Genomic DNA, 54,603 nt, shown 5'->3' with positions numbered 1-54,603 from the left:
CCCTAGGACGCGCCGGTCAGCGCGGGAAGACCTCGAACGCCACCGCCGGGCGGCCGCCGAACCGGGCCGCCGCCTGCTGGGCGTTGCCCGTCAGGAAGGCGCGCACGTACGTCTCGGGGTCCTCGTCCGTCAGCACCTCGATGTACGCCTTGTGCTCCATCAGGGACTTCACCGAACGCTCCATGCCCGGCCCGGCGTCCGCCGCGTGCGTCGGAGTGGCGGTGCCGGACACCGCGACCCAGCGGACGCCGTTCCACGGCTCCAGGCCCTGATCGGTGAGGAGTTCGGGGAAGATCCAGCGGTTGCCGGCGTCACCCGCCGCGTCGAGGGTGGCCCGGCCGACCGCCTTGTGGTCGGGGGTGTTCCACCAGCCGCCGCCCTCGGCTCCGCCCCACGTGTCGCGGTGGTTCATGGTGATGACCAGCTCGGGGCGGTGCCGGCGGATGGCGGCGGCGATGTCCCGGCGCAGGTCGAGGCCGTACTCGATCACCCCGTCGTGGTAGTCGAGGAACTCCACCGTGGGCACCCCGACGACGGCCGCGCTCGCGCGCTGTTCGGCCTCGCGCAGCGGGGCGCACTCCGCGGGGGCGATGGTGTCGATGCCCGCCTCGCCGCGCGTGGCGAGCAGGTAGACGACCTCCCGGCCGCCGTCCGTCCAGTCCGCGATGGCCGCCGCGCAGCCGTATTCGAGGTCGTCGGGGTGCGCCACCACCGCGAGCGCCCGCGTCCAGTCGGTGGGCATGGGCTCCAAGGGCGCGGGCCCGTGCAGTTGTTCAGTCATACCTCGCACAATAGGCGAATGGACAGACACGGGCAGGTAGTGGCCCTGCTCGACGCCTCCGGAACGTTCTTCGAGCCGGCCCGCACGGCGTTCCCCGGGGCGGGCGGCGCCGACTGGGCGCGGGCAGCGCTCCTGGACCCCGGCGCGGCGGGTCCGGACGGCGCCTGGCGACTGGACTTCCGGTGCTTCGCCGTGTCCCGGCCGCACGGCCGCTGGGTGCTCGTCGACGCGGGGGTCGGCCCGGCGCACGGGCCGGCGGCCGGTTGGGCCCCGGTCCCGGGCCGGCTGCCCGCCGCGCTCGCGGAGGCCGGGATCGGCCCGGCCGACGTGGAGGCGGTGGTCCTGACCCACCTGCACGAGGACCACACGGGCTGGACCCTGGACGCGGCCGGCCGGCCGTTCTTCCCGGCCGCGCGGTACCTCGTACAGAGCGCGGAGGTCTCGGCCCTGGACCGGGCGGATCCCGTCTGGGACTGGGTGGTCGCGCCGCTGCGGGCCACGGGGCAGCTGCACGAGGTGTCCGGGGTCCACCGGCTCGCCCCCGGCCTGACCCTGCTCCCGACGCCCGGGCACACGCCGGGCCACCAGTCGGTGCTGGTGGAGCAGTCCGTCCCGGGCGGTTCCGCCCGGGACGTGCTGGTCACCGGTGACGTACTGGTCCATGCCGTGCAGCTGGCCGCTCCGTGCGTCCCGTACTCGCACGAACGCGACCGGGCCGCCGCCCGCGCCTCCCGGGAGGAGCTGCTCGCCCTGTCCGTGCGCCGCGGCGCCCTGCTGGCCACGGCGCACCTGACCCGCGCCTTCGTGGATCCGGCCGTACCGGGCACACCGGAGACGCCGGAGACGCCGGAGGCAGCGGAGCCGGCGGACGGGTAGGGCTACCGGGTCAGAGCTCGTCCCGTACGAGCGCCAGCAGCCGGTCCAGGACGCGGGGGCCGCCGGCGCGGACGCCGTCGTGTTCGAACTCGTCCGTCACCCACGTCCTCAGCCCCCGGATCGCCCGGGCGGTGGCCAGGGAGTGCGCCGTGTCCACGTACATGTCGTCGTGGTAGACGGCCGCGGCCACCGGCACCTCGTTGGCGGCGAGCCGCGCCGGGTCGTACAGCGGCGCCCAGCCACTGCGGGCGACCAGCCGTTCGGCGGTCTCCCGCAGCGGGGCGAGCGCCGGGTCGGAGGTGAAGTGCCAGGGGTGGATGGTCTCGCCGGTGAAGTACAGCGCGTCGTCGCCCGCGAGGGACTTGGCGGCGTCGAAGCGCGGGTGGCCGGCGCGCACCAGGTCGGCGGCCCAGCCGATGGGCGCGCCCGGATCCTGGGCGTAGATCGCCTCGTGGAGCAGCGCGTACAAGGGGTGCCCCGCGAAGGAGAGTTGGGCGTGCGCGGCCTCCAGGAAGGCGTCGGAGAGGGCGGGCCCGGCCGCCGTGGGGACGAAGGCGTCCTCCAGCAGGTAGTGCAGCTGGTGGCTGCCGTCCGAGACGCCGAGGAGGAGGCCGAGGGACTGGAAGGCCTCGACCGTCAGGCGGTAGCCGCCGGGGAGTTCGGCCGGCTGCTCGGCGAGGTGGGCGGCGATCCGGCGGGCGCGCTCGACGTCCATGGGGTAACGGGCGTAGTGCGCGCGGTTCTTGCGCTCTACGCGGGGGTACGCGGCCTCGTACACCTCGGCCGCCGTCGCGTCGAGGGAGGGCAGCCCGCCGGTGATCAGGGCGGCGGTCAGCCCCTCGGGGGCGGCGCACAGGTAGTGGGTGACGCAGAAGCCGCCGAAGCTCTGGCCGAGGACCGTCCAGGGCGCGCCGCCGGTGAGGAGGGGCCGGATTGTCTCGGCGTCGCGCACGATGGAGTCGGCGCGGAAGTGTGCGAGGTAGTCGGCCTGCCGCTCCGGGGTTCCGCGCAGGGGCAGGGTCTGCCGGTTGACCGGGGTGGAGCGGCCGGTTCCGCGCTGGTCGAGGAGGAGCACCCGGTACTCGGACAGGGCCCGTTCCAGCCAGGCCTGTCGGCCGGTGAACCGGCGCGCGCCGAAGCCCGGACCGCCCTCCAGGTAGAGCATCCAGGGCAGGGACTCCGGGTCCTTGCCGGTGGCGACCAGCTCGCGCGCGTACAGCTCGATCCGCTCGCCGTCGGGGCGGGTGTGGTCCAGCGGGACGGTGAAGTGGTGGTCGGTGAGGACGACACCGGGCTGGCGGTAGCTGGCACTGGCGGTCACGGACGGCCCCTCGGGTACCTATGCCCCGGCCGGGTCGCGGCCGGGGTACGGATTGACGGTGCCGCCGAGTCTAGTACGGGCCGACAAGTGCCACTGGCCCTTACCGCAGTGCCCCTTACCGCAGTGCCCCTTCCCGCCGGTCCCGTTCCACCGTGCGGGCCGACGGGAGGCCGGGGGCCGGGCCGGATCGGAACCGGATCAGAACTCGACCACCGAGCGGAGCACCTCGCCCCGCTCCATCCGCTCGAAGGCCGCCTCGACCCCGTCCAGGGCGATCCGCTCGGAGACGAACGCGTCGAGGTCGAGCCGCCCCTGCAGGTAGAGGTCGACGAGCAGCGGGAAGTCCCGCTCGGGCAGGCAGTCCCCGTACCAGGAGGACTTCAGGGCGCCGCCGCGCCCGAAGACGTCCAGCAGCGGCAGTTCGAGCCGCATCTCCGGCGTCGGGACGCCGACGAGGACCACCGTGCCGGCCAGGTCGCGCGCGTAGAACGCCTGCCGGTACGTCTCGGGGCGGCCGACGGCCTCGATGACCACGTCCGCGCCGTTCCCGCCGGTCAGCTCCTGGATGGCCTTGACCACGTCCTCGGTACCGCCGTTGACGGTGTGCGTGGCGCCGAGCCCCCGCGCCCATTCCAGCTTCCGGTCGTCCAGGTCCACGGCGATGATCCGTGAGGCTCCGGCCAGCCGGGCCCCGGCGACGGCGGCGTTGCCCACTCCCCCGCAGCCGATGACGGCGACGGAGTCGCCGCGCCCTACGTTGCCGGTGTTCAGGGCGGCGCCGAGACCGGCCATGACCCCGCAGCCGAGCAGTCCGGCGGCGGCCGGCGAGGCGGCCGGATCCACCTTGGTGCACTGGCCGGCGGCGACGAGGGTCTTCTCGGCGAAGGCCCCGATGCCGAGGGCCGGGGAGAGCGGGGTGCCGTCCTCCAGGGTCATGGGCTGGGTGGCGTTGTGCGTGGCGAAGCAGTACCAGGGGCGGCCGCGCTTGCAGGCCCGGCAGCTTCCGCACACCGCACGCCAGTTGAGGACGACGAAGTCGCCGGGGGCGACGGAGGTGACGTCCGGGCCGACCGATTCGACGACCCCGGCGGCCTCGTGGCCGAGCAGGAAGGGGAACTCGTCGTTGATCCCGCCCTCGCGGTAGTGCAGGTCGGTGTGGCAGACCCCGCAGGCCTGGACCCGTACGAGCGCCTCGCCGGGCCCCGGATCGGGCACGAGGATCGTCGTGGTCTCCACCGGCGCGCCCTTGCTCCGGGCGATGACCCCTCGTACGCGATGCGTCACTTGCTACCCCGATCTCGATCACGGTCTGGTCGGCCGGCAGGTCCTGTCGTCGGTCGGTCCCGCGAAGGATCCGCCGGTCAGGCCAACGTACACGCGCATTCCCGCGTACGGGAATTGCCTCACGAACCGGCGCGCGGGGTGGCCAGTTCCGGTGGTACCGCCGCGCGCAGGGCCGCGGCGAAGGCGGCCACGGCGGGGTGGGCGGCGGCCCCGCTGCGGAAGGCCACCTTGGTACGGCGCTCCATGAGGAGGCGGGTGAGCGCGACGGCCGGGTCCGCGGGTCCGGTGATCCCGAGCTGCGGCACCACGGCCACCCCCTGGCCGGCCGCGACCAGCGCGAGGACGGTGGCGAACTCGTCCACTTGATGGCGGATCCTCGGCGTGAATCCGGCGGCCTGGCAGGCCCGTACGGTCATGGCGTGGCAGAGCGTGCCGGGTGTGGCGGTGATCCAGGGTGCGTCGGCGTGGGTACGGAGCGTCGCACCCTGATCGGCTCCGACGGCCGGGCCGGGACCCGCCGGACCCGCCGGGGCCACCGGGGCCGCCGGGGCCGTCGGGGCGGAGGGGGCCTCGGGGTCGGCCGGTGCCGCCAGGTACATCGTCTCCCGGCAGAGCGGCTCCGCCGCGAGCCCCGGCTCGTCCGGCGCGGGGACGAAGTCGTACTCGTGGATCAGGGCCACGTCCAGGTCCCCGGCCCGCAGCGCGTGCGCGACGGCCGCCGGGTCGGTCTCCGACACCATCGGCTCCAGCCCCGGATGGCGGCGGGCCAGAGCGGCCAGGGCCGCCGGGACGATGGCCCGGGTGGCGGTGGGGAACGACCCGATCCGCAGCGCTCCGGCCAGACCGCTGCGGGCTTCGGCGAGATCGGCGTCGGCCTGTTCCAGCAGTTCCAGCACCGCTTCGGCGTGCCGGACCAGGTTCTGGCCTGCGGGGGTGAGCCGGACCCGGCGGCCGGTGCGCTCCAGCAGGGGCAGGCCGGCCTCGCGTTCCAGGACGCCGAGTTGCTGGGACACGGCCGAAGGGCTGAAGGAGAGCGCCTCGGCCACGGCGGCGATGGTCCCCCGGCGGGCGAGTTCGCGCAGCAGGCGCAGGCGTCGTACATCGAGCATCGGCTCAGCTTACGGGTCGAGTAAGAAACGCGAACTGGATTCGACGCTCGGGGCACGCCAGGCTCGACGCATGACACAGAACGGCCTGACACCGGCCCTCCCCGCGCACCGCTCCAGCGCGCACCCTTCCACCGGGCACGACGCGACCACGGACGGGCCGCACGGGATCCACGTCCCGTTGATCACCCCCTTCACCGCCGCCGGCGACGTGGCCGCCGGGGCGCTGGAGGCGCTCGCCCACGAGGTGCTCGACGCCGGCGCCACCGGGATCGTGGCCCTCGGCACCACCGGCGAGGCGGCCACCCTCGACGAGGCGGAGCGCGACCTCGTCGCCGACGTCTGCGCCCGGGTGTGCCGGGAGCGGGGGGCGTACCTGAGCATCGGCGCCGGGGCGAGCGGGACCCGGGCCGCCGAGGAGTCCCTCGCCAGGCTGAAGCACTGGCCCGAGGCGCGGGCGGCGCTGGTGACCGTGCCGTCCTTCGTCCGGCCCTCGGCCGCCGGAGTGCTCGCTCACTTCACGCGGCTGGCCGAGGTGAGCCCCGTGCCGCTGATCGTCTATCACATCCCCTACCGGACCGGGCAGCCGCTGGACGCGGCCGCGCTGCGTGCGATCGGGGCGCTGCCCGGGGTGGCCGGGGTGAAGTACGCGGTCGGCTCCGTGGACCAGGACGCGGTGGCGCTGCTCGGCGATCCGCCGGAGGGCTTCGCGGTGCTGGCGGGCGACGACGCGTACGTGTCGCCGATGCTCGCGCTCGGCGCGGCGGGCGGGATCCTCGCCTCGGCGCATCTCGCGACGGCCCGGTTCGTCGAGCTCGACGCGGCCTGGCGGTCCGGCGACGCGGGCCGGGCCCGCGCCCTGGGCCACGCGCTGGCCCGGCTGGCCGCGGCGGCCTTCACCGAGCCCAACCCGACGGTCGTCAAGGGGGTGTTGTACGCACAGGGCCGGATCCCGACGCCCGACGTACGCCTCCCCCTGCTGCCGGCGAGCGCGGAATCGGTCGCGTCGGCGCAGCGGGAACTGGCTCGCCTGTAGGGGTATGGCCAACGCCGTCTACCACAACCTCCTGCATTCGGGGCCGAGTTGCGGATGGAGCCGACAGCCCGCCGGGAGGTGTGCCCAGAATGCGTCATGACCAGTGAGGTACCTCCCGGGCGCGAGCACCTCTACATGAACGTCGAGCCCGTGGCGCACCCGGTGGCCGCGGCGCAGGAGGCCGACGCCCGCGACGCGGCGCGGAGGTACACGCGCTACATCATCCGGGGACCCCTGTTCGGGATCGCCTGCCAGGACGTGGGCGGCGGGCACCGGTGGCGGGTGCTGACCCCGGTCACGTGCGGGGTCCCGCAGGACGCGCGCGACAGCCTGAACTCCGCCCTGTGGTTCCGGGCCAAGGACGGCACCGACGACCGGGCCGTCCGCCGGGAGCTGCTCGCGGCCGTGGCGCGGCTGGAGGCGGAGCGGGTCGACGAGCTCACGGCGGCCGGCACCCGCTACCGGGTGATGCGGTGCGACGAGATCATCTACAGCAACGACGAGGGCCCCGAGCCGCCCCGGCCCACCGATCCGGAGCCGGCCGAGCGCGACTGGGAGCCGGGGACCCGTGATCCGGAACCCGACGCGGGCTTCGTGATCGATCACATCGCGGCGACCGGCGTCATGGAGGCCACCGAGCGCCTCGCGCTGATCGGCCTGCACTACCGCAGCCCCCGCTACCCGGCCGACGTACGGGCCGACTCGCGGCGGGCGCTGCGCACCCACTCCGGGACCGTGCTGCTGCCGACCGCCTACCGGGTGCTGGAGCGCACCAGCGGGGGCTGGGAACCGGTGACCGTGCCGCTGGCCACTCCGCACGCGGCGCGCCGGGCGCTGGTGCACATGCTGACCTTGCTGTGGCCGACCGTCCACGAGCTGCCGGAAGTGCGGCGGGCCGGGTACGCCCGGGTGGCGGCGGAGTTCCGGGCCGCCGGCGGCGCCGACGCGGTGCGGCTCGACGACGGGCGGGAACTGCTGGTCGTACGGATGCGCCGGGTGGTCCGGATCGGGCCCGACGGTCCGGAGGCCGTGCGGCCGTCGGACGAGCAGGAGGACGGGTGCGGCCCCGGCAGGATCCACCCCTCGATGAACGAGGACGGCACGGTCACGCACGAGACCTGATTGGCCCCTGATGGGCGATTCGCCGCCAACGGGCGGGTCGTCCGAATCAAGCCCGGCGACGGGCGACTTGCCCGAATTGGGGAGCCGCCCGTCCGCCCGTGATGTGGGTCACGCGCACCTCGCCAACATCATTTCCCCGAGAAGGCCGATTCCCTTTTCCCGGCGGGAAATTCGCTAATTCCCGGATCTCCTTTCAAGGTCATCCACCGAGGACCCGGCGAAAAGTTGATCTCCCGGTCCAATTCGTGTCTTGTTCCCGCCCCGCGAACTGACTTACGGTCGCCTCGTTCCCGGTGGTCAGCTGCCGAATCCGGTCTCCGCCAGGGCTCTCCCGTACCCCCCCACGTGAGGAATTCCGCCATGTCCGCAAAGGGAAAGCACCGCCGGCCGAAGCAGCACCACGCACTCACCCGCAAGCTGGCCCTGGCCGGCACGGGCAGCGCGGCGCTGGCACTTCCGCTGATCAGCGCGACCACGGCCGGAGCCGCCGAGGTGACCGCCGCTCCGATGACCTATTCCGTGGTCAGCGGCGACACCCTGAGCAAGATCGCGGCCGAGCACTCCCTCAGCGGCGGCTGGCAGCAGCTCTACGAGGCCAACAAGAACATCGTCGGAGCCAACCCCTCGGCCATCCGCCCCGGCCTGAAGCTGAACCTGGGCACCGCCGCTCCCGCCGCCGCTCCCGCCGCCGCTCCCGCCGCTGCCTCCACCGGGTACGCGAACAACCTCGACGGATGGATCCGGCAGTCGCTCGCCGTCATGGCGGAGCACGGAATTCCCGGCACCTACGAAGGAATTCACCGCAATGTGATGCGGGAATCCTCGGGGAATCCGATAGCCATCAACAACTGGGACTCCAACGCGGCGGCCGGCATACCCTCCAAGGGGCTGCTCCAGGTCATCGACCCCACCTTCCGCGCTTATCACGTCCCGGGCACGTCCATGGACTCCTACGACCCGGTGGCCAACATCACGGCCGCCTGCAAGTACGCGGCCGCGCGCTACGGCTCGATCGACAACGTCAACGGCCCCTACTGATCCGGGCGGGGGCGGGGCGCAGCAGCGGACGCGCGGGTCTCAGGCCCCCACGCGCTTGCGGTACGCCGCTCCCAGCTCGCTCACGTCCACCGAGGCGTGCACCACGACACCGGGCGCGTTCGCCCCGGTGGAGGTGTACTTGGGCAGCAGCGCGAGCACGGCCTCGCTCAACTCGGCCTTGACGGCCTCGGTCCGGCCCGCCAACAGGCCCACCTGGACGTGGACGAGTCCGTTCTCGGGCGCGCCGTCGGCCACGTACACCTCCTCGACGCACCGGAAACGGGTCTTGCAGGTCTCGACGCTGGTGTCGGCCAACTCGGCGGTCAGCGGGTGCAGCGCGAGCGCGAACCCTCGGCGGTCGAAGGCTTCGGACAGGTTCGCCGAGTAGTCGACGGTGATCTGCGGCATCGGGCGCTCCAGCGTTCGCGGTGACCCGGTCGGGTCGGGTCCCCGCATTCTCGCCGACCCCCGCGGACCTCGGCGCTACGGCCGGCCCTCGGCGCTACGGCCGGCCCTGGCGGCGGGCCGTGGCCCTGGCTCGGGCCAGGGTGCGCAGCGGCGCCGCGAAACCGTAGCCGACGTCCTTGCGCAGGGCGCCCGCTCCGGCCCGCTCCACCGCCGCGAGCTGGTGTTCCATGAGCTCCGTCATCGTCACCGCCACCGCCCGCAGCCCGGGTTCGGTGAGGTCGAGGATGCCGTCTGCGGCGGCGAGGGCAGTACGGGCGCGGCCGCACTCGGCGGCCAGCAGTTCCCGTACGGCCGGGGTGTCGCGGGCCTGTTCGAGATCGGCCCGGGTCACGGAGTGCTCGGCGAGCCGGGCCCGCGGAATGCAGAGCCGGCCGTCCGCAAGGTCCCCGGCGAGGTCCGCGAGGAAGTCGACCCGCTGGGCCGCGTCCACGAACCGCCGCCAGGCCGCGGCCTGTTCGGCGTCGGGCCCGCCCTGGTACTGCAGCCCGGTGAAGACCAGCACCCCGGGCCAGGCGTAGGCGTCGAGGTAGCCCTGGAACTCCTCCTCGCCGGCGAAGCCGTCGAAGACCGCCTCCGCCGTGGCGGCTCCGCCGAGGAACCGGAAGACCCACTCCGCGGGCAGGCCGCGGGAGTCGACGGCGTGGGCGTAGGCGCGCAGCAGCGGATCGGGGCTGTCCCCGGTCTCCAGGGCATGGCGCACATCGGCGGTCAGCTGCTCCAGTCCGGCGGCCCGCTGCCGCGGAGTCCCGGTCTCGGCGACGTCGTCGACCCGGTTCATGAAGGCGAGTCCGGCCGCCAGCCAGGGCACGAGCGGCGGTGCGGCCAGCAGGCGCAGGGCCGCGTAGGGCGCGGGCTCCCGGCGCAGGACCCGGCGGGCCGCGTGCGTGTAGTCGGCGCGGATCCGGGGGCCGGAGATCCCGGCCGCCGTGAGGGTGTTCCGCCAGGTGGGCATGGTGATGGTGCTCCGCTTCGTGTGCTGTCGGTTCGTCCGGTGCGCTCGGGTCCCGGGTGGTCCGGGGTCCCGGGTCCGGGGGTCAGCCGCCGTAGACCTTCTTGATCTTGAAATCGGTGCCCGCGAGGACGTAGCCGCCCTGTCCGTACTCGTCGCTCAGGTAGGGGCGGATGGCGGGGGCGCCGAGCCAGGGGGAGACGTTCAGGTAGCGCGAGCTCGGGTTCTCGACGCCCAGCTCCTTGACCGACTGGGCCAGCAGGCCGGGGAGGGCGTCCCAGTCGAGCGCGGCCATGTCCATGAGCGGATCACCCGCCTTGACGGTGCCGGCGGGACCGCTGCGCTTGGCGGCGCCGCCCCGGTACTGCCAGGAGTCGACCGTCTTCGCCCCGGGCGCGGTGGGGATGGAGGCGATCACGTACTCGTCGTAGACCCGCATGTCGACGAAGGTGGTGGTGCCCGTTTGCTGTCTGAGCGCTTCGACCGCGGTACGGATGTTGGCCGGGTCGATCAGACTGCCCTTGGGCGGGGTCGCCGTCTTGGGCGTACTCGCCTTCGGGGTGGGCGTCGGGCCGGGAGTGGCGGCGACCGCGGTGGCCGGGGTGCCGGAGCCCGGCACGGACGGGGTGACCGACGCCTTCGTGTCGCCGCTCTTGCCCGCACCGGTGCCGGTGTTCCCGTCGGGCAGCCACTTCACCAGGCCGATCACACCGGCGGTCAGGACGGCCGCGAGGATCCCGGCGAGCAGCGCCGGGCGGCGGCGGCGCGGGCCGGACCGCGCGGGGACGGGCACGGGCACGGGAGCGGTGGACGCGTACGGGTTGCCCCCGCCCGGAAGGAACGGCGTGGGGGTGGGCATCGCCGCAGGGGCCGGGCCGGGGCCCGGGGTCACCGGCCCGAAGTTCCCGAGGGAGACGGGAGGCAGCACCGGGGTGGCTCCGCCGAGAGCACTGCTCACACTCCGGAGCAGCGCTTCCAGCTGCTCGGCGTCGGGCCGCGCGGCCAAGTCCCGTACGAGCAGCCGCTCCAGTACCGGACCCAGCGGGCCGGACCGTACCGGCGCCGGGATCGGCTCGTCGAGCACCGCGACCACGGTGGCCAGGCTGGTGGCCCGGCGCAGCGGGTGCACCCCCTCGGAGGCCACGTACAGCAGCATGCCGAGCGACCAGAGGTCGGAGGCGGGCAGCCCCTCCTCGCCGCGCGCCCGCTCCGGGGCGATGTACTCCGGCGAGCCGATCAGCACGCCGGTCGAGGTCAGTGCGGTCGACCCGTGCAGCGCGGCGATCCCGAAGTCCGTGAGCACCGCGGAACCGTCGGGCCGCAGCAGCACGTTGGCCGGTTTCACGTCCCGGTGCAGCACCCCCTCCGCGTGTGCGGCCCGCAGCGCGGAGAGCACGTCGAGACCGAGCCGCAGCACGTCGCCCACCGGCATCGGCCCACCGGCCAGCCGGTCGTGCAGGGAGCCGCCCTTGACCAGTTCCATCACGATCCACGGATGGCCCTCGGCCCCGTCCGCGGGCTCGACGATGTGGTGGATGGTGACCACGTTCGGGTGCGCGAGGCGGGCGAGGGCGCGGGCCTCGCGGACAGCCCGTTCCCGCAGCTGGACGGTGAGTCCGGGCTGGGCGGCGGCAGTGGCAGGATCCGGCGGCCGCACCTCCTTGAGGGCGACGTCCCGGTGCAGCGCGATGTCGCGGGCCCGCCACACCGTCCCCATCCCGCCGCTGCCCAGGGGCTCCCCCAGTTCGAAGCGCCCGTCGATCAGTTGTCTGCCGGCCTCACTGCTGTCCATGGCCGGTCATCGTAGGCGCCGCCACCGACCAGGATGCGGGCGGTGCCCGGTGTGGGAGGGGTGGCCGATGGCCGGTCGCGGGAGTCGCGGCCTAGTCGCGGGAGTTGCCGAACAACAGGCGGTAGGCGACGAGCAGGACCATGGAGCCCGTGATGGCCGAGGCCCAGGTCGCGATGTCGAAGAAATCGTTCTGGATCGAGCGGTCCAGGAACTTCGCCGAGAGCCAGCCGCCGATGAAGGCGCCGGCGATGCCGATGAGGGTGGTGCCGATCAGACCGCCGGGGTCACGGCCGGGCAGCAGGACCTTGGCGATGCCGCCCGCGAGCAGTCCAAGGATGATCCAGCTGATGATGCCCATGCCCGTTCACTCCGCTTCTGTGGCGCGTTCAGCCGGCGCGCCTCGTGCGCGCGTCTTCGCGTCCGTCTCATGGAGGAGGACGCGCGACCGGGTGAATCGGTTCTCTGCCCTGCCCGCGCGGTCGGCAACCGTACGGATCACGCCGCCGCGCCGGCCATCGGCGCGGCCGGGGAAACGGCGGGGGAAGCGGCGGGGGACGGGGACGAGGGCAGGGAGGACGACGGGGACGAGGGCGGGGCAGGGGACGAGGACGTGACCGGGGCCGAGGTCGGAGACGGGGCCGGAGACGGGGCCGGTAGCGGGGCGGCCGCCGGCTGCGCCGGTGTCCGCGTGAGAAGCAACACGCCGCGCGCCGCCGCGACCGCGCCCGCCGCCGCCAGCAGGACCCCGACCACCCCGCCCTGGAGGCGTTCGCCGAGCAGCACCATGCCGATCGCGGCGGCGGCCAGCGGATTGGCGAGGTTGACCACCGCGAGCGGGGCTCCGAGGCCGCCCCTGTAGGCCCGCTGGGACAGGAGCATCCCGCCGACCGCGAAGACCACGACGAGCAGGCCCACGGAAACGACCCGGAAGCTGAGCAGCGCCCCGCCGCGGCCGCCCGCCACGGCGACGGTCTGGGTCAGGGCGGAGGCGGCCGCGGAGGCCAGCCCGGAGGCCGTCGCGTGGCGCAGCCCCGAGCTCGTGTCCCTCCGCACGGTCAACAGCAGGATCACCGCGGCCGTCGCGCCGGAGACGGCGAGGGCCTCGGCCAGGGTGAGGGTGTCGTCGGGGGCCGGGCCGGAGGCGGGCAGCAGGAGCAGTCCGAGGCCGGCGACGGTGGCCAGGGTTCCGCGCCACTCGGTGCCCGCGACCCGGCGCCCGGCGCCGCGCGCGCCCAGCGGTACGGCGGCGACGAGGGTGAGCGCCCCGAGCGGCTGGACCAGGGTGAGCGGCCCGTACCGCAGGGCGGCGGCGTGCAGGAGCGCGGCCGCGGCGTTCAGCCCGGCCGACCACCACCAGCCGCCGTTGCCGAGCAGCGCGGCGGCGCTGCGGGCGACCGCGCGGCGGGCGAGGCGTTCCTGCGCGACGGCCGCGGCCGCGTACGTGACGGCCGAGGCGAGGCAGAGCAGGACGGCGACGAGTGTGGCGTTCACCGCGCCGCTCCTACGGTTCCGACGGTGCCCACGGCCGGCGCGGGTCCGGCGGGTACGGCCGGGCGCGGACCCGGCACGCTGCGCAGGGCGACGAGGGAGCGGGTGGCCGGGCGCGGGACGAGCAGCAGGGCGGCCCCCAGCAGCAGGGTCGCGACGATGGCGTCGAGCCAGTAGTGGTTGGCGGTGCCGACGACGACCAGCAGGGTCAGGAGCGGGTGCAGCAGCCACAGGGCGCGCCACCGGGAGGACGTGGCGGCGATCATGCCGAGGGCCAGCATCAGCGCCCAGCCGACGTGCAGGGAGGGCATCGCGGCGAACTGGTTGGCCATGGTGTCGGCGGCGGGCGCGGCTCGGTAGACGGTGGGGCCGTAGACCTGGCCGGTGTCGATCAGGTGGGTGGCGGCCAGCATCCGCGGGGGTGCGAGGGGGAAGCTCAGGTGCAGGGCGAGGGCCGCGCCGGTGAGGACGGCGAGGACGCGGCGGGTCCAGAGGTAGTGCGCGGGGCGGCGTACGTAGAGCCAGCCGAGGAAGAGCACCGTGGCGGGGAAGTGCACGGCCGCGTAGTACGTGTTCGCGGCGTGCACGAGGGTGTCCCCGGGGCCGTCCAGGAACAGGCGCTGGACCAGGCCTTCGCCGGGCAGGCGCAGCGCGCGCTCGGCGTCCCAGATGCGGCCGGCGTTGCGGAAGGCCTCGTCGGTGCGGCCGGTGGAGAGCAGCCGGCCGGCCTTGTACACGGCGAAGAGACCCGCGACGAGCAGCAGCTCGCGCAAGAGGCGGCGGCGCCGCTCCCGGCGGCGCGGCCCGGCCGCATCCGCGGCGTAATCCGTCGGCGCGCCCGGCGCACTCGGCGCACTCTCCTCGCTCTGCGCGCTCGGCGATCCCGGCGTACGCGGCCCCGCGCCGGCCTCGGCAGGTGTGGTGTGGGAGGTCATCCCCCGGTCTCGCTTCCTGTACACGGGCACATCGACACGCCAGTGTATCGATACATTCGCGTATCGATACGACTGTGTACCGATACGAGCGTGTACCGATACGCTCGCGTTCCCGTAGACTTTCGCTGGAACGGGATCCGGCCAGACGCGACTGGACCCGGCCAGATACCGTCGGATCCGGCACCGAGGCCCCAGAGAACCTGAAGCGCCACCGAGGAGAGCCGCCCCATGACGTCGCCGACGCCGGTCGTCCCGGCCCCCGCGCGCCGCTCCAAGATCACACCGGAGCGGGAACGGCAGCTGTACGACGCCGTCCTGGAGCAGCTGCGCGAGGACGGCTACGAGGCGCTGACCATGGAAGCCATCGCCGCGCGGGCCAGCTGCGGCAAGTCCACGCTCTACCGGCAGTGGAAGACCAAACCCCAGCTCGTCGCCGCCGCCCTGCGCGCCGACCGGCGGGGAACGCTCGCGGCGGTGGACACCGGGACACTGGTGGGCGACCTGCGCGCGGCCGCCCGGATCGCGGCCTGCACCTCGGGGCGCGACACCCGGCTCATGCAGGCACTCGGGATCGCGGTGTTGAGCGACGAGAAGCTGAAGGCGGCGCTGCGCGAAGCGCTGGTGGAGCCGGAGCTGACGGCGTTCGACGCGATCGTCGAGCGGGCCGTGGCGCGGGGCGAGCTCGCCGCCGGGCACCCGGCCGTGGAGTTCCTGCCGGCCCAGCTGATGGGCGTACTGCGCATCCGGCCGGTCCTGGAGGGGCGCGACGCCGACGCCGAGTACCTCGTACGGTTCGTCGACGCGTGTCTGCTGCCCGCGCTGGGCATGACCGCGCAGTCCGCCCCGCAGCCCCGCCCGCAACCGGCTCCGGAGCCCGGGCCCGGCCCGGAGTCCGTCCCGCAGCCCGCGCCGGAAGCGGTCCGGGCCCCCTGAACCGGCGGGCCGCCGTCCCCGATGACCGGACGGCTGCCTGCCCGCGCTGCCTCGTGGGGACGGTGGCAGCGCACACCACCCGGACCGGCCGGCGGACACTCCCCCGCGGAGTGCCCGCCGCCCGGTCCGCGCGGTGACCGGCCGGACCGCCCCCGTACGGCGGTCAGATCCGGGCGGCGCCCATGACCCGGGCGAACTCCTCCGGGTCCGCGTCGAAGCCCCGTACGGCAGGGTCCAGCGACCAGGCGCCCGAGGCGTCCCGGGTGAACTCCGCGACCGTGGCCGCGGCCGCGCCCCCCAATGCCGCGAAGTCCTCCATGGCGAGATCGGTGTAGCCCTCGCGGATGCGCAAACCGGTCCCCGCGACGTCGGCGAAGGTCAGCACCTGGTCGCCGCCCGCCCGCTGGATAACGATCCCGATCACGACGCGGGTCAACTCGGCCGACATCCGGTTCAGTTCGAGGGTCATCACCTCGTCGAAGCCGAGTCCCTGCCCGGTCCGGCTGTCCCGGTCCAGCGTGATCGTGCCGTCGGGGGAACGCCTGCCGAAGTGCACGAGGTGCACGGGCTCCCCGTACGGGTCGGCGGCGCCGTAGACCCCGGCGAGTATGTCGAGGTCGTGGACGGGCGCACCGGCCGGGCTGGGATCCCACCGCAGCGCGATCTCCACCTTGGCCAGGCCCTTGCGTACTCCGCTCACCGAACTCCCCCTCCACTTAGCGTGCGTTGCCCTCCCATGCTGTCACGGGTCCGTCCGCCGTCACCGAACGACCGTACGTTCCCGGCCAGTCCGCCGGAAGCGGACGGGGCCACCCCGCCCGTCGGTCCATCCACGTGTCCCGGCCGAAGGCCCCGAGGCCCGGGTGTTCCTCGTCCAACCGGCGCTTGAGAAAACCCAGATCGCCGCCCCGGTAGAGCCGGATCACCTGGGACGTCCAGTACGCCGCCCCGTGAGCGGACCTCGTGCCACTGGCCCCCGCACCGCACCCGTACGGGCTTCGGCGCGGCCGGGCCCGGCGGACCGTCGGCCGGCGGCGCACCGGGGAACAGGGCCGCCTGGACGAGCGGCACTCCCCCGGTTCCCCTCCGGGCGCGGGAGACGCACACCGGGCCGGCAAGGCCGGTCGGATTCGAACCGACGTCCTCCAGCCTGCTCCGTCGGCGCGACGACCTCCGCGCTACGGCCCTGCCTTCGGTGATCGTACCGAGGCGCCCCCGTCACGGCCGCCGATGGCGGGCGAGGCCGTCGGCGGTCGTAGGGGTCGGCCAGGCAACCGGCCCCTGTCCCGTACGGACCATGATCCACCGCAGGATCTGCGGCCGGTCCGGATCGTGACCCTCAAGATTTGCTCAGATCCCGTGACACCGTACCCGGCGGTTTCCTAGCTTCCTCATATACGCGTCCAGCCGCCCCCGCGGTTCCCGCGTACCCGAGGAAAGAGTGCTCCATGAAGGTTCCCAAGACCGCTGCGGTCGCCGCAGTGATCGGTCTCGCCCTGACCGCATCCGGGTGCGTCGGTGACGACGGGCCCAAGGGAAACCTCGCCATCGGCATCAAGTTCGACCAGCCCGGCGTCGGCATGCGCGAGCCCGACGGCACCTTCACCGGTTTCGACGTGGACGTGGCGACATACGTGGCGAAGGAGCTCGGCTACAAGCCGGACCGCATCACCTTCAAGCAGGTCTACAGCAACGACCGCGAGCTGCTGATCCAGTACAACGAGGTCCAGTTCGTCGCGGCCAGCTATTCGATCAACGACAAGCGCAAGGAGAAGGTCGACTTCGCCGGCCCGTACTTCCTCGCGCACCAGGATCTGATGGTCCGCGCCGACGACCTCACCATCAACAGGGCCGAGGACCTCAACAGCAAGAGGCTGTGCTCGGTGACCGGCTCCACCTCGGCGGAGAACATCAAGAAGAACCTGGCCCCCAAGGCGAGCCTCCTGGAGCTCGGCGGCTACTCCGAGTGCATCGTCGCCCTCAAGGACAACCTGGTCGACGCCATGACCACGGACAACTCCATCCTGGCCGGGTACACGGCGCGCAAGGGCAACGAGGGCAAGTTCCGGCTGGTCGGGCTGAGCCTGAGCAGCGAGAACTACGGGATCGGCATGAAGAAGGGCAACACCGAGCTCCAGCGCAAGGTCAACGAGGCGATCCGCAAGATGGTCGCCGACGGCTCCTGGGAGGCGGCCGTGAAGAAGAACTTCGGCGCGGACTACAAGTACGAGCCGGCCCCAGGCCTCACGACGGGCAGCTGACGACCTTGGAGGCGGTGGCCGGGTCCGACCAGTCCGCGTCGAAGGCCGCGTTGACCACGTAGAGCCGGTCGCCGTGGACGGCGGCCGTGGTCGGCGTGTGGAAGCGCGGGTCGGTGATCTGCTTCACGAAGCGGCCCCGCCGGCCGTCCGCGCTCAGGGTGAACACGTCCACCGCATGGATCCAGTTGCGTACGACGTACAGCGTGCGCCCGTGGACGACGAGCCCGTCGCCGTAGCTGACCGCCCCGCCGTCGAGCTCCGTGCGGGTGGCGGCCCCGGTGCCCGGGTCCACGCGGAACAGCGCCGCCGCCAGGTCGTGCACGAGCAGCAGCGCCCGGCCGTCCGGGGTCCGCGCGATCCCGTTGGCGCCCCAGTACTCGCCGCCGGGCGGGGTCGGGGTCCACTCGCCGCCGAGGGCCACCGTGCGCGGCCGCTCCCGGCCGCCGTCGGGCAGGAAGTACACGACGTCGTTGAAGGAGTCGGTGAACCAGGAGCCTCCGCGGCCGACGGTCAGGTCGTTGACGAAGGCCGTCCCGGTGGCGGCCTGGTGGGTGGCCAGAACCCGCCCGTCAGCGGCGTCGACGACGCGGATCTGCCCGCTGGCGCCGCCCGCGACGAGCAGCCTGCCGTGCGTGTCGAGCTTGAGGCCCACCGAGGCCGGGCCCTCGCCCCGGGTGATGATCCGACCGGCGCCCGTGGCGAGGTCGAAGCGGTAGATCGAGCCGTCGATCAGCGAGCCCGTGTACGCCGTACCGCGTGCGGAGACGGCGATCCCCTCGGGCTGGAAGCCCGCCGGGGTGGCGATCGTTTCGGGCCGGGGCGGCCGGGCGGTCAGGGCTTGCGCGGGAGCCGCCCCCGCTCCGACGAGCGCGACGCCCCCGAGGGCCGCCGCGGCACCTATGAATCCGCGCCGGTCCAAGCTTCCAGTCATGATCGGCCCTCTCAACTGGCTTGAGAACAACATCTGTTGACCCAGCCACCTCAGCACACCGATCGCTTCCCGGCAGTCCCCGGTCCGGATGCTTCACAAGGGAATGGGGAGGCTCCCCCTCCCTTCCGCCCGCGCGGGCCCTCATGGCGCGCGGGGCGGAGGCACCGGCCAAGGACAGGCTCCACCGCCCCGCGCGCGGGCCCGGCGGGGGGCTACGCCAGCGGCGCCTTCCCGCGCAGTACGGTCAGGAACTCCCGCATCCAGGCCGAGTGGTCGGGCCACGCGCGGGCCGACACCAGCGTGCCGTCGACCACGGCCTCCGAGTCCTCGAAGTCGGCGCCGGCCGCCTTCATGTCCAGCTCCAGGGCCGGATAGGCCGTGACCCGGCGGCCGTCCAGCGCGCCCGCCGCAGCGGCGATCAGGGGGCCGTGGCAGATCTGCGCGATCGGCTTGTCGGAGCCGGCGAATGCGGACAGGATCCGCCGCACGTCGGGGTCGTTGCGCAGGTACTCGGGGGCGCGGCCGCCGGGTACGACGAGGGCCGCGTACTCCCCCGGGTCGACGTCGGCGAAGGCGATGTCGGCGGGCCAGGTGTAGCCGGGCTTCTCGGTGTAGGTGTCGAAGCCGTCCTCGAAGTCGTGTACGACGAACCGCAGCTTCTTCACCGCCGGGGCCGCGATGTGGACCTCGTACCCCTCCTCGCGGAGGCGCTGGTAGGGGTAGAGGACCTCCAGCGACTCCGCCGCGTCGCCGGTCACGATGAGGATCTTCACTGCCATGGGCTGCTCCTGGTAGGGCGTTCACGGTGTGGCCCCCGCAACCGTGCACGCATCGGCGGGCCCTGCCAAGAGGGCCTCGCGCCAATCCCGCCCGTCCGGACCCCTCTTCGCCGGGGCCTCGGCGCCCGCCTCCCGCGGCGCTCCTCTCACCCGCACCGCGGCGGCGAAAGTACGGGCTCCCGACACGTGGTTTTCACCTGTAGGGCACATGACAATATGAGCCTCGCTCTGCCACCTGATATCCCGCCAATTCCCCGGGCGGGAGCGGTGCGTGTGGAGAGGTACCCCCACGTGATGAGAATCTCGCGCCTGACTCCCTGGGCGACCGGCCTCGCGGCGGCGTCACTGCTGCTGCTTCCGGCGTCCGCCACGGCCGGCCAGCGGACGGAGGCCGGCCCCGCCGCGCCTTCGGCCCCGGTCGAGGCCTCTACCCTGTCCTCGGCCTCCGCCTCGGCCTCCGCCGTGGACACCTATTACGCCGCCGCCGAGGGCAAGACCGGCGCCGCGCTCAAGACGGCACTGCACGACATCATCAAGACCCAGTCCAAGGTGACGTACGACGGCGTGTGGAACGCGCTGAAGGTCACGGACCAGGACCCGGCGAACCCCAACAACGTCATCCTGGTCTACTCGGGCCGCTCCCAGTCCAAGTCCACCAACGGCGGCGGGGTCAACGACTGGAACCGCGAGCACGTCTGGGCCAAGAGCCACGGCGACTTCGGCACCGCGACCGGCCCGGGCACCGACCTGCACCACCTGCGTCCCGAGGACGTCACGGTCAACAGCACCCGTGGCAACAAGGACTTCGACATGGGCGGCAGCCCGGTCTCGGAGGCCCAGGGCAGCTACACCGACGCCGACTCCTTCGAGCCGCGGAACGCGGTCAAGGGCGACGTGGCACGGATGCTGCTCTACATGGCCGTGCGCTACGACGGCGGCGACGGTTTCGCGGACCTGGAGATGAACGACAAGGTCAACAACGGCAGCGCCCCCCTCTTCGGCCGGATCAGCCTGCTGAAGCAGTGGAGCCAGATGGACCCGCCGGACGCCTTCGAGCAGCGCCGCAACCAGGTCATATACGACACCTACCAGCACAACCGCAACCCGTTCATCGACCACCCCGAGTGGGTCGCCTCCATCTGGTAGGCGCGCGCCGGGGGCCCTACTGCTCGCCGAGGAGCATCCAGTCCTCCGGGATCGCGAGCGACGCGAAGCCGACCTTGGCGTAGACGCCGTGGGCGTCCCCGGTCTCCAGGCAGGATCCGCCGCAGCCCGTACGGGGCAAGGTGGTCCCGCACCGCCCCCGCCAGGGCCGTGCGGAGCCCCTTGCCCCGCCTACAGCCGGTCGGCCAGGGTCTTGAAGGCCGGCCAGTCGAGGGCCGGAGGGCGGGAGTCCCAGACCTTCTGGGACAGGGCCGCCAGCGGGAGGCGGATGCCGGCCGCCACCTGCGCCTGGGTCTGGGCCCCGGCCAGATCGCACCAGACCGCGAGGCGTGCGCCCAGTATCCGGTCGGCGTAGCTCGCGGGGACGGCCGCGGTGCCCCGCAGCACCAGCGGGGTCCACTGCTCGTAGATCCGCCGGCCGGTGGGGTAGGTGAACTGGTTCGGCTCGCCCAGCACGTAGTAGAGGTACTCGTCGTTGAGGTTGACCACCTCGCGGCCCTCGCGCAGGTACTCCAGCGGCGGCCGGGCGCCGCCCTCCTTGCCCGTCCAGTACTCCACCTGGATGTCCCGGGCGGGCTGGACGACGCCACCGGTGAAGAAGCCGTCGTTCCACGCCGCCGGCGCCCGGCCCGCCGAACGGACCACGTCCGCCCGGTCGTTGAGCCAGCCCGTCGCCAGGTCCTGGACCCGGCCGGAGGGCCCGTAGCGCTGCCGGGCGGTGGCCGCGAGCTGCGGGAAGGAGGTCTGTGGGTCGCGGTAGACCAGTGCCTGGTACTCGTCCGCGCCCAGGTTCCAGATCGCGCCGGGGAACAACGGCAGGTACTCCCGCAGGAGTTCGTCCACGAGCCTCGCCCCAGCCGGGTCCGCGATGTCCACCGCGCCCTTGACCGCCCGGCCCTGTACGTCGACCAGTTGCAGCCCCGGGTACGCGCGCAGGACCGCGCCGAGGTGGCCGGGCGAGTCGATCTCGGGGACGACCGCGATGTGCAGGCTCGCGGCGAGTGCCGTGATCGACCGCACCTGCGCCTTGGTGAGGTGCGGGGTGGAGACGATCTCGGGGTGGGTGTCGGACTCGATCCGGAAGGCCTGGTCGTCGGAGAAGTGCAGGCCCAGCTGGTTCAGCTTCAGGTCGGCCATCTCACGCAGCCGGGCCTCGATCCAGTCGGGCGTGAAGTGCTTGCGGGCTATGTCGAGGTTGAGGCCGCGCTGCGGTTTGGCCGGGGCGTCGCGCACGGTGCCCTCCGGGGCCGAACCGCCGCCGGCGACCTCCTGTTTGAGGGTGCGGGTGCCGTAGAAGACCCCCGCTTGGTCGGGGCCGCTGATGCGGACCCGGCCGTCCTGCACGGTGAGGGTGTAGGACTCCGGAGCACCGGATTTCGCCGCGCCGAGGGCGAGTTGCACGTCTCCGGGACCCGGGGTGGCCGACTCGGCGTATCCCATGCGCAGTTCACCGGCGAGCAGCCTGCCCTCGTCGGACAGGGCCGCGCGGTCGGCCGGCGGTACGACGACCCGCGCCCCCGGGGTGGGCCGCCAGCCGGGGCCACGGGCCGGCACGTGTTCCCGTACGGCCGGGATGGTGCGCGGGGCGGTGGACAGCGGATGGGAGGGCGTCGGCGAGGGCACGGGGGCGGCCGGGCTCGTCGGGGAGGGGGCCGGCGCCGCCGGGCTGGTCGGGGCCTGTGCGTCGGACGGGGCCGACGGGGCGGACGGGGCGCCCGGGGCGGCCGAGCAGGCCGGGACGGCAAGGGAGACCAGCACGGCGACGGTGGCCGTCGCGATGACGTGGCTGCGCCTGTACCTCTTCGTCTGCCGCATCATCCACCTTTGTCCCCTGCCCCCTGTTCCCCGTACCAACGTGGCACAGGGGACACGGGCGCGCGACCCGGGGGGAAGGTCAGGCCAGTACGGCGAGCGCGGCCTCGGCGAAGCCGTGGTCCTGGGCGGGTGCGCCGCCGCCGACGCCGATCGCTCCGACGAGCCGGCCGTCGCGGTGGACGGGCAGCCCGCCCGCGATGAACAGCAGCGGGCGGTCGAGGGCCGTGGGCAGGGTGTGGAAGGGCCCGCCGGGCTGGACGGCGTCGACGAGGTCGGCGGTCGGGGCGTCCAGCTGGAGCGCGGTGAACGCCTTGCGGGTGCTGGTCTCGCCGGAGATCAGGACGGCCCGGTCGTCACGCCGGAAGGCCAGCGGGTGCCCGCCCGCGTCGAGGACGGTGACGCTGGTGGCGACGCCGGCAGCTTCGGCGGCGGCCGTGGCGGCGGCGACCAGCGCCTCGGCGTCCGCGGTGGTCAGGGGTGCGACGGCGGTGCGGGGGGCAGTGGCGGCACGGGGGGCGGTGGCGGCGGACATGCGGGGCTCTCCTGTGGGGTGAGGTGGGGCGAGGTGACGCTGCGGGGGGCAGTGCGCACGGGGCGTGGTGGGTCAGTGGTGAGCGGGGACGGCCGCGGCCGCCGGGGTGCCGGCCGCGACGACCCGGCCGGTGCCGGTACGTCCCGCCGTACGCCGTTCCAGCGCGCCGGAGACGACGGCGAGGACCAGGGCGGAGGCGGCGAGGGCCGCGCCGACCCAGTTCGGGGCGGTCCAGCCGAGCCCGGCGGCGATGACGAGCCCGCCGAGCCAGGCGGCGAGGGCGTTGCCGAGGTTGAAGGCGCCGATGTTGACGGCCGAGGCCAGGGTGGGAGCTCCGGCGGCCTGGTCGAGGACCCTCTTCTGCAGCGGCGGCACGGTGGCGAAGCCGAGGGCTCCGATGAGGACGACGGTGACGGCGGCCCCGGCCTTGGTGTGGGCGGTGACGGTGAACGCCGCCAGCACCAGCGCCAGCGCGCCCAGGGACACGTACAGCATCGGCATCAGCGCGCGGTCGGCGAACCGGCCGCCGACGAGGTTGCCCACGACCATGCCCAGGCCGAGGAGGACCAGCAGCCAGGAGACGGAGGTGTCGGCGAAGCCCGCGACGTTGGTCATCATCGGGGTGATGTAGGTGATGGCGGCGAAGACTCCGCCGAAGCCGAGGACGGTCATCCCCATGGCGAGGAGCACTTGGGCGTTGCGGAAGGCGGCCAGCTCGTGGCGGATCCGTACGCCCTCGGGGCGGGGCAGGTCGGGGACGAGCCGCGCGATGCCGAGCAGGCCGAGGAGGCCGAGCGAGGCGACGATCAGGAAGGTGACGCGCCAGCCGAGGTGCTGGCCGACCAGGGTGCCGAGCGGGACGCCGACGACGTTGGCCACGGTGAGGCCCGTGAACATCATCGCGATGGCTCCGGCCTTCTTCTCGGGGGCGACGAGCTCGGCGGCGACGACCGCGCCGATGCCGAAGAAGGCTCCGTGGGCGAGGGAGGCGACGACGCGGCCGGCGAGCATGACGCCGAAGGCGGGGGCGAGGGCCGAGAGCACGTTGCCCACGATGAACAGGCCCATGAGCAGCATCAGCATGCGCTTGCGGGGGACGCGGGTGCCGAGGACGGTCATCAGCGGCGCGCCGAGGAGCACGCCGAGGGCGTATCCGGTCACCAGGAAGCCGGCGGTGGGGATCGAGACGCCGTAGGTGCCGGCGACTTCGGGGAGCAGGCCCATGATCACGAATTCGGTCGTGCCGATCCCGAAGGCTCCGATGGCCAGGGCGAGGAGTGCGAGTGGCATGAGAGGGGTGCCCTTCAGGGGGTCAGGGGGAGGTTGCGTGTGCCGCGCGGTCGGCGCCGGACGGGTGCCGGGGGGCGGGAGGATGCCTGCGCCGGGGTGATTGCCATAGCGGCTTGCCCGCGTCCACATTAATTGCAGACGCGGGTTATTTGCAAGCGCGGGCTATTGCGCGAGTGGCCTATCCTGGAGGAACACGCCTTGGAGGAGGAGCCCATGACAGCCACGGACAGCGCACTCACCGCTCTCTCCCAAGGCTGGTGCGCCCTCTCCCTCCTGCACGGACGGATCGAGGCGCACATCGAGCGGGCACTCCAGGCGGCACACGGGCTGAGCGTGCGCGAGTACTCGCTGCTCGACGTCCTCAGCCGCCAGCACAGCGGCGTCGGCGGCCACCTGCGGATGCACCAGGTCGCGGACGCGGTGGTGCTCAGCCAGAGCGCGACGACCCGGCTGGTCAGCAGGCTGGAGGACCGAGGGCTGCTGAACCGCTACCTCTGCGCGACCGACCGCCGTGGCATCTACACCGACGTCAGCCCGGCCGGCCTGGCCCTGCTGGCCGAGGCCCGGCCCACCAACGACACCGCGCTGCGCGAGGCGCTGGACGAGGCCGCGCGGAAGCCCGAACTGGCGCCGCTGGTGGCCGCCGTGAAGAACACGCCGGCGGCCACCGGATAGCCGTCCGCCGCCGAGCCTCTAGCGGGTCGGCGGGGGTACGGATACGACGGCCGACGGGCCGGCCGAAGTCGACGGGGCCGACGGGGCCGACGGGGCCGACGGAACGGACGAGGCGGACGAGGCGGAGGAGGCGGACGAGGCGGAACTCGGCTGCGGCGGGCCGGTGGCCGACCCGCGCGGCGCGGTCGACGGACTGGCCGAAGGCGCGAGCGAAGGCTTGACCAGCGACGGGGCCGGATCCGTCGGAGCCGGGCCCGGGGACCGCTCCCCGGCCGTCGGCGAGGGCGACGGCGGCGCGGCCGGCGGCACCGGGCCGGGTCCCGGGCCGACCAGGCCAGGGTCCGGGGCCAGTACGGCGTACCCCACCACGGCGGCGGCCGCCGCGGCCAGACCCGCCAGCGGCAGCACGAAGCCCCGCTGCCGCAGCCGCGCCCACGGCAGTCCTCGTACGCCCTGCCCCGGCGGCTGCGCCGGGCGCAGCTCGCGCACGGTGATCCCGGCCGCGCGGGCGTCCAGGGCCTGCCGCAGCCGGTACTCGACGGGCCGCTCGGGCGCTCCCTCGGCCGGGTTCTGCGCCGAGCCCTCGGCCGAATCCTCCCCACGCCTCATATCCGACCCTCCAGGATCCGTTCCAGGGCGTCCAGCCCACGGCTCGCGTTCGACTTGACCGCGCCCCTGCTGATCCCCAGCGTCTCGGCGATCTCCGCCTCGCTCAGATCGGCCCAGTAGCGCAGCACCAGTACCTGCCTCCGCCGCGCCGTCAGCCGGCCCAGCGCGGCGAGCACTTCGCGATGTGCCTCGTCGAGGACCACGGAGGCCTCGGCGGAGGGTACGTCGGCCGGCGTCGGCGGGGTCCACGCGCGGGCGGTCCGCCTGCGGCGCAGCACGGAGCGCGCGGTGTTGACCACGGCGGTGCGCAGATAGCCCAGCGCGTTGTCCACCTCCGTGATCCGCTCCCCGTGGCGCCGGTAGAGCGCCGTGAAGGCGTCCTGCACCACGTCCTCGGCGGTGCCCAGGTCGTCCACGAGCAGCACGGCCAGCCGGACCAACCGCAGCCGGTGGGCGTGGTAGAGCTCGGTCACGGTGGGCTGCCCGGTGCCGTCTTCGCGGAGGTGGCCGTACGTGTACCCGTGCCGGTACGGCTCCGCCGGCGCGGGCGGGGCCTGCGCGGCCGACCGCTCGCGGCGCAGCAGGAACGACCACAAGCCCCGCCGCGGCCGGTCGAAACCAGGCGCGGCGGGGCCCACGGGTAGTGCGAGGTGGAGCACGGGGGTCCTCAGCCGTTGGCGCGGCGCCGCAGGCTGTACAGGGTCGCGGCCCCGGCGATGATCAGCACGGCCGCCCCGCCACCCAGTGCGGCGGTGGTGGCGGAGGAGCCAGTATGCGCGAGCTCGGCCTGGCCGGGCGAGGCCGGGGCCGCGCTCGGGGCGGCGCTCGGGGCGGCGCTGGGCTTCGTGCCCGGGGGCAGGCTCACCGAGGGCTGCGGCTTCGGGGCCGAGGGGGCGCTCGGCGCGGTGCTCGGCGTGGCAGTCGCCGATGCGGGCGCGGCGACGGTCGGCGTGGCGGACGAGCCTTGTGCGGCGGAGGCCGGCCCGGCCAGCGCAACGGCCACCCCGGCGGCCGCGACGGCTACGGCCGCCGCCCGGCGGAGGGACAGCGGGGCACGCTTCAGGTTCTTCACGGTGGTTCTCCACGGTCGGCTGGAGGGCGCGGGTTCACGCCCTTCACCCCCACACGACGCGCGACCCTCCGGGAGGTTGCCGCCGTTCGCGAAAAACTTTTGGCGAGCCTCCGAGCACCGGGCCGGTCCGCAGGGTCGCAGCGCTCTGCTCGATGCCCGGTCAGCGCTGACACAGACCGCGCAGCGCCGCGCCGAAGGCGGCCACGCCCTCCTCCAGCTCTCCGGGCGGGCCCGCGGCGTAGCCGAGGACCAGGCCCGGGGGGCCCGGGCCGAGGCGGTGCCAGGACAGCGGGTGCGCCTTGACTCCGAGGGCCAGGGCCGCCGCCGCGAGGGCGGTGTCGTCGAAGTCCGCCCGGTCGAAGGTGACCATCAGGTGCAGCCCGGCGGCGGCTCCGTGTACCCGCGCGCCCGGCAGTTCGGCCGCGATCGCCCGCAGCATCGCGTCCCGGCGGGCCCGGTGGCGGCGCCGCACGAAGCGCAGGTGGCGCTCCAGCTCGCCCGACTCCATCAGGCGGGCCAGCACCAGCTGGGCGAGGACCGGATTGCCGAGGTCGGCGTACCGCTTGGCCTCGATCACGGCGTCCAGCCGGCGCCGCGGGACCAGCAGCCAGCCCAGCCGCAGGGCGGGGGCGAGGAGTTTGGACACGCTGCCCGCGTAGCAGACGGCCTCGGGCAGCAGGGCGCGCAGCGCGGGGACGGGAGCGCGGTCGTAGCGGTGTTCGGCGTCGTAGTCGTCCTCGATGACGATGCCGCCGGCCGCCGCCCAGCCGAGGAGCTCGCGGCGCCGCTCCCCGTCGAGGACGACCCCGGTCGGGAACTGGTGCGCCGGAGTCAGCAGGACCGCCTGGGCGGGGCCCGCCGCCAGGGCCGCGGTGTCGATCCCGCCCGCGTCCACCGGTACGGGCAGGATCTCCATTCCGCCGTGCTCCAGCTGCTGCCGGGCCCCGAGCGAGCCGGGATCCTCCACCGCGACGCGCCGTACGCCCTCCGCGCGCAGCACCTGGGCCAGCAGTCCGAGGGCCTGCGCCACGCCCGCCACGACGACCACCTCGCCGGGGTCGGCGCGGATCCCCCGGCCCCGGGCGAGCCAGCCCACGATCGCCTCGCGCAGCGCGGGCGCGCCCTGCGGGTTTCCGTAGCCGAAATCGGCGGGGGTGAGTGAGGCGAGGACCCTGCGCTCGGCCTGGAGCCAGGCCGTGCGCGGGAAGGCGGTCAGGTCGGGCACCCCGGGCGAGAGGTCGATGCGGCACGGTGTGGCGCGCAGGGCGTCGACCAGCCCGCCCTTGCCCCTCGGCGTGCCGGTGTCGGCCGTCGCCCGGGCCGTCGCCCCGGCCGGCGCCGTCGAGAGCCCGGACGCCGACGTGGACCTGGACGCGGCCGCCGGCTTCGAGGGCGCCGATCCTGCGGTCCCGGATCCGGCCGTCACGGGTCCGGCGGTCACGGGTCCGGCGGTCACCGGTGCGGCCACGACGATCGTCCCGGCGCGGCCCCGGCCCACCACCTGACCGGCGTCCGCCAGGCGCTGGTACACCTCGGTGACCAGCCCTCGGGAGACCCGGAGCTCCGCCGCGAGCACCCGGCCCGCCGGGAGCCTGCTGCCGACCGGCAGGGTGCCGTCGGCGATGGCGGCGCGGATGCGGGCGGTGAGCCAGTCGGTCCGGCCACCCGGCGGTGCCTGGCCGATGTCGAGCAGCAGGAAATCGGATCCGGCGGCATCGGCACCGGTCTCGGCAGCGGTCTCGGCAGCGGTAGAGGGCTCGGCGGCCGTGGTCCCGGTCTCCCGAGTTTTGGACCCCTTGTCCCGGCCCTGTTCGGCACTGTCCATGAGTCCAATACTGGCGGACGCTCGACGGTATGAACACATCGCCCGCCCCGCTGCGCGACCTCGCCCCCGGCATCGCCGGCATGGCGCTCGTCGGCAGCAGCGTCACCGTCTCCCGGTCCCTCGTCGACGCCCCGCTGTTCGGCGTCCAGGCCGTCCGCTACGCGGCGGCCGCACTGCTGCTGCTCGCCCTGGCCCGCGCGGCCCGCGTGCGGATCGTGCTGCCGCGCGGCCGGGAGTGGCTGTGGCTGGCGGGCATCGCCGCGACCGGGCTGGTGCTGTTCAACGTGGCCGTCGTACGGGGCGTCGCGCACGCCGAGCCGGCCGTGATCGCCGTCGCCGTGGCCTCCGTGCCGGTCCTGCTCGGGGTGATCGGCCCGCTGCTGGAGGGCCGCAGGCCGAGCCGCCGGGTGCTGCTGGCCGCGCCGGTGGTGGTCGCGGGGGCGGTGCTGGTGGAGGGGACGGGCCGGACCGACGCCGCCGGGGTGGGCTGGGCGGCGCTCGCGCTGGGCTGCGAGGCGGGCTTCACGCTGCTCGCGGTGCCGGTGCTGCGGCGTCACGGCGCGTGGGGGGTGTCGCTGCACGCGGTGTGGATGGGCGCGGTGATGCTGGCGGTGCTCACGGTGTGCGTCGAGGGGCCCGCGCAGCTGGTGGCGGTGAGCCCGCGCCAGTGGGCGGCCGTCGGATACCTGGCCGTCATGGTGACGGCGGTGGCCTTCCTCCTCTGGTACCGCACGGTGGCCGCCGTCGGCTCCGGCCGGGCCGGGCTGCTGACCGGGGTGGCGCCGCTCGCCGCGGCGGGCGCGGGCGCCGTGACCGGCAGCGGCGTCCCGGGCCCGGCCGTGTGGCTGGGCCTGGCCGTGGTGATCGCCGGGCTGGCGGCCGGGCTGCGGCCGGAGCCCGCGCCGGCGACGCCCGCCCCGGCCGCGCGAAAGCCCCGTAACGCCCAGGAGCCGGCCGCCCCTTGAGCCCGCCGGGGCTTGTGGATCACAATCCGCAGATGGCGACGCCCCCGTACAGCAGCTGGATGCGGTACTTCTCCCCCACCGCCAACCACCGCCGGCTCGGCCTGGTGTGCCTCGGTGTGGGGGTGCAGCAGGGCGTGCTGCCGGTGGTCGGCCCGCGCGTGCTCGACCACCACGTCGCGGTGGTGGTCTGCGGCGGCCGGGGCTGGTTCAGCCACGGCGGCCGGGCCCCGCAGCCGGTGACGGCGCCGGCGCTGCTGTGGCTGGTCCCGGGGGTGGAGCACCACTACGGCCCCGATCCGCAGACCGGCTGGGAGGAGTGCTTCGTGGATTTCACCGGCCACAGCGTGGAGGCGTACACCGACCTCGGCTACGTCACCCCGGACCGCCCGCTGGTGCCGCTCAGCGGGACGGCCGGGGTGCGGCACGTGGTCGACGGGATCGTACGGGCGGCCCGGCGCGGCGGTCCGCTGCTGGAGGTGGAGGCCGCGGCGGCCGTGCACGGGCTGCTCGTCGCGCTGCGCTACGCCCGGGCCGAGGTGTCGCGGCACGGGGACACCGTGATGGACACCCTGGCCCGGGACGCGCTGCTGCCGATATCGGTGGCCGAGCACGCCGCCCGGCTCGGGATGCCGCTCCCCCAGCTGCGCCGGGCGGTGCGGCGCAGCACCGGGGAGGGGGTCAAGGAGTACCTCCTCGGGATCCGCCTGAGCCGGGCGAAGGAGCTGCTGGCCCGGACCGACCTGCCGGTCGCCGGAGTCGCCCGGCGGGTCGGTTACGAGGACGCCGCCTATTTCAGCAGGCTGTTCAGCCACCGGGTGGGCGTGGCGCCCGTCCGGTTCCGCCGGCAGCAGTCGACGCAGCAGCCGGCCGTCCAGCCGCAGGCACAGCCGCAGGCACAGCCACAGCCACAGCCACAGCCACAGCCACAGCCTCCGTCACGGTAGGTAGCCGATGTTGAGTTCCGCGACCGCCGTCCACGGATTGCCCGAAACCTCCCTGGTGGCCTTGAGCTTGACGTAGCGCGCGGTGCGCGCCGTGAAGGTGACGTCCTGCTGGGCGGTGGTGTTGGCGAAGGTCCCGGAGGCCGCCGCCGTGCCCCAGTTGACTCCGTCGGTGGAGGTGAGCACCTGGTAGTCGGCGATGCGGCCGTTGGTCTGCGTCTGGCGGGGCAGGTAGTGCAGCGCGGCGACGTTGTACGAGGCGCCGAGGTCGAGGGTGATCTCGTGCGGCATCGGTGCGGTGGCCTGGTACCACTGGGTGTGCCAGATGGTGGCGCTGTCGCCGTCGAGGACGTTGGCGGCGGCGCCGTTCTCGCCGGCGGTCTCCTGGCTGTCGACGGCCTTGACGCTCATCTGGTTCTGCGGGACGAGGAGTTCGCCGCCGCCGCCCGTACCGAGGTCGTCGACGGCCAGGTCGTCGAGGATGAAGTCGGCCTCGTTGTGGGAGCCTTCGGCGGTCACCTTCCGGATGCCGATCCAGGCGTCGGTCCCTGCGGTGAAGGTCTTGGTGAAGGTGGTGGCCGTACGGGCCTGGTTCAGCGCGGTCGCCGTCTCGGTGCTGCCGGAGCCGGTGATGAACTGGTAGTCGCCGCCGAAGCCGTTCTCGTAGCTGAAGGTGACCTTGTACGAGCGGCCCGGCGTCAGCCGCAGGGTCTGCGGAAGCGTGCGGTAGACGAGGCCCTGCCGCTCCTCGTGCGACTTGAGCGAGTTCTGCCCGCCGATCACGTCGTCGACCAGCTTCCCGCTCCAGCCCGCCTGGGTGTACGGGGCGTTGCGCTGGGCGATGTGGGTGCGCGGGTCGGTGGCCGAGCCGCCGGCGCCGCCGAAGGCGAAGGGGCCCCAGCCTGCGTCCACGTTCTCGAAGTCCTCGGTGAAGTAGTGGCCGGCGAGCGGGGTGCGGGCGGAGCGGACGACCCGTACGTCGTCCAGGTAGACGGTGCCGGACCCGGAGGCCGCGGAGAGTTTGAGGGTGGCCGTCGACTGGCCTGCGGGTACGTCGAAGAACACCTTCATCCGCTGCATCTTGGTGCCGTTCTTCTCGCTGCCGCCGAGGCTGTTGGTCAGCGGGGAGGAGTCGGCGTAGACGGAGGCGGCCGTGCCCGCGGCCGGGGTGACGGTGAGCGTGGCGGCCCGGCCGGCCGGGGTGGAGACCCAGACGGAGGCGGCGTAGGTGCCGGGGGTGAGGCCGGTGAGCTGCTGGGAGACGGCCGGGGCGGTGTTCGCGGCCATGGTGAGCTCGCTCTGCCCCTGGGCGTTGCGGGTGACGGCGGCGCCGGCCGCGGTGACGGTCCAGGCGTTCAGGTTGCCCGAGAAGAAGGAGGGGTCCTTGACGGGGGTGCCCTCACCCCACTTGGGGTCGGCCTGGGCGGGGGCCGCGCCGTTGGTGACGACGTAGGCGGTCTTGGCTGTGGCGTTGATCGTGACCTGGCCGCCGGTGACGGCGAGGTCACCGACCAACTGGCGCCCCGCGTCGGTCAGTTTGTAGAGCTTGGGCGAGGCCCAGCCGGCGGGCAGGGCCCAGGTGGTGGAACCGCCCGCGGTGTTCCAGTGGTAGAGCTTTCCGGCGCGCGGCAGGAGGTACGTGGAGCCGTTCAGGACGGTCCGGCCGCCGGCGGTGATCTTGCGGGTGCCGCCGGCGGTGGTGACGGTGGTGCCGTTGGCGAGGATGGCCGTGTCGGCGGTCCACTTCACGACCGGGGATTCCTGGAGGTACTTGGTCGGCAGGTTGGTGGCGAAGGTGGTGGCGAGGAAGGCGGTGAAGTCCCGCTTGCCCTGCCAGCCTTCGTACGCGGTGATCTCGGCGCCGCCGAGCAGCGGGTTGCCCGCGATCCAGTCGTCCTTGGTGTGATTGCCGATGAAGCGGGCGATGTTGGAGTTGATGCCCTTCAGGTCGGTGCCGCCGTAGTTGACGTCGGTCGCCCAGTGGTGCCAAAGGGACTGCTCCGTCATGGAGTTCGGGAACTCGGTGGCGAGCTGGTAGCCGAGGCCGCCGATCTCCCGTTCGAGCTTGCGCGAGACGTAGCCGTCGCCGTACCAGACGTCCACGTACAGGAAGTCCAGTCCGGGGGCGGCCGCCTTGAGGTCCTGGAGCCGCTTCAGCCGCCCGCCGGACTGCCCGTCCTTCCGCGTGTCCACGTAGTACGACTGGTCGAGCCAGTCCCAGCCGAGCCCGCTGCTCTGGTGGGCGGGGTCGAAGGTGGCCGAGACCGGGTACTCCTCGGTGGCGTTGACGTGCACGCCGAAGTCGGCGTTGTAGGAGTGGCCGACGGTGGTGAGGGTGTTCAGATCAGTGGCGCCGCCCAGCTTGGAGCCGATGTTCTTGTAGTCCATGTGCGCCGAGTCGTGGCCCTCGGAGGCGTACCCCTTGAGCAGGACGAACTGGCCGAGGCCGTCGGTGGCGAGGTTGACCCGCTTGGTCTCGTCGAGGGTCTCGGCGAAGGGGTGGGTGGCCGCGGAGGCGAAGTTGAAGGGGATGCGCTGCACGACGCGGTCGGCGGTCTGCTCCCAGCCGGTCGGCGGGGTCCAGATGTCGCGGTAGGCGACCGCCGCGTCCTGCCAGTCCACGGTGGAGTCGCCGTTGCGGTCGGCCGTGATCGCGACCCGGGCGTAGGGCAGCGGCTCGGTGTCGGTGTCCGCGGCGCCCGAGGCCCGGTAGAGCCAGGAGCCGCTCCACAGCCCGGCCCGGCGGTAGGCGCCCTTGTCGGTGACCTGCTTGCTGATCCGGCCGTTCTCGGTGGAGGTGCCGCCCGAGGGGGCGTCGTAGTAGGAGTTGGAGTCGATGGCAGCGGCCAGCTTGCCGGTGTTGGCCAGGCCGTACATCACGGTCGTGGCGGAGGCGTCGACCGGGGTGCTCGCCGTGATCGGGGTGAAGGTGTCCCCGGTGCCGGTGGTGGCGGTGTGCATCTTCGCGGTGGACAGCGCGGCGCCCGGCTGGCTGCTGCGGACGCTGACGAGGTTGTGAGCGGGGATCGCGAAGCTCCGTACGCGCAGGGCGGCCGTGTCCTCGATCGCGGTGACCTTGAACTCCACGACCGAACCGGCCACCGAGAGGCGGGACTTGACGGTCACTCCGGAGAAGGAGAGGGCGTAGTCGACGCCGGAGGCGGAGGGCGTCGAGGTGACGGTGGGTGTGTAGGTGGTTCCGTTGACGACGATCGCACCGATGGTGTCCTCGTTGCCGTTCAGCACGTCCCCGGTGGCGGTGCGGGTGTAGCTGATGACGCGGGGGAAGGCGCTGTCCACGCCGACGGACAGCTCGGGCGAGGTGATCGTCACGGGTGCGGCCGCCACGGCGGGGGCGGCGGGCACGGCCACGACCAAGGTGGCGACCAGGCCGGCCACCGCGGCTGCGGCCGGCCAGAGAGGGGTTCGCATCGGACCTCCGGGAGTCGGCGCTTCCTGTGCGGAAGACCGCGCGACGTGGAGGCCGGCGGTCCGCTCACTGACCTGACAGCTTGCGGATCGCGGCACGGCAGGCCCATGGACAAAGCCGAGCGCCGTCCTGGACTTATGTGACCGGTGGTTCACATGGGCGCTGTGTCCAGGTACCGGTCGGGGTACTGGCCTGGGTACCCGTCGGGGTACCGGCCGGACAACTGGTCCACGTACTGGTCTACGTACTGGCGGGCACCAGGACCACGGCCGTCCCGTACGCGCACACCTCGGTGCCGACGTCGGCGGCGTCGGTCACGTCGAAGCGCATCATCAGAACGGCGTTCGCGCCGCGCGCCTTCGCCTGCTCGATGAGCCGCTCCATGGCTTGGTTGCGGGTCTGCACCAGCGTCTTGGTGAGGCCCTTCAGCTCGCCGCCGATCATCGACTTCAGGCCCGCGCCGATCTGGCTGCCCAGATGGCGGGAGCGCACCGTGAGGCCGAAGACCTCGCCGATGACCTGCTCGACCCGGTAGCCGGGGACGTCGTTCGTCGTCACGACCATGACGCCGGTCTGCTGCGCGCCGGAGCCGCCGCCGTAATCTTCGATTCCCATGGCTCCCACTCTGGCGGCGCCGGGCGCGGCCCGCATCCGGAAGGGGGCTCAGGAGAGCCGGACGGCGAGGCCGAACTCGTGGGCCACCACCACGGCCTGCGCACGGCTGGCCAGCCCCAGCTTGCTCATGCAGCGGTGGACGTGGGTTTTGACGGTGGCGGCGCTGAGGACGAGGCGGCCGGCGATGTCGGCGTTGGACAGGCCCGCGCCGACCAGGCCGAGGACCTCGCGCTCCCGCGGGGTCAGGGTGTCCAGGCCGGGGCGCGGGGCACGGGCCGCGGCCGGGGCGGCGTAGGTCTCCACGAGCCCGCGCAGGGCTCCGGGGCTGAACAGCATCTCGCCGCCGTGCACGGTGGCGATGGCGGCCAGCAGCCGCTCGGGCGGCGTGTCCTTGAACAGGAAGCCTCCGGCCCCGACCCTCAGGGCCCGGAAGACGTACTCGTCGGAGTCGAAGGTGGTCAGCACGAGCACCTTGGGGCGCGCGCCGGGCTCGGCGGCGGCCAGGATCCGCTCGGTGGCGGTGAGCCCGTCGGTTCCGGGCATCCGGATGTCCATGAGGATCACGTCGGGGCGGGTCTCGGCGGCGAGCCGCACCGCCGCTTCGCCGTCCTCGGCCTCGCCGACGACCTCGAAGCCGGGTGCGGCGGTGAGCAGCGCGGTCAGTCCGGACCGGATCAGGAACTGGTCGTCGACGACGAGGACGCGCAGCACGGTCTCTCCTTCTTTCTCGGTGGGCGCCTCAGGCGTCATGGCCGGTCCGGGGCACGGGGACGCGCAGGCTGACCTCGAAGCCGCCCTCGGGGGCGGGCTCGGCGGTCAGCGTGCCGTGGTAGATCATCGCCCGCTCGCGCATGCCGGTCAGACCCTGGCCGTGGGACCCGGCGGCGCGTGCTCCCGTACGGTCGGGGCCGGGGCCGGGGCCGGGGCCCGCTCCGCGTCGGCCTCCGTGTCCCTGATCGGCTCCGTGGCCGTGGCCGCCTCCGTGTCCGGCGGCGCGCGCGGCCGCGTTCCCGTCGTCCTTGACCCGTACGCGGACCTCGTCCTCGGTGTAGTGCACGCGGACGGTGGTGTGCGCGGCCGGGGCGTGCTTGAGCACGTTCGTCAGCGCCTCTTGGACCACGCGGTACGCGCAGAGGTCGATCCCGGGCGGCAGGGCGTACGCCGTCCCCGTGATCGCGACGTCGACGGGCACGCCCGCCGCACCCACCCGGCGGACGAGCTCGCCGAGGCGGCCGAGCCCGCAGACCTCGCCGGCCACCCCCTCCTCGGCGGGCGCGGACCCGTCCTCCCGGAGCACGACGAGCATCCGGCGCATCTCGGCCAGGGCCTCGTGGGCACTGGAGCCGATGGTGTCCAGGGCGCGGCGGGCGGTCGGCGGGTCGGAGGAGAAGACGTATCCGGCGAGTCCGGTCTGCACGGAGATCACCGAGACGTGGTGCGCGATGACGTCGTGCAGTTCGCGGGCGATCTGGATGCGTTCCGCGACGACGGCCCGGCGCGCCTTCTCCTCCTGTTCCAGCCGGAGCCGGCGGGTCAGATCCCGCAGCCGCCGGGAGCCGTCGCCGGCCACCCAGCAGACGGTGGTGGCGACGGTCACGAAGCCGACGCTGAGGGGGCCGATGCCGGGTTCGGCGAGCCGGGTTCCCCAGAGCAGGACCAGGAGCGAGGCGGCGGCGCAGCGGATCGAGACGGGGCGCGGGCGCAGGGCGGCGACGGTGTAGAGGGCGAGGAGCATCCCGCAGACGGCGGGGACGTGGTAGTAGCCGAGGGTGAAGTAGGCGGCGATGCAGAGCCCGGTGCTCACCAGGACGGCCACGGGGAAGCGGCGGCGCAGCACGAGCGGCAGGTAGACGGCTCCGAGCAGGACGTAGGCGAGGGTGTCGGTGTCACGCCAATAGCCTTCGGGGTCCGGCCAGTTGGCGAGCATGGAGGTGGAGATCCAGAGTGAGCCGAGGGCATACGCGATCTCGACGACGGCCGGTCGCGCGGCGCGGAGCCGGGCCACAGCCGGATGCGCGGACAACTGCACGTCGGACCCCCTTGTGTACACCCCTGGTTGTACAGGGTTACCACCCCTGGGGGTAGCCGGAGTTCAACCCTTGGATGGGCGAGAGCGGAAGCCGGCCCCCGTAGATTTCCTTGAGCCGGTCCCAACCGGCAGTGGCCCGATCCCCCCGGGGCCCGCCAGGCGGCGCCGTGCCCGTTCGGGGGCGGGCACGGCCCCGCCCGCCCCGCCCTCCCCGGCGGCGCCCGCCGCTCTTCGCGCGGCCCCCGAGGGCAGGCACACCCCCTGAAGGCAGATTCAGGACGACCTACTGAATATCGCATCAGATTGGGCATATCGGGCTAAGTTACGGTGCGTCAGCCGGGCTGCGCGTGTTCGCGTCGCCATAGTCGTCGGTGGCAACCGCCTGGTTGCCGCCCCGCGTCGCGTTCCGCGGCCGGGCTGACGTCTTCTCAGAGGAGCCGGCTCATGCTGAAGCCCACCAGGACCATCCTCGCTCTCGCCGCCGGAAGCCTGGTGCTCGGCCTGGTAGGTGCGGGTATCGCCGTCGCGGACGAGGACCCGATGGCCGACAACCCGGGCCAGGAGAACATCCTGGACGACCAGGAGGAGGCCGACGAACTCGACGAGTACCCCGAGCGCGAGCACGCCCGCGGCGTCGTCATCTCGCGCGGCCCGCTGACCGTGCGCAGCAGGCCGACCACCCACTCGCACAAGGTGGGCAAGGTGCACCCCCACCAGAAGCTCGCCATCGAGTGCAAGAAGCGCGCCGAGCGGGTCGACGGCAACAACCTCTGGTACCGGCTGGACGGCGTGCGGGACGACATGCGGGACGACGAGGACGGCGAGGACGGCGAGGACGGCGGCCGCACGGGCGCGAAGTCCGCCAAGGACCGCCACCACCGCTGGGTCTCGGCCCGCTACGTCAAGAACATCACCCCGGTGAAGTACTGCCGCTCGTAGCACCGCCGCCGGCACCCGTACCCGCCCCGCGCCCCGGGACGAACTGGCACCCGGGCCGCGGAGCAGGTAGACAGACGCTGTTCCCGCAGGCAGACGGCCTGCGGGCAGAGCGAAGGACAGACTCGGTGTCGCGTACCGCACGATCCGACCAGCCGGCCTCCCTGCTGCTGCTCACCGCCGTCGCGGCCATCGCGGCCGCCCTCGGCGGGTGTTCCTCGGCGGACGGGAAGGCGGACCGGGCCGATGCCTCCCCGAGCGGTTCCGTGAGCGCCACGCCGTCCACACCCTCCGCGACACCCTCGACACCCGCCGCCACGCAGTCCCAGGCCCCGTCGGCCGCCCGGAGTCCGCAGTCGACCCGGAGCTGGCCGGACGTCTCCACCGTCGTCATGAAGTGGCGGGAGCAGCCCCGTGGCGTCGCCGCTCCCGACGCGGAAGCGGTCCACACGAAGTCGGTCGGCCTGCTCAACGACGCCGAGACGCGCTACGGCTCCGAGAAGGGCTCCAAGTGCTGGCCCGAGCGGCCGACCTCGCTCACCGCGCTGTGCGCCGACGACGCAGCCAAGGCCGCCGGGACCGCGAAGACCTCGCTGTCCCGGATCGCCCACGAGGACCAGCGCTCCTTCACCACCCTGCGCGCGAACGCCGACAAGGTCGTCAAGGCCGCCGAGTTCTACGAGTCCCGCTCCTGCGCGACCGCGCCCGCCGGGCAGGCCGAGCGCGACGCGTGCTGGGACGCCGGCTGGGTCGTCGCCCAGGCCTATCCGCTCCTGCGCGACGGATTCAACGCCGCCCTCCAGGCCCACTGACCCGGGCGGCGCCCAAGGCATCGGCCGGCGCCACCGGCTCACGCGTCCGGGCGCACCGCCCTCGGCCCCACGCACCGCGCACCGAGGGCGCGTACCCGCTCGCGCAGTTCCCGGTCCGCCGTGACCACGACGCACCCGCCGTGCTCCGCGCGGGCGGCCTCGGCCAGCTCCACGATCCGGTCGTCGCCGCTCCCGGGCGCCGCGTCCACCCGTACGCCGGGCACGGACTCGACGCCCCGGGCGGCGCCTTCGACGACGAGGATGATCTCCTCGCCCTCGTCCCGCCGGGCCAGCAGGTCGCGCAGCCGCTCGGCGGCTCCGCGCCGGTCGCGCCACCAGCCGTCCGGCACGGACCCGACGACATTGGCACCGTCCACGATCAGGACGTTCACCGCGTTCAGAGCGTTCACCGCCCCAGTATGGGCAACGCCCGGATCCGGGGACGGCCTAGAAGTCGCCGTAGTTGACCTGCCAGGTCGCCAGACCCATCCGGCGCCAGATCGCCACCACCCGGTCGCGGTCGTCCAGGGAGACCCGGACCGCGTACCGGCCGCGTACGTGCGCGTTGAACAGCTCCGCCTTCACGATGTCGTCGCGGCGCGTGTCGCCGGCCGCGCGCATCCACAGCTCGTCGTACGGGACTTCGTGCTCCCGAAGCCAGGCCTCGGTCGGCTCGCGGTACTCCTCGCCCCGCCCGGACAGCAGCACGATGGTGTCGCCGTCGGCGCGCCGGAAGGAGTCCAGGGCGTCGCGCACCGGCCTGTTGAGGGTGTCGATGCCGCAGCGCGAGAAGTCGTACGGATTTCGGGCGCCGGTCAGCGCGAGCGTGCCGTCGATGTCGCACATGACGGCCCCCGGCAGCGCCGGGTCGGCGACGTACGCGGACACGTCGGGCTGGTCGTTGAGCCAGTCCGCGGTGAGCCGCCAGCCGCCCTTGCGCGCCTTGGCGTGCTTGTCGGCGAGTATCCGGATGATCTCCTCGCCGACCTGGCGCTCGCGCGCGGTGTCGCGCCGCAGGCACTCCTCCACCGGTACGTCGGTGTAGTCGTGCACGACGAAGGTGGCCCGCCCCGCGACGGCGGCCTTGAGCCGCTTGGGGATGTGGGAGGTCAGGTGCGTGTTGTCGACGACCACGTCGAATCCGCCCTCGACGGCCGCGCTGACGGCCGCGTCCTGGATGTCCAGCACGGTCTGCTCGTGCTTGTACGAGCGCCCGCGCTCGGGGTCCGGCACGTCGAGCATGGACCGCAGGTCGTCGAGGTTGACGCGGCGCATCCGGCCGCCGGACTCCGCCTGGAGGGCGCGCGCGGCGGTCGTCTTCCCGGAGGCCGGCAGACCCGTCATGACGTGGACCACCGGGAGTGCGGGGGTCTCGGCCGGGAGCGCGGGGGTCTCGGTTTCGGGGACTTCGGACACGGCTCAGTTCTCCTCGTCGTTCGTGAAGGGGTCGGACGTCTCGGGCCGCACCTGCCGCCAGGTGACGAGCTCGGTCGGCTTGCCGTCCAGGCGCTGGAACAGCGCGCCGCGGATGCCGCTGTCGCGCAGTCCCTTGGCGGCGCGCGCGAACGCGCCCCGGTCGTCGGCCAGATGGGCGAGGGAGGCGTACGCCTCGTCGATGGCGCGCTCGCGGAGCGCGGCCTCCTCATCCAGGCGCTCGATCACCGAGCGCACCCACTGGTCGAACTCGTCGGGCACCTGCTCCAGCAGTGCGTCGAGCGGCTTGCCGCCCGAGGCCTCGATGTCGACGACGGTGCAATTGAGGCCCTGGGCCAGCTGCTTGGCCGGCAGGCCGGCGAACCGCTGGATGCCGTGGCCGCGCCAGATGTCCCGTTCGGTCACGCCGGTGAGCACCTTGTGGAGCCGTACGTACTCGGCGATCTTGGCCTTGGCGCGGACGCCCGAGGCGAAGCGCAGCACGAAGCCCTCCGCGTCGGTGCCGGTCGCGCCGGCGCCGCCGGGCAGGGTGCTGGAGGCGGTCAGCGCGAGCAGCTCGTCGAGCGGCATCGCGGGCCACAGGGTGACGACGGAGCCGATGCCCTGCCAGTGGACCGCGGCTTCGGCGAGCGGCACCTCGGCGCCGTCCGCCCCGTACGCGGCGAGCAGGACGAGGTCGCGGCGCTCGCCGTAGTCGACGACGATGCGGTTCTGCGGGTACAGGATCTCCGCGAGGTAGGTGGTGCCGGGGACCAGGGCGGAGGTGTCCCGCCGGTCGAGGCGGCGCTGGGCCCAGGTGGCCTGGGTGCTGGTGAAGGAACCCTTGGACGCGACCCGCCACTTCCCGGCGTAGTGGAAGAGCACCCCGAGGCTGCCGTCGACCTTGTCGTACACCTCGAACGGCTCGTCCGGCAGGGCGGGCGCGTACGGCTGACCGGACTCGTGCTCGCCGACGTTGAAGAACTTGGGCAGCGGCAGCGCGACGACCGCGCCGCTGACGTCGTCGGCGACGAGGCCGCGGCAGATCGTGGTGACCTGGTTCCAGACCCGCTCGTACTGGGCGGTCCGGGTGTAGGTGTAGATGGACAGCGGCAGCTCGGGGTGCGGCTTGCGCGTCACGTATCCGGCGTCGATGGCCTCGGTCAGCGCCTGTGCGGGCATCAGGTCGTGCAGAGTCAGGCGGTCCTGGCTCATGGGGTTCCTCCCGGTTCGAGATGCCTCATTCTCGGGGGTGGAAGGGCCCGGCCGAAACCGAATATCCGCCCGTTACCGCAGGTCTGCGGGTCTTTCCGGGCCTTCGCCGCCCAGCCGGTTGATGTCCTTGGGACGCAGGATCCGCTGGGTGTCCGCGTCGCCGGGTCCGGCGGCGGCCACGGCGATCATGGCGCGGCCGATCGCCCGGGTCGTGGTGAGGAGGTCGGGCGCGACGCGCCCCAGGACCGGGAAGAGGGGCGCGGTGACTGCGTAGGCGGCGCGGTAGAGCGGGGTCTTGGAGGGCACGCCGCGGTCGGGCCGCACGATCCCCGGGCGGAACATGTAGGCCTCGAAGGGCAGCTTCAGCAGGTCGTTCTCGGTCTTCCCCTTGACCCGCGCCCACATGGAGCGGCCCCGCTCGGTGCTGTCGGTGCCCTCGCCGGAGACGTAGGCGAAGGTCAGCCGGGGATTGGCCGCGGCGAGCGGCCGGGCCGCCGCGAGCGTCAGGTCGTAGGTGATCCGCCGGTACTCCTCCTCCTTCATCCGGAAGGAGGAGATGCCGAGGCAGAAGAAGCACGCGTCGTACGAAGCCAGGTCCAGGCCGGACGCCGACAGGTCGGTCGGGTCGGCCTGGACGAGCTCGCGCAGCTTGGGGTGGGTGACGGCCAGGGGGGTCCGGCCGATGGCCAGGACGCTTTCCACGGAGTCGTCGCGCAGGCACTCGCGCAGCACGCCGCGGCCGATCATTCCGGTCGCGCCGAAGAGGATGACGTTCACGGGCCCACCCTATGCGCGGGCGCCCGCGCTCAGTGGGAGACGCAGAGCTCGTTGCCCTCCGGGTCGGTGAGGGTGGTCCAGGTGTGCGGGCCCTGACGGCCGTCGTGCAGGTACGTGGCGCCCTTGGCGATGAGCCGCTCGACCAGTGCCTTGGGGTCGTCCTCGCCGGTGCGGACGTCGAGGTGCACGCGGTTCTTGACGGTCTTGGGCTCTTCGATCAGCTGGAAGAGGACGCGGGGCGCCCGCTCGAGGCCGTCGGGATGGCGGATCGCCTGACCCGTCCTCCAGACCAGGACACCTCGGTGGGTGGTGGTGTCCTCCTCGCTCGCGTGCCCGGCGGCGACCATGCTGCGGATGAACTCCTCGTCGCTGGGCTCGACTTCCCACCCGAGCGCGTCCGCCCACCAGTCGGCGAGGTCGTGCGGAGCGGCGGAATCGACGGACACCTGAAACGTATAGGGCATGCCGGGACCTTACTGAGCCCCCTCAGTCCCACCAAAACGTCCGGTGAGCGCTGCCCACGAGAGCCTCCTCGGCGTTGAGGCCGGTCTCGTGGTCCTGCCGGATGTTGTCGGGACAGAACGCGAAGTGCTCCGCGGCGACCGCGAGGGCCTCCTCCATCGTCGGTTCGATCAGAGCTTCCCCGCGACCGTACGGATCCGGTGGCCCAGGACCCGGCCGAGCTCGGCGATGAACTCCGGGCGGAGCCGGGCCGCGTTCCAGATCTCGAAGCCGAGGTGGGCGAAGGCGAAGCGGTTGTCCTCCCACGTCCACTCGGGCAGCGGGATCCGGCGGTCGCACGCCGGGCACCGCAACTCGGCGGCGCCGGTCGCGTACCAACCGTCCAGGGCCTCCGGCCAGGGCGCGGTGGCGGCCGGCGCCGAGCAGTGCGGGCAGACGGGGGAGCCGTCGGAGCCCAGGGAGCCCCAGAAGACGGTACGGCCGGTGACGACGGCCAGCCCGTCGCAGCCGCCCTCCTCGGGCCACTCCGTGACGTCGTCCCACCGCGGCCCCGGCGAGTACACCGGCTTGCCGAACATCTCGTAGGTCCGCTCGGCGCGCACGATCCCCTCGGCCACCAGCCACGCCGCCACCCGCGCCCCGAGCGCTTCGGCCTCCTCGGGGGTCGCGTCGATGTCGGCGATCGTCTGGAAGTAGTCGCCCATCAGCCTCTAGCCCTCAGTGGAGGTGAGGAGCGTGGGGCCCTTCAGGAAGACGCCGTTGCCCCCGCCGTCGTGCCAGTCCCTCTCGACGCCGTCGACGAACCCGGAGGTGACGACTGTGCAGACGGAGTCGGTCGCCGAGACCCCGAACATGGGCGAGGAGACGCTTCCCCCCTTGTCGTCCCGGCCGGGCAGGACGATCAGGCCGTCGGCGAGGACCTTGGCCTTCGATCCCACGACGCGCAGCCCGGCGAGCCCGCCGCCACCGGTTTCGGTGCCGTCGGCCTGGACGTTGCGGCCGTCGCGGTCCAGCCGGCAGCCGCTGAGCTGGAGGATGGAGCCGACGTCGTCGTTCTGCACCAGGATGCCGTCGCGGCCGCTGCGGTCGGTCGAGCAGCCGGTGAACTGGATGACGCCCTTCCAGCCGTTCAGCCAGAACCCCTCTCCCCGCGACCACTCGGCCCGGCAGCCGGTGAAGGTCGAGTTCCCCGCTCCGGAGATCCACCACCCGGCGCCGTCACACCCGAGGGCGTACACGTCGGTGAAGACGGAGTCGGTGGTGTTGTTGAGCGCTACGCCGAAGCTCTTCGACCACATGATGGAGACCCGGTCGAAATGCAGGCAGAAGGGCGCTTGGGGCCCCGAAGTACCGGTGTTGTAGGTGGTGTTGACGCCGATGCCGGTGACCCGGTGGATCTGGACGTCGCGCAGCTGCAGGTGCTGGATCTGGCCGACGGCGCGGATGCCGTCGACCGCCGGCCCCTCGGGGTCCAGGGCGCTTCCGTCGACGGTCAGTCGGAAGACGCGCTGCTCCACGGCCTTGCGCGGGTAGCCGCCCAGCTGCCGGTCGAGGATCAGCAGCACGGCCTCGCCGGTGAATCCCGGCAGCGGCTTGATGGCGACCGGCGGGGTCTCGCGGCCCTCGTACTCGTGCTCGCCCCCGCCGTGCGAGCCCTGCAGCGTGACGCGCGGGGGAATGCGGACCGGGCGGCTGGTGCGGTAGAGCCCGGCGGGCAGGTAGACCGTGTTGCCCGGCTCGCAGGCGTCCAGGGCCGCCTGGATGAAGGGGGTGTCGTCGGCCGCGCCGTCGCCCTTCGCCCCGTAGGAAAGGACGTTGTGCCATCCGAGCTCGGTGCGGGCCGGAGCGGCCGCCCGCGCCGCCGGAGCGGCCGCGGCCCCCGCCGCGGCGGTCACCACACCCGCCGTGACACCGCCCATGAACAATCGACGTGTTTGATCCATCGGAATACGACCCCGCCCCAGACAAGGAAACCGGAAAACCAGGCAAACGTGCGACCGGATTCAAACACGAACGAAAACGATCACCAAACAATCCCGTCGGAGAAAGTGAAGCTCCCTGCCCGTGCGCTCGATTCGGGTACCGGACCTTCGGCGACGGGGCTGCGGGTCGCCGCTTCGATCAGGCACCCGAGATCGCTACCATCTCGGGTGGCGATGCCCCGTCTCCCCCATCCTCCTTCGGGTGCGCGGGGCCCCTTCGCTTCCGACGGAGGTCCCGTTCCCGTCCGCCGCGGGTGACCGCTCCACGAGCCGGACCTTGCCATGACCCAGGGGACCCCTGACCTCGACCGCGCGGCGACGCGGGATCCTGCGGCCGCTGGCGGCGCTCCTGTTCCCGCCGGGGCCGGACGGCGCCGAGTCGCCGCACGGAGTACTGCCGCCGCTGCTGATCGTCCTGACTTTCGTCAGCGGGGTGGTCGACGCGGTGAGCTACCTGGGACTCGGCCACGTATTCGTCGCCAACATGACGGGCAATGTCGTCTTCCTCGGCTTCGCGCTCGCCGGGGACCGGTCCTTGTCCGCCCCGGACTCCCTGCTCGCCGTCGGCGCGTTCCTGACCGGCGCGCTGGCCGCGGGCCGGCTACGGCGGGCCACCGGGGCCGGCCGGATGTTCGCGCCGCTGGTCGCGGCGCAGACCGTACTGGTGGGCGGGGCGCTCGCCCTGACGGCAGCCGGCACCACGGGGCCGCCGCCCGTCATCGCCCTCCTCGCGCTCGGCATGGGTCTGCAGAACGCCGTGGTGCACCGGCTCGCGGTGCCCGATCTGACCACCACCGTGGTCACCCGGGCCCTGACCGGGCTGGCGGCCGATCCCTGGGGACCCGCGTCGCTGCGCCGCCTCGTGACGGTCGTGGCCCTGCTGCTGGGGGCGCTGGCCGGCGGGCTGCTGACACTGCGTCACGGTTCGGTCTGGGCGCTGGTCTTGGCCGTGTTCCTCCTGGGCTGCGTGACCCTCGCCCGGTGGTGGGGCAGCGGTGGCCGATCGGACAGCGGTGAGCAGCGGGGCGACGGTGAGCGGCGGGGCGACGGCGGGCGGCGCGCGTAGAAGGATCTCGGCGGCCCCTCGACGGGTGCGCCCCGCCCGTTCACCGCGTGCGGTCCACGGCTCCGGGGCGACGGCCCGCACGCGACAGCAGCAAGGCCGCGAAGGTCAGCAGCCAGGCCCCGACCGCGATCCAGAGCAACACCTCGCCGAGGGGGCGCAGCCACGGGACACCGGTCGGGCCGGCCGCGGAGATGCAGGCGGTGGCCGTCATGCCGAGCGGGAAGACGCTCGACCAGCGCCGGGTGTCGTAGCGCGTGCGCGGCACGACCGCCTCGGCGGCCATGAGTACGGCGTACCAGGCCAGGGAGAGACCGAGGGTCGCCAGGGTGACGGTACGCAGCCCTGTGTGCGCCCATCCCGTCCACAGGTGTGACGCCGTGAGTCCGGACGCGGCGAGGGCCGTGATGGACAGCGCCCCGCCGGCCACCCAGTGGTCGCCCGCGCCCGAGAACACCTCGCGGAAGTCGAAGCGCAGAAGGGCCGCGACGTAGAGCAACAGCCCCAGGCAGAAGGCGGCGAGCGCGGCCCGGCCCAGCCAGTCGCGCCCGGTGGTCGCGGCCAGGGTGCCCGCCAGGACGGCGAGGCCTTGGGTGGCCACGCAGACGAGGAAGGCCGCGCCGGGCATCCGCCGCCCCCAGTGCTTCAGTACGGCGAACAGCAGCCCGGGCCAGAGCGCCGCGGCCAGGGCCAGCATCGCGACGGCCACGGGCTGCCATCCGAGGAGGGAGAGCCGGGCGCCGAGTACGGTCGTGGCGGCGACGGCGGTGAGCGCGGCGGGGGTGTCGGCCTCGGCGCGGAAGCGCCGCCGGTCGCCCAGCAGCCGGGCGGCGAAGTCGGCGGCGAGTACGCACCACAGCGCCGCGCAGACGACCAGTGCGACGAGTGACAGCGTGCTCCGCCCGGTCAGGCGCAGGCCGACCGAGATGATCCCGGAAGCCATGACGGCGGCCCCGGCGGCCGGTGACAGCTCGGCCCACCAGCGGGCGCCCGCGGAATCTCGCACCCTCCCAGCGCACACCACGGCGCCGGGTCCCGCCGGTGCGGCGCGCCACCGGGCCGCGACGACGACCCTTCCGGGTGCCGCGCGCATTTTCATGGTGATATCCCGATCGCATTTCCAGCCCGCCACAACCGGAAATACGTCCGTCATTTCACATCTTTATCGCCGCAGTTCAGGGGTCATCTGCGAGGCCCTGTCCGCTTTCGTGACACTCCCGGGGCCCGACGTCCGATTGTCCGGTTTGCCGCTACTGTCGATACCTGGACGGTTCGCTTTTCATGCATGGGAGAAAGAAATGCAGGCCGTTATCACGGAGCAGAGGGCACCCGCTCCGGCCCAGCCGGCGAGCTTCATTCAGGAAGTACTGCGGGGCGTCGCGCAGGTGGATTTCATGCCCAACGCCGTCACTGGCATCCTCTTCCTCGCCGCCCTCGCCGCCGCGGGCTGGCAGTACGCGCTCTACGGCCTCCTCGGCGCCGTCGTCGCCACCGCCACCGCCTACGCGTTCGCCATCGACCGCGAGATCGTCTCCGCCGGGCTGCGCGGTTTCAACGGCACCCTCGTCTCGCTCGGGTTCGCCGTCTTCCTCGGGTGGGACCACCTCTCCACCCTGCTGCTCGCGATCGGCGGCAGCGTCACCGTCGTGGTCGTCACCTCGGCGCTCGCCACGATCCTCGGCACGTGGAACATCCCCACGTTCACCGCGCCGTTCTGCATCATCGCGAGCGTCATGACCATCGCGGCGCCCGGTTTCTCCAGGGTCTGGCACGCCGGACCCGACCTGGCCGCGCTCCCCCGGCCCGCCACCGGGGCCACCGCCCTGAGTTGGGACCAGCTCTGGCACGGATTCTTCGCCAATGTCGGCCAGATCTTCTTCATGCCGCAGTGGTACGTCGGACTGATCTTCCTCGCGGGCATCTTCGTGGCCGACCGGCTCGCCGGCGCCATGGCCTGCGTCGGCAGCGCCACCGCGATCTTCGTCGCCTGGGCGATGGGTTCGCCCACCGATGGGGTGTCCCAGGGGCTCATGGGTTACAGCAGTGTGCTCGTCGCGATGGCCCTGTGCGGGGTGTTCCTCCTCCGCTCCGCCTGGAGCTTCGGCTTCGCCGTGCTGGGCGCCGCGGCCGCCACGGGCCTGACGGCGGCCATGACCGCCTTCTTCGCCCCCTTCGGCGGCCACACCTTCACCTGGCCGTTCGTCCTGACCGCGCTCGTCTTCGTCGCGGCGGTCCCGGCGACCCCCCGGCTGCGGCGCACTTGAGAGCTGCGGACCCGCGTCGTACGCAGCCGGCCGCGAGCAGCCGAGTCGTATGCGGGCCGGCCGTACGCGGGCCCGCCGTACGCACCCGGAACACCCGCACCCGAACCACCTTTTGAGAGCCGAAAGTGAGTGACCGACCGATGAATCTCGCTCCTCGTGAGATGGACAAGCTCTGGATCTACGTCGTGGCCGACCTGGCCCGCAAGCGACGCGACCGGGGCGTCAAGCTCAACTACAGCGAGGCCTGCGCCCTGATCAGCGAGGGCATCCTGGAAGGCGCCCGCGACGGCAGGACCGTCGCCGAGTGCATGGAGCTCGGCAAGCAGGTCGTCTCCGGCTCCGACGTCATGGCCGGCGTACGGGAGATGCTGCCGCTGCTCCAGGTCGAGGCCGCCTTCGTGGACGGCACCAAGCTCGTCTCCTGCCACGACCCCGTGGGCGCCTGAGCCATGGCGGCACTCGCACCCGAACGGCCGGGCCGCGCAGCGGAGTCGGGGGCTGCCGTCGTCCTGGCCGGGGGCCACGAAGGCGGCACGGCGGCCGGGGCCGTGCTCACCGGCCGGCCGCTGGCCGATGCCGTGCGCGAGGCGCTCGCCGCCTCGCCCGGTCCCGTCTGCGTGGTCCCGATGACGCTGGGGCGCGACCCCGGACTGATCGCCGACTGTGCCCGCGCCCTGCGCTGGCTCGGCCGCGACCAGGGGCCCGGGCGGCTCGCGCTGGCTCCGCCCTTCGCGACCGTGGACCACCTGACCGCGTGGCTCCGTACCGCCGCCGGAAAGGCGGTGCGCGAGGCGCCCGACAGCTCCGCCGTCCTGGTCACCGCACCCGCCGCCGGACCGTTCGAGGACGCGGACCTGTTCCGGGTGGCCCGACTCGTGCGCCAGTACGGCCACCGCCGCTGGGTCGAGGTCGCCTTCGACGGCGGCGACCCCGGCCTCGCGGAGGGGGCCGAGCGCTGCCGCCGCCTCGGAGCGTCCCAAGTCGGCCTGGTACGGGCCGCGTTCTGCGCGCCGGCCGAGGTGCCGGCCGGGGTCCTGGACACCGGACCGCTGCTGTCGCGCGCGGCGATCGAGCAGGTCGTACGGAGCCGCGTGCAGGAGGCGCTGCACCGGCTGGCAGACGGGCGGGACGGAATCGCCGAGGGCCTGGACGCCGAGCACGGCCACGGGTACGCGCACTCGCACGGCCCGGGCGGCGACCACGGGCACGGGCCGGACCACGGGCACGGGCCGGACCACGGGCCCGACGAAGGCCATGACCACGGCCACGACGACGACCACAGCCACGGACCGACGCACGATCACGCGCCGCGCGGCCACACGCACGGCCGCCCCCACCACTGATCCCGAGGAAGGGAAGTACCACGATGTCCGGTGGCGCCAACTACCTTTACGGCGAAGGCTCCGTAGAGATCAACGCCGGCCGCCGCAAGGCCAAGGTCACCGTCTCCAACACGGGCGACCGCGCGGTCCAGGTCGGCTCGCACTACCACTTCTTCGAGGCCAACCGCGCCCTCGACTTCGACCGCAACGCCGCCTACGGCATGCACCTCGACCTTCCCGCCGGCACCGCCGTGCGCTTCGAGCCGGGCGACACCCGGGAGGTCGAACTCACCGCGTACAGCGGCCACGGCCGGCTGATCGGCTTCAGCTCGCTCGTCGACGGCGGCCTCGGCTCCACCGACACGCGCATCCGGGCACTGCGCCGGGCGGTCGAACTCGGCTTCAAGGGCGCCCGTGTCGAGGACCTCCACGCCGAGCCCTCGACCCGCGCCGACGGCCAGGACAACGGTCGCGGTCACGGTCACGGCGCGAAGTCCGAAGACGGCAAGAAGAAGGACAAGACCCACAAGAAGGGCGAGAACTGATGGCCGTCCTGAGCCGCAAGCAGTACACCGATCTGTTCGGGCCGACCGTCGGGGACCGCTTCCACCTGGCGGACACCAACCTGGTCGTCGAGGTCGAGAAGGACCACAACGAGGGCCACTACGGAGACGAGGCCGTCTACGGCGGCGGCAAGGGCATCCGCGACGGCATGGCGCAGGACCCGCAGGCCACCAGCGCACAAGGCGCCCTCGACCTGGTCATCACCAACGTGGTCGTCATGGACGCGATCCTGGGCGTGGTCAAGGGTGACCTCGGCATCAAGGACGGGTTCATCGCCGGTCTCGGCAAGGCCGGCAATCCGCACACGCAGTCCGGAGTCCATCCCAAGCTGGTCATCGGCCCCGGCACCGAGGTGATCTCGGGCGAGCACCTGATCGCCACCGCCGGCGGCATCGACACCCACATCCACTTCATCGCCCCGCAGCAGGCCGAGCACGGCCTGTCCAACGGCATCACGACGCTCGTCGGCGGCGGCACCGGCCCCTCCGACGGCACCAACGGCACCACGTGCACGCCGGGTCCGTGGAACATCGGCCGCATGTACCAGGCGGTCGAGGACATGCCGGTCAACGTCGGCCTGCTGGGCAAGGGCAACGGTTCGCTGCCGGACGCGCTGATCGAGCAGATCGAGGCGGGCGTCTGCGGCCTGAAGGTGCACGAGGACTGGGGCACCACGCCGGCCGCGCTGAGCAAGGCGCTCGACGTGGCCGACGACTACGACGTCCAGGTCGCGGTGCACACCGACACCCTGAACGAGTCCGGGTTCTTCGAGGACACCCGCTCGGCCATCGACGGGCGCACCATCCACACCTTCCACACCGAGGGCGCGGGCGGCGGCCACGCCCCCGACATCATGCGGGTGGCCGGCGAGCCCAACGTGCTGCCGTCCTCCACCAACCCGACGCTGCCCTACACCGTGAACTCGGTCGACGAGCTCCTCGACATGGTGATGGTCTGCCACCACCTCTCGCACGACATCCCGGAGGACGTCTCCTTCGCCGACTCGCGGGTGCGCGCCGAGACGATCGCCGCCGAGACCGTGCTGCACGACGAGGGCGTCATCTCGATCTTCTCCTCCGACTCGCAGGCCATGGGCCGCATCGGCGAGTCCTGGACCCGCGCCTTCCAGACCGCGCACCACTGCAAGGACCAGCGCGGCAAGCTCGACGGCGACGCCGAGCGCAACGACAACTTCCGCGTGCTGCGCTACCTGGCCAAGATCACGATCAACCCGGCCATCGCCTCCGGCACCGCCGACCACATCGGCTCCCTGGAGGCGGGCAAGCTCGCCGACGTCGTGCTGTGGCCGATCCACTCCTTCGCCGCGAAGCCGAAGATGGTCATCAAGGGGGGCCTGATCAACTGGGCGCTGATGGGCGATCCGAACGCCTCGCTGCCGACTCCGCAACCGGTGTACTACCGGCCGATGTTCGGGGCGTACGGCAAGGCCCGGCAGGCCACCCGCGTCTCCTTCATGTCGCAGGCCGCGATCGATCTGGGCGTGCCGCAGAGGCTGGGCCTGGACAGCAAGGTGCTGCCGGTCAGGCACTGCCGTACGGTCGGCAAGCAGCACATGGTCCGCAACGACGCGCTGCCCGAGATCACCGTGGACCCGGAGACGTACAAGGTCAGCTTGGACGGGAAGCCGGCCACCATCGAGCCGGCCCGCGAACTGCCCCTGAACCACCTGTTCTACCTGGCATGAGTACTGCCGTGAACCCCGCCGGCGCCACGCCGGTACGGGCCCTGCTGGTCAGCCTCCAGCTGACCGACTCGGCCTTCCCCAGCGGCTTCTACACCCTCTCGCACGGCCTGGAGGCCTACGCCCAGGCCAAGGCCGTGACCCCGGAGGGCGTGCCGGAGCTGCTGGCCGACCTGCTGCGGCACTCGGTGGGCCCCTCCGACGCCACCGCGCTGGCGCTGGCCCACCGGGCCGCGCTGGCCGGTGACTGGGAAGCGCTCGCCGAGACCGACCAGCGGCTCAACGCGACCAAGCTGAACGAGGGGCTGCGCCGCGCCGCCACCCGTACCGGCCGCCAGCTGCTGGACCTCGCCCGCGAGTGCGTCGGCGGCGAGCCGCTGGAGCGGTACGCGGAGCTGGTCGCCGCCAAACGGGCCCCCGGATCCCAGGCCGTGGCCGCCGGGGTCGCCTACGCGGCGGCCGGTGTCCCGGCCGAACAGGCCGCCGTCAGCGACCTGTTCGCGTACTGCTCCAGCTTCACCGGGGCCGCGCTGCGGCTGCGGCTCACGGACCACCGCAAGGCCCAGGTCGTCCTGCGGGACATCGCCCCCGTCATCGAGGAGGTGGCGGGCGCGGCCCTGCGGCGCGAACTCGCCGACCTCGGAGGGTGCGTTCCGATGGCCGACGTGATGTCGGGCCGTCACGAACGGGCCGAGGCCCGGCTGTTCGCCACCTGAACCCTTCCTTCCGACTGTCCTTCCAGAAGGTGTGTGACTGTTGATGAACGAGGACAACGTCCTGCGGGTCGGTATCGGCGGCCCCGTCGGCTCCGGCAAGACGGCGCTGATCGAGGCCCTGGTGCCGGTGCTCATCGAGCGCGGACACCGGCCCGCCGTGATCACGAACGACATCTACACCCAGGAGGACGCCCACCACGTCCGCCGCACCCTGGCCGGGGTACTCGATCCCGAGCGGGTCGTGGGCGTGGAGACCGGCGCGTGCCCGCACACCGCCGTGCGCGACGACCCGACGATGAACCTCGCCGCGGGCGCCGAGATGCTGGAGCGGTTTCCCGATGTCGACACCCTGCTCTACGAGTCGGGCGGCGACAACCTCACCCTGACGTTCAGCCCCGTCCTGGTCGACATGTTCCTCTTCGTCCTGGACACCGCCGAGGGCGAGAAGATGCCCCGCAAGCGCGGCCCCGGCATCACCGAGTCCGACATGCTGGTGATCAACAAGATCGACATCGCCCAGTACGTGCGCGCCGACCTCGGGGTGATGGAGCGCGACGCGAACCACGTGCGCGACGGGCGCCCCGTGGCCCTGACCAACTGCCTGACCGGTCAGGGCCTGGAGGAAGTCGCGACCTTCATCGAGTCCTTCCGCCGGGTACCGGCGTGAGCGTCGTGGCGGCCACCCCCCTGCCGGCGCCCCGCGTGCGGCTGGACCCCTCGCACTACGAGCCCCCGCGCGTCCCGCCCGAGGTGCTCCGGCACTCTTCGGCGCCCGACACCCTCGGTGTCGGGCGCCCGGGCAAGGTCGGCCTGCTGGAGCTGGGATTCGAGCTGGCCGCCGGACGCACCGAGCTGGTGCGGCACTACCAGAAGTCCCCGCTGCAGATCACGCGGCCGCTCTACTTCGACCCGCACCGCCCCGACCTGCCCATCACCTTCCTGATGTCCACGGGCGGCGGGATCATCCAGGCCGACCGGCTGCGCACCGACCTCGCCTTCGGCCCCGGCACTTCGGGCCACGTCACGACCCAGGCGGCCACCAAGGTCTACCGGATGGAGCACGACTACGCCGCCGCGCAGACCTTCCTGACCGCCGGGCCGGATGCCTACGTCGAGTACCTGCCGGACCCGGTCATCCCCTACGTCGACTCGCGCTTCTACCAGCGCACGGTCATCACCGCCGACCCCACCGCCACGGTGCTGGCGAGCGAGACGGTGCTGTCCGGCCGGCTCGCGCGCGGGGAGCGCAACGCCTACGAGGTCTTCGCCTCCGACTTCGAACTACGCCGCCCGAACGGCGAGTTGCTCGCACTGGACACCGTACGGCTGGAGCCGGGCGGTCCCGGCGGTCCCGGCAGCGCCGCGGTCGACGGGCCCGCCGTGCTGGCCGGCCACTCCGTGACGGCCTGCTTCTTCGTTCTCAGCCCGCTGGCGCCCGCCCGCGAGCTGGCCGACCTGCTGTACGAGACCCTGGCCGGCCGCGAACTTCCGTACGGGGTCAGCGTGCTCCCGCAGGACTGCGGGGCCTGGGTGCGGCTGCTCGGCGACCACACCGAGGCCGTGACCCGGGCGCTCACCGCAGTCTGGGACGCGGTGCGCCGCAGGCTGATCGGCGTACCGGCCCCGGCCCTGCGCAAGACCTGAACGTCCCTCCCCCTCCCGCCCGTTCACGACCAGAGAGATCTCCCCCACCATGCCCAGTGGCTACGACACGGGTAACACCGCCTGGATGATGGCGAGCACCGCGATGGTGTTGCTGATGACCCCCGGCCTCGCCTTCTTCTACGGAGGCATGGTCAAGACCAAGCACGTGCTGGTGATGCTCAAGATGAGCTTCGCCTGCCTGTCCCTGGTGACGATCCTGTGGGTCGCGGTCGGTTACTCCCTCGCCTTCGGCAAGGACGCCGGGGGCGGGCTGATCGGCGATCTCGACCACGCCTTCTTCCAGGGCATCGGAATGGACTCGCTGCACGGCTCCATCCCGACCGTGATCTTCGCCTGCTTCCAGATGTCGTTCGCGATCATCACTGTGGCGCTGATCAGCGGCTCGATCGCGGGACGAGCCACCATGAAGGGCTGGCTGGTCTTCGTCGTCGCGTGGACGCTGCTGGTCTACGTGCCCACCGCGCACTGGGTGTTCGCCCCCGACGGCTGGATCCAGAACGACCTGGGCGCGCTCGACTACGCCGGCGGTCTGCCCGTCGAGCTCAGCTCGGGTGCCTCGGGGCTCGCCGTCGCCATCGCGCTGCGCAAGCGCAAGGACTTCGAGCGCGAGACGATCCGCCCGCACAACCTGCCGCTGGTCATCATCGGCCTGGCCCTGCTGTGGTTCGGCTGGTTCGGCTTCAACGCGGGCTCCGCACTCCAGGTCGAGGGCAGCGCGCCGACCACCTTCTTCAACACGCAGCTGGCGGCCGCGGGCGCGATGATCGGATGGCCGATCATCGAGAAGTGGCGCCTGGGCCACGTGGAAATGCTGGGCGTCGCCTCGGCGGCGGTCGCGGGCATGGTGGCCATCACCCCGGCCTGCGGCGAGGTCTCTCCGCTCGGTGCGCTGATCATCGGCTTCACCGCCGGTGTGGTCTGCTGCTTCGCCATCAACATGAAGTTCAAGATCGGCGTGGACGACACCCTGGACGTGGTCGGCGTGCACGGCTGGGGCGGCATCGTCGGCGTGCTCTCCATCGGCTTCTTCGCGACGGCCGCGATGAGCGGCAAGAAGGGCCTCTTCTACGGCGGCGGCCTCGACCAGTTGTGGCGTCAGGCGGTCGCCGTGCTGGCGGTCGGCACCTTCGCCTTCGCCATGACCTGGCTCATCGCCAAGGCGATCGACAAGGCCGTCGGCTTCCGCACGTCCGAGGAGTACGAGAACGTACCCGGCCGCGAGGAAGAGGTCGCGTACGACAACGAGACCCTCGACCAGATCCGTGACCGGATGGGCGAGGCCGGCGACGCGTCCCGGGAGCCCGCGGCGGTGGGCGCGCCGGGCGGCGCGGCCAAGGACGCCGCGAAGCGGCAGGACGCCGCGCTGCTCGCCGAGATCGTATCCGTGCTGGACCGACGAGAGCGTGACAAGTGAACACGCACGTGATCCCCGCCGGCACCGCTGCCGCTGCCTCCGTCGCCGACTCCGGCAACGCGTCCTGGCTGATGATGGCCTCCGCGCTGGTGCTGCTGATGGCCCCTGGAGTCGCCTTCTTCTACGGCGGAATGGTCCGCACCGGCCAGATCGTCGCCATGCTGAAGATGATCTTCTTCTGCGTGGTGATCGTCACCGTGCTCTGGTTCGCGATCGGGTACTCCCTGGTCTTCG

56 protein-coding genes and 2 pseudogenes (1 of these 58 only partly in view) are annotated in these 54,603 nt (G+C 73.0%); 23 read left to right on the top strand and 35 right to left on the bottom strand.

Annotation, left to right across the window (positions count from 1 at the left end; translation table 11 throughout):
* Window positions 1-16: 16 nt before the first annotated feature.
* Complete coding sequence (locus J7F03_RS16895) at window positions 17-781, bottom strand: PIG-L deacetylase family protein (protein ID WP_214950239.1); 765 nt, start codon at window positions 779-781, stop codon at window positions 17-19.
* An 18-nt stretch (window positions 782-799) separates the two neighbouring features.
* On the opposite strand from J7F03_RS16895, the gene J7F03_RS16890 reads away from it, so the two are divergent.
* Entirely contained in the window at window positions 800-1,657 is an 858-nt protein-coding gene (locus J7F03_RS16890; protein ID WP_214950238.1) for an MBL fold metallo-hydrolase, read from the top strand.
* Between the two features lie 10 nt (window positions 1,658-1,667).
* Here the strand turns inward: J7F03_RS16890 and J7F03_RS16885 are convergent, their stop codons facing one another.
* The 3 genes from J7F03_RS16885 to J7F03_RS16875 form a co-directional block, all read right to left on the bottom strand.
* Window positions 1,668-2,978 carry an alpha/beta fold hydrolase gene (locus tag J7F03_RS16885; protein ID WP_214950237.1) on the bottom strand — a complete coding sequence of 437 codons (1,311 nt, stop codon included), beginning with the start codon at window positions 2,976-2,978 and terminating at the stop codon, window positions 1,668-1,670.
* Between the two features lie 198 nt (window positions 2,979-3,176).
* Entirely contained in the window at window positions 3,177-4,262 is a 1,086-nt protein-coding gene (locus J7F03_RS16880; RefSeq protein WP_214950235.1) for an S-(hydroxymethyl)mycothiol dehydrogenase, read from the bottom strand.
* A 119-nt stretch (window positions 4,263-4,381) separates the two neighbouring features.
* Window positions 4,382-5,371 (bottom strand): LysR family transcriptional regulator, encoded by a 990-nt coding sequence (locus J7F03_RS16875; RefSeq protein ID WP_214950233.1) that lies wholly within the window; start codon window positions 5,369-5,371, stop codon window positions 4,382-4,384.
* Window positions 5,372-5,441: 70 nt separating this feature from the next.
* Here J7F03_RS16875 and J7F03_RS16870 point away from each other — a divergent pair, with 70 nt between their 5' ends.
* The 3 genes from J7F03_RS16870 to J7F03_RS16860 all read left to right on the top strand — a co-directional run bounded on the left by J7F03_RS16870 (window position 5,442) and on the right by J7F03_RS16860 (window position 8,564).
* Entirely contained in the window at window positions 5,442-6,404 is a 963-nt protein-coding gene (locus tag J7F03_RS16870; RefSeq protein ID WP_214950231.1) for a dihydrodipicolinate synthase family protein, read from the top strand.
* Window positions 6,405-6,500: 96 nt separating this feature from the next.
* A complete protein-coding gene (locus J7F03_RS16865; protein ID WP_214950229.1) occupies window positions 6,501-7,526 on the top strand; it encodes a DUF5954 family protein in 1,026 nt (341 codons plus the stop codon).
* A 360-nt stretch (window positions 7,527-7,886) separates the two neighbouring features.
* The gene (locus J7F03_RS16860) at window positions 7,887-8,564 is read left to right on the top strand and encodes a LysM peptidoglycan-binding domain-containing protein (protein WP_214950227.1); all 678 of its coding nucleotides are present in this window, start codon (window positions 7,887-7,889) and stop codon (window positions 8,562-8,564) included.
* Between the two features lie 39 nt (window positions 8,565-8,603).
* Here the strand turns inward: J7F03_RS16860 and J7F03_RS16855 are convergent, their stop codons facing one another.
* The 6 genes from J7F03_RS16855 to J7F03_RS16830 form a co-directional block, all read right to left on the bottom strand.
* Window positions 8,604-8,972, bottom strand: coding sequence for a 5-carboxymethyl-2-hydroxymuconate Delta-isomerase (locus tag J7F03_RS16855; RefSeq protein ID WP_214950225.1), 369 nt, complete (start codon window positions 8,970-8,972; stop codon window positions 8,604-8,606).
* Window positions 8,973-9,066: 94 nt separating this feature from the next.
* Window positions 9,067-9,984, bottom strand: coding sequence for a squalene/phytoene synthase family protein (locus J7F03_RS16850; protein ID WP_214950223.1), 918 nt, complete (start codon window positions 9,982-9,984; stop codon window positions 9,067-9,069).
* An 82-nt stretch (window positions 9,985-10,066) separates the two neighbouring features.
* A complete protein-coding gene (locus tag J7F03_RS16845; protein WP_214950221.1) occupies window positions 10,067-11,773 on the bottom strand; it encodes a serine/threonine-protein kinase in 1,707 nt (568 codons plus the stop codon).
* Between the two features lie 91 nt (window positions 11,774-11,864).
* The gene (locus J7F03_RS16840) at window positions 11,865-12,131 is read right to left on the bottom strand and encodes a GlsB/YeaQ/YmgE family stress response membrane protein (protein ID WP_214950220.1); all 267 of its coding nucleotides are present in this window, start codon (window positions 12,129-12,131) and stop codon (window positions 11,865-11,867) included.
* Window positions 12,132-12,268: 137 nt separating this feature from the next.
* A complete protein-coding gene (locus tag J7F03_RS16835; protein WP_214950219.1) occupies window positions 12,269-13,264 on the bottom strand; it encodes a hypothetical protein in 996 nt (331 codons plus the stop codon).
* Window positions 13,261-14,196: a phosphatase PAP2 family protein gene (locus tag J7F03_RS16830; RefSeq protein WP_214950218.1), complete on the bottom strand. Its 936-nt coding sequence runs from the start codon at window positions 14,194-14,196 to the stop codon at window positions 13,261-13,263. The genes J7F03_RS16835 and J7F03_RS16830 overlap by 4 nt, the downstream gene beginning before the upstream one ends.
* 228 nt (window positions 14,197-14,424) lie before the next feature.
* Between J7F03_RS16830 and J7F03_RS16825 the strand changes: the two are divergent.
* Window positions 14,425-15,027, top strand: a pseudogene (locus J7F03_RS16825) (TetR/AcrR family transcriptional regulator); the annotation flags it as partial.
* A gap of 265 nt (window positions 15,028-15,292) precedes the next feature.
* Here the strand turns inward: J7F03_RS16825 and J7F03_RS16820 are convergent.
* Entirely contained in the window at window positions 15,293-15,829 is a 537-nt protein-coding gene (locus J7F03_RS16820) for a TerD family protein (RefSeq protein ID WP_214950216.1), read from the bottom strand.
* 415 nt (window positions 15,830-16,244) lie between these two features.
* Window positions 16,245-16,317 (bottom strand): annotated as a pseudogene (locus J7F03_RS16815).
* Between the two features lie 260 nt (window positions 16,318-16,577).
* Here J7F03_RS16815 and J7F03_RS16810 point away from each other — a divergent pair.
* Window positions 16,578-17,390, top strand: coding sequence for a glutamate ABC transporter substrate-binding protein (locus tag J7F03_RS16810; protein WP_214950215.1), 813 nt, complete (start codon window positions 16,578-16,580; stop codon window positions 17,388-17,390).
* Here J7F03_RS16810 and J7F03_RS16805 read toward each other — a convergent pair.
* Both J7F03_RS16805 and J7F03_RS16800 read right to left on the bottom strand, forming a co-directional pair.
* On the bottom strand, window positions 17,374-18,321 hold the full coding sequence (locus J7F03_RS16805; RefSeq protein ID WP_214950213.1) for an SMP-30/gluconolactonase/LRE family protein: 948 nt from the start codon (window positions 18,319-18,321) through the stop codon (window positions 17,374-17,376). The genes J7F03_RS16810 and J7F03_RS16805 overlap by 17 nt on opposite strands.
* A gap of 212 nt (window positions 18,322-18,533) precedes the next feature.
* The gene (locus J7F03_RS16800) at window positions 18,534-19,100 is read right to left on the bottom strand and encodes a DJ-1/PfpI family protein (RefSeq protein ID WP_214950211.1); all 567 of its coding nucleotides are present in this window, start codon (window positions 19,098-19,100) and stop codon (window positions 18,534-18,536) included.
* 294 nt (window positions 19,101-19,394) lie between these two features.
* Between J7F03_RS16800 and J7F03_RS16795 the strand changes: the two genes are divergently transcribed.
* Window positions 19,395-20,246, top strand: a complete 852-nt coding sequence (locus J7F03_RS16795) for an endonuclease I family protein (protein WP_214950209.1) — start codon at window positions 19,395-19,397, stop codon at window positions 20,244-20,246.
* Window positions 20,247-20,262: 16 nt separating this feature from the next.
* Here J7F03_RS16795 and J7F03_RS42005 read toward each other — a convergent pair whose 3' ends face one another.
* The 4 genes from J7F03_RS42005 to J7F03_RS16775 all read right to left on the bottom strand — a co-directional run bounded on the left by J7F03_RS42005 (window position 20,263) and on the right by J7F03_RS16775 (window position 23,901).
* Window positions 20,263-20,385 carry a hypothetical protein gene (locus J7F03_RS42005; RefSeq protein WP_285440456.1) on the bottom strand — a complete coding sequence of 41 codons (123 nt, stop codon included), beginning with the start codon at window positions 20,383-20,385 and terminating at the stop codon, window positions 20,263-20,265.
* Window positions 20,386-20,435: 50 nt separating this feature from the next.
* On the bottom strand, window positions 20,436-22,082 hold the full coding sequence (locus J7F03_RS16785) for a glycoside hydrolase family 20 protein (RefSeq protein WP_374104349.1): 1,647 nt from the start codon (window positions 22,080-22,082) through the stop codon (window positions 20,436-20,438).
* A gap of 76 nt (window positions 22,083-22,158) precedes the next feature.
* Window positions 22,159-22,611: a heme-binding protein gene (locus tag J7F03_RS16780; RefSeq protein WP_214950205.1), complete on the bottom strand. Its 453-nt coding sequence runs from the start codon at window positions 22,609-22,611 to the stop codon at window positions 22,159-22,161.
* Between the two features lie 72 nt (window positions 22,612-22,683).
* Complete coding sequence (locus J7F03_RS16775; protein WP_214950203.1) at window positions 22,684-23,901, bottom strand: MFS transporter; 1,218 nt, start codon at window positions 23,899-23,901, stop codon at window positions 22,684-22,686.
* Between the two features lie 213 nt (window positions 23,902-24,114).
* On the opposite strand from J7F03_RS16775, the gene J7F03_RS16770 reads away from it, so the two are divergent.
* Window positions 24,115-24,576, top strand: a complete 462-nt coding sequence (locus J7F03_RS16770; protein WP_214950201.1) for a MarR family winged helix-turn-helix transcriptional regulator — start codon at window positions 24,115-24,117, stop codon at window positions 24,574-24,576.
* An 18-nt stretch (window positions 24,577-24,594) separates the two neighbouring features.
* Here the strand turns inward: J7F03_RS16770 and J7F03_RS42000 are convergent, their stop codons facing one another.
* From J7F03_RS42000 to J7F03_RS16750, 4 genes are all read right to left on the bottom strand, one after another.
* A complete protein-coding gene (locus tag J7F03_RS42000) occupies window positions 24,595-25,185 on the bottom strand; it encodes a hypothetical protein (protein ID WP_214950200.1) in 591 nt (196 codons plus the stop codon).
* Complete coding sequence (locus J7F03_RS16760) at window positions 25,182-25,844, bottom strand: SigE family RNA polymerase sigma factor (RefSeq protein WP_308379627.1); 663 nt, start codon at window positions 25,842-25,844, stop codon at window positions 25,182-25,184. Before J7F03_RS16760 ends, J7F03_RS42000 begins: the two co-directional genes overlap by 4 nt.
* 8 nt (window positions 25,845-25,852) lie before the next feature.
* Entirely contained in the window at window positions 25,853-26,257 is a 405-nt protein-coding gene (locus J7F03_RS16755; RefSeq protein WP_308379626.1) for an LAETG motif-containing sortase-dependent surface protein, read from the bottom strand.
* Window positions 26,258-26,417: 160 nt separating this feature from the next.
* Window positions 26,418-28,082, bottom strand: coding sequence for a PLP-dependent aminotransferase family protein (locus J7F03_RS16750; RefSeq protein ID WP_214950199.1), 1,665 nt, complete (start codon window positions 28,080-28,082; stop codon window positions 26,418-26,420).
* Between the two features lie 29 nt (window positions 28,083-28,111).
* Between J7F03_RS16750 and J7F03_RS16745 the strand changes: the two genes are divergently transcribed.
* The gene (locus tag J7F03_RS16745; RefSeq protein WP_214950198.1) at window positions 28,112-29,047 is read left to right on the top strand and encodes a DMT family transporter; all 936 of its coding nucleotides are present in this window, start codon (window positions 28,112-28,114) and stop codon (window positions 29,045-29,047) included.
* 32 nt (window positions 29,048-29,079) lie between these two features.
* Window positions 29,080-29,991, top strand: a complete 912-nt coding sequence (locus J7F03_RS16740) for an AraC family transcriptional regulator (RefSeq protein ID WP_251072026.1) — start codon at window positions 29,080-29,082, stop codon at window positions 29,989-29,991.
* Here J7F03_RS16740 and J7F03_RS41995 read toward each other — a convergent pair.
* From J7F03_RS41995 to J7F03_RS16720, 4 genes are all read right to left on the bottom strand, one after another.
* Complete coding sequence (locus J7F03_RS41995) at window positions 29,983-33,420, bottom strand: endo-alpha-N-acetylgalactosaminidase family protein (protein ID WP_214950197.1); 3,438 nt, start codon at window positions 33,418-33,420, stop codon at window positions 29,983-29,985. The genes J7F03_RS16740 and J7F03_RS41995 overlap by 9 nt on opposite strands.
* A gap of 238 nt (window positions 33,421-33,658) precedes the next feature.
* Window positions 33,659-34,033, bottom strand: a complete 375-nt coding sequence (locus J7F03_RS16730; RefSeq protein ID WP_214950196.1) for a YbjQ family protein — start codon at window positions 34,031-34,033, stop codon at window positions 33,659-33,661.
* A 48-nt stretch (window positions 34,034-34,081) separates the two neighbouring features.
* Window positions 34,082-34,783, bottom strand: a complete 702-nt coding sequence (locus tag J7F03_RS16725; RefSeq protein WP_214950195.1) for a response regulator transcription factor — start codon at window positions 34,781-34,783, stop codon at window positions 34,082-34,084.
* Entirely contained in the window at window positions 34,773-36,062 is a 1,290-nt protein-coding gene (locus J7F03_RS16720) for a histidine kinase (RefSeq protein WP_308379623.1), read from the bottom strand. Before J7F03_RS16720 ends, J7F03_RS16725 begins: the two co-directional genes overlap by 11 nt.
* 444 nt (window positions 36,063-36,506) lie before the next feature.
* Between J7F03_RS16720 and J7F03_RS16715 the strand changes: the two genes are divergently transcribed.
* Both J7F03_RS16715 and J7F03_RS16710 read left to right on the top strand, forming a co-directional pair.
* Window positions 36,507-37,001 (top strand): hypothetical protein, encoded by a 495-nt coding sequence (locus J7F03_RS16715; RefSeq protein ID WP_214950193.1) that lies wholly within the window; start codon window positions 36,507-36,509, stop codon window positions 36,999-37,001.
* Between the two features lie 125 nt (window positions 37,002-37,126).
* Window positions 37,127-37,810: a hypothetical protein gene (locus J7F03_RS16710; RefSeq protein WP_214950191.1), complete on the top strand. Its 684-nt coding sequence runs from the start codon at window positions 37,127-37,129 to the stop codon at window positions 37,808-37,810.
* A 38-nt stretch (window positions 37,811-37,848) separates the two neighbouring features.
* Here J7F03_RS16710 and J7F03_RS16705 read toward each other — a convergent pair whose 3' ends face one another.
* The 8 genes from J7F03_RS16705 to J7F03_RS16670 all read right to left on the bottom strand — a co-directional run bounded on the left by J7F03_RS16705 (window position 37,849) and on the right by J7F03_RS16670 (window position 43,620).
* Window positions 37,849-38,211 (bottom strand): NTP pyrophosphohydrolase, encoded by a 363-nt coding sequence (locus J7F03_RS16705; RefSeq protein WP_214950492.1) that lies wholly within the window; start codon window positions 38,209-38,211, stop codon window positions 37,849-37,851.
* Between the two features lie 46 nt (window positions 38,212-38,257).
* Window positions 38,258-39,226: an AAA family ATPase gene (locus J7F03_RS16700; protein WP_308379622.1), complete on the bottom strand. Its 969-nt coding sequence runs from the start codon at window positions 39,224-39,226 to the stop codon at window positions 38,258-38,260.
* A gap of 3 nt (window positions 39,227-39,229) precedes the next feature.
* A complete protein-coding gene (locus tag J7F03_RS16695) occupies window positions 39,230-40,438 on the bottom strand; it encodes a T4 RnlA family RNA ligase (RefSeq protein WP_214950189.1) in 1,209 nt (402 codons plus the stop codon).
* A 72-nt stretch (window positions 40,439-40,510) separates the two neighbouring features.
* A complete protein-coding gene (locus J7F03_RS16690) occupies window positions 40,511-41,215 on the bottom strand; it encodes an epimerase (RefSeq protein ID WP_214950187.1) in 705 nt (234 codons plus the stop codon).
* A 29-nt stretch (window positions 41,216-41,244) separates the two neighbouring features.
* Window positions 41,245-41,679: a VOC family protein gene (locus tag J7F03_RS16685; RefSeq protein WP_214950185.1), complete on the bottom strand. Its 435-nt coding sequence runs from the start codon at window positions 41,677-41,679 to the stop codon at window positions 41,245-41,247.
* A 22-nt stretch (window positions 41,680-41,701) separates the two neighbouring features.
* Window positions 41,702-41,836 (bottom strand): DUF4253 domain-containing protein, encoded by a 135-nt coding sequence (locus J7F03_RS16680; RefSeq protein WP_214950183.1) that lies wholly within the window; start codon window positions 41,834-41,836, stop codon window positions 41,702-41,704.
* Between the two features lie 11 nt (window positions 41,837-41,847).
* Window positions 41,848-42,381, bottom strand: coding sequence for a hypothetical protein (locus tag J7F03_RS16675; protein ID WP_214950182.1), 534 nt, complete (start codon window positions 42,379-42,381; stop codon window positions 41,848-41,850).
* 6 nt (window positions 42,382-42,387) lie between these two features.
* On the bottom strand, window positions 42,388-43,620 hold the full coding sequence (locus tag J7F03_RS16670; RefSeq protein ID WP_214950181.1) for a right-handed parallel beta-helix repeat-containing protein: 1,233 nt from the start codon (window positions 43,618-43,620) through the stop codon (window positions 42,388-42,390).
* Window positions 43,621-43,957: 337 nt separating this feature from the next.
* Here J7F03_RS16670 and J7F03_RS16665 point away from each other — a divergent pair, with 337 nt between their 5' ends.
* The gene (locus tag J7F03_RS16665; RefSeq protein ID WP_308379677.1) at window positions 43,958-44,725 is read left to right on the top strand and encodes a YoaK family protein; all 768 of its coding nucleotides are present in this window, start codon (window positions 43,958-43,960) and stop codon (window positions 44,723-44,725) included.
* Between the two features lie 40 nt (window positions 44,726-44,765).
* Here the strand turns inward: J7F03_RS16665 and J7F03_RS16660 are convergent, their stop codons facing one another.
* Complete coding sequence (locus tag J7F03_RS16660) at window positions 44,766-45,728, bottom strand: tellurite resistance/C4-dicarboxylate transporter family protein (protein WP_308379621.1); 963 nt, start codon at window positions 45,726-45,728, stop codon at window positions 44,766-44,768.
* Between the two features lie 292 nt (window positions 45,729-46,020).
* Here J7F03_RS16660 and J7F03_RS16655 point away from each other — a divergent pair, with 292 nt between their 5' ends.
* The 10 genes from J7F03_RS16655 to J7F03_RS16610 form a co-directional block, all read left to right on the top strand.
* Window positions 46,021-46,986 (top strand): urea transporter, encoded by a 966-nt coding sequence (locus J7F03_RS16655; RefSeq protein WP_214950179.1) that lies wholly within the window; start codon window positions 46,021-46,023, stop codon window positions 46,984-46,986.
* A gap of 140 nt (window positions 46,987-47,126) precedes the next feature.
* Entirely contained in the window at window positions 47,127-47,432 is a 306-nt protein-coding gene (locus J7F03_RS16650; protein ID WP_214950178.1) for an urease subunit gamma, read from the top strand.
* Window positions 47,433-47,435: 3 nt separating this feature from the next.
* Complete coding sequence (locus tag J7F03_RS16645; protein WP_214950177.1) at window positions 47,436-48,329, top strand: sirohydrochlorin chelatase; 894 nt, start codon at window positions 47,436-47,438, stop codon at window positions 48,327-48,329.
* A gap of 23 nt (window positions 48,330-48,352) precedes the next feature.
* The gene (locus tag J7F03_RS16640) at window positions 48,353-48,853 is read left to right on the top strand and encodes an urease subunit beta (protein ID WP_214950176.1); all 501 of its coding nucleotides are present in this window, start codon (window positions 48,353-48,355) and stop codon (window positions 48,851-48,853) included.
* A complete protein-coding gene (ureC, locus tag J7F03_RS16635) occupies window positions 48,853-50,577 on the top strand; it encodes an urease subunit alpha (RefSeq protein WP_214950174.1) in 1,725 nt (574 codons plus the stop codon). The genes J7F03_RS16640 and ureC overlap by 1 nt, the downstream gene beginning before the upstream one ends.
* Window positions 50,574-51,290: an urease accessory protein UreF gene (locus tag J7F03_RS16630; RefSeq protein ID WP_214950173.1), complete on the top strand. Its 717-nt coding sequence runs from the start codon at window positions 50,574-50,576 to the stop codon at window positions 51,288-51,290. Before ureC ends, J7F03_RS16630 begins: the two co-directional genes overlap by 4 nt.
* 43 nt (window positions 51,291-51,333) lie before the next feature.
* Window positions 51,334-51,957, top strand: coding sequence for an urease accessory protein UreG (ureG, locus tag J7F03_RS16625; RefSeq protein ID WP_214950172.1), 624 nt, complete (start codon window positions 51,334-51,336; stop codon window positions 51,955-51,957).
* Window positions 51,958-51,962: 5 nt separating this feature from the next.
* The gene (locus J7F03_RS16620; protein WP_308379673.1) at window positions 51,963-52,934 is read left to right on the top strand and encodes an urease accessory protein UreD; all 972 of its coding nucleotides are present in this window, start codon (window positions 51,963-51,965) and stop codon (window positions 52,932-52,934) included.
* 49 nt (window positions 52,935-52,983) lie between these two features.
* Window positions 52,984-54,369, top strand: a complete 1,386-nt coding sequence (locus J7F03_RS16615; RefSeq protein ID WP_214950171.1) for an ammonium transporter — start codon at window positions 52,984-52,986, stop codon at window positions 54,367-54,369.
* Window positions 54,366-54,603: the 5' portion of an ammonium transporter gene (locus J7F03_RS16610; RefSeq protein ID WP_214950170.1), read on the top strand. Its footprint extends 1,142 nt past the window's final position; 238 of the gene's 1,380 nt are visible here — the first part of the coding sequence; the start codon lies at window positions 54,366-54,368; the stop codon falls past the right edge of the window. The genes J7F03_RS16615 and J7F03_RS16610 overlap by 4 nt, the downstream gene beginning before the upstream one ends.

The organism is Streptomyces sp. ISL-43 (genome assembly GCF_018614195.1).
Taxonomy (GTDB): Bacteria; Actinomycetota; Actinomycetes; order Streptomycetales; family Streptomycetaceae; genus Streptomyces.
This window is presented reverse-complemented; position numbering and strand designations above follow the sequence as displayed.

What these genes read in the sequence shown, in the direction of transcription:
- J7F03_RS16895 (WP_214950239.1), bottom strand. Translation starts at nt 781, where the DNA reads ATGACTGAACAACTGCACGGGCCCGCGCCCTTGGAGCCCATGCCCACC.
- J7F03_RS16890 (WP_214950238.1), top strand. Translation starts at nt 800, where the DNA reads ATGGACAGACACGGGCAGGTAGTGGCCCTGCTCGACGCCTCCGGAACG.
- J7F03_RS16875 (WP_214950233.1), bottom strand. Translation starts at nt 5,371, where the DNA reads ATGCTCGATGTACGACGCCTGCGCCTGCTGCGCGAACTCGCCCGCCGG.
- J7F03_RS16870 (WP_214950231.1), top strand. Translation starts at nt 5,442, where the DNA reads ATGACACAGAACGGCCTGACACCGGCCCTCCCCGCGCACCGCTCCAGC.
- J7F03_RS16865 (WP_214950229.1), top strand. Translation starts at nt 6,501, where the DNA reads ATGACCAGTGAGGTACCTCCCGGGCGCGAGCACCTCTACATGAACGTC.
- J7F03_RS16860 (WP_214950227.1), top strand. Translation starts at nt 7,887, where the DNA reads ATGTCCGCAAAGGGAAAGCACCGCCGGCCGAAGCAGCACCACGCACTC.
- J7F03_RS16855 (WP_214950225.1), bottom strand. Translation starts at nt 8,972, where the DNA reads ATGCCGCAGATCACCGTCGACTACTCGGCGAACCTGTCCGAAGCCTTC.
- J7F03_RS16850 (WP_214950223.1), bottom strand. Translation starts at nt 9,984, where the DNA reads ATGCCCACCTGGCGGAACACCCTCACGGCGGCCGGGATCTCCGGCCCC.
- J7F03_RS16845 (WP_214950221.1), bottom strand. Translation starts at nt 11,773, where the DNA reads ATGGACAGCAGTGAGGCCGGCAGACAACTGATCGACGGGCGCTTCGAA.
- J7F03_RS16840 (WP_214950220.1), bottom strand. Translation starts at nt 12,131, where the DNA reads ATGGGCATCATCAGCTGGATCATCCTTGGACTGCTCGCGGGCGGCATC.
- J7F03_RS16830 (WP_214950218.1), bottom strand. Translation starts at nt 14,196, where the DNA reads ATGACCTCCCACACCACACCTGCCGAGGCCGGCGCGGGGCCGCGTACG.
- J7F03_RS16810 (WP_214950215.1), top strand. Translation starts at nt 16,578, where the DNA reads ATGAAGGTTCCCAAGACCGCTGCGGTCGCCGCAGTGATCGGTCTCGCC.
- J7F03_RS16805 (WP_214950213.1), bottom strand. Translation starts at nt 18,321, where the DNA reads ATGACTGGAAGCTTGGACCGGCGCGGATTCATAGGTGCCGCGGCGGCC.
- J7F03_RS16800 (WP_214950211.1), bottom strand. Translation starts at nt 19,100, where the DNA reads ATGGCAGTGAAGATCCTCATCGTGACCGGCGACGCGGCGGAGTCGCTG.
- J7F03_RS16795 (WP_214950209.1), top strand. Translation starts at nt 19,395, where the DNA reads ATGAGAATCTCGCGCCTGACTCCCTGGGCGACCGGCCTCGCGGCGGCG.
- J7F03_RS16785 (WP_374104349.1), bottom strand. Translation starts at nt 22,082, where the DNA reads ATGATGCGGCAGACGAAGAGGTACAGGCGCAGCCACGTCATCGCGACG.
- J7F03_RS16780 (WP_214950205.1), bottom strand. Translation starts at nt 22,611, where the DNA reads ATGTCCGCCGCCACCGCCCCCCGTGCCGCCACTGCCCCCCGCACCGCC.
- J7F03_RS16775 (WP_214950203.1), bottom strand. Translation starts at nt 23,901, where the DNA reads ATGCCACTCGCACTCCTCGCCCTGGCCATCGGAGCCTTCGGGATCGGC.
- J7F03_RS16770 (WP_214950201.1), top strand. Translation starts at nt 24,115, where the DNA reads ATGACAGCCACGGACAGCGCACTCACCGCTCTCTCCCAAGGCTGGTGC.
- J7F03_RS42000 (WP_214950200.1), bottom strand. Translation starts at nt 25,185, where the DNA reads ATGAGGCGTGGGGAGGATTCGGCCGAGGGCTCGGCGCAGAACCCGGCC.
- J7F03_RS16750 (WP_214950199.1), bottom strand. Translation starts at nt 28,082, where the DNA reads ATGGACAGTGCCGAACAGGGCCGGGACAAGGGGTCCAAAACTCGGGAG.
- J7F03_RS16745 (WP_214950198.1), top strand. Translation starts at nt 28,112, where the DNA reads ATGAACACATCGCCCGCCCCGCTGCGCGACCTCGCCCCCGGCATCGCC.
- J7F03_RS16740 (WP_251072026.1), top strand. Translation starts at nt 29,080, where the DNA reads ATGGCGACGCCCCCGTACAGCAGCTGGATGCGGTACTTCTCCCCCACC.
- J7F03_RS41995 (WP_214950197.1), bottom strand. Translation starts at nt 33,420, where the DNA reads ATGCGAACCCCTCTCTGGCCGGCCGCAGCCGCGGTGGCCGGCCTGGTC.
- J7F03_RS16730 (WP_214950196.1), bottom strand. Translation starts at nt 34,033, where the DNA reads ATGGGAATCGAAGATTACGGCGGCGGCTCCGGCGCGCAGCAGACCGGC.
- J7F03_RS16725 (WP_214950195.1), bottom strand. Translation starts at nt 34,783, where the DNA reads ATGACGCCTGAGGCGCCCACCGAGAAAGAAGGAGAGACCGTGCTGCGC.
- J7F03_RS16715 (WP_214950193.1), top strand. Translation starts at nt 36,507, where the DNA reads ATGCTGAAGCCCACCAGGACCATCCTCGCTCTCGCCGCCGGAAGCCTG.
- J7F03_RS16695 (WP_214950189.1), bottom strand. Translation starts at nt 40,438, where the DNA reads ATGAGCCAGGACCGCCTGACTCTGCACGACCTGATGCCCGCACAGGCG.
- J7F03_RS16685 (WP_214950185.1), bottom strand. Translation starts at nt 41,679, where the DNA reads ATGCCCTATACGTTTCAGGTGTCCGTCGATTCCGCCGCTCCGCACGAC.
- J7F03_RS16680 (WP_214950183.1), bottom strand. Translation starts at nt 41,836, where the DNA reads ATGGAGGAGGCCCTCGCGGTCGCCGCGGAGCACTTCGCGTTCTGTCCC.
- J7F03_RS16675 (WP_214950182.1), bottom strand. Translation starts at nt 42,381, where the DNA reads ATGGGCGACTACTTCCAGACGATCGCCGACATCGACGCGACCCCCGAG.
- J7F03_RS16670 (WP_214950181.1), bottom strand. Translation starts at nt 43,620, where the DNA reads ATGGATCAAACACGTCGATTGTTCATGGGCGGTGTCACGGCGGGTGTG.
- J7F03_RS16655 (WP_214950179.1), top strand. Translation starts at nt 46,021, where the DNA reads ATGCAGGCCGTTATCACGGAGCAGAGGGCACCCGCTCCGGCCCAGCCG.
- J7F03_RS16650 (WP_214950178.1), top strand. Translation starts at nt 47,127, where the DNA reads ATGAATCTCGCTCCTCGTGAGATGGACAAGCTCTGGATCTACGTCGTG.
- J7F03_RS16645 (WP_214950177.1), top strand. Translation starts at nt 47,436, where the DNA reads ATGGCGGCACTCGCACCCGAACGGCCGGGCCGCGCAGCGGAGTCGGGG.
- J7F03_RS16640 (WP_214950176.1), top strand. Translation starts at nt 48,353, where the DNA reads ATGTCCGGTGGCGCCAACTACCTTTACGGCGAAGGCTCCGTAGAGATC.
- ureC (WP_214950174.1), top strand. Translation starts at nt 48,853, where the DNA reads ATGGCCGTCCTGAGCCGCAAGCAGTACACCGATCTGTTCGGGCCGACC.
- J7F03_RS16630 (WP_214950173.1), top strand. Translation starts at nt 50,574, where the DNA reads ATGAGTACTGCCGTGAACCCCGCCGGCGCCACGCCGGTACGGGCCCTG.
- ureG (WP_214950172.1), top strand. Translation starts at nt 51,334, where the DNA reads ATGAACGAGGACAACGTCCTGCGGGTCGGTATCGGCGGCCCCGTCGGC.
- J7F03_RS16615 (WP_214950171.1), top strand. Translation starts at nt 52,984, where the DNA reads ATGCCCAGTGGCTACGACACGGGTAACACCGCCTGGATGATGGCGAGC.